At 70.6% G+C, this 56,556-nt stretch carries 56 protein-coding genes, 2 tRNA genes and 1 pseudogene (2 of these 59 cut by a window edge); 36 read left to right on the top strand and 23 right to left on the bottom strand.

Annotation, left to right across the window (positions count from 1 at the left end):
- The 5 genes from DEJ06_RS00560 to DEJ06_RS00540 form a co-directional block, all read left to right on the top strand.
- Window positions 1-59, top strand: partial view of a sensor histidine kinase gene (locus DEJ06_RS00560; RefSeq protein ID WP_071405013.1) — the end only. It extends 1,162 nt beyond the left edge of the window; the window shows 59 of its 1,221 coding nt (coding positions 1,163-1,221); its start codon lies beyond the left edge, outside the window; it ends in the stop codon at window positions 57-59.
- Entirely contained in the window at window positions 56-1,345 is a 1,290-nt protein-coding gene (locus DEJ06_RS00555) for a hypothetical protein (protein WP_111038069.1), read from the top strand. The genes DEJ06_RS00560 and DEJ06_RS00555 overlap by 4 nt, the downstream gene beginning before the upstream one ends.
- On the top strand, window positions 1,332-2,033 hold the full coding sequence (locus DEJ06_RS00550; RefSeq protein WP_035808846.1) for a response regulator transcription factor: 702 nt from the start codon (window positions 1,332-1,334) through the stop codon (window positions 2,031-2,033). Before DEJ06_RS00555 ends, DEJ06_RS00550 begins: the two co-directional genes overlap by 14 nt.
- On the top strand, window positions 2,033-2,659 hold the full coding sequence (locus DEJ06_RS00545) for a thymidine kinase (protein WP_111038068.1): 627 nt from the start codon (window positions 2,033-2,035) through the stop codon (window positions 2,657-2,659). The genes DEJ06_RS00550 and DEJ06_RS00545 overlap by 1 nt, the downstream gene beginning before the upstream one ends.
- A gap of 129 nt (window positions 2,660-2,788) precedes the next feature.
- Complete coding sequence (locus DEJ06_RS00540) at window positions 2,789-3,832, top strand: LLM class flavin-dependent oxidoreductase (RefSeq protein ID WP_111038067.1); 1,044 nt, start codon at window positions 2,789-2,791, stop codon at window positions 3,830-3,832.
- Between the two features lie 75 nt (window positions 3,833-3,907).
- Here the strand turns inward: DEJ06_RS00540 and DEJ06_RS00535 are convergent, their stop codons facing one another.
- From DEJ06_RS00535 to DEJ06_RS00505, 6 genes are all read right to left on the bottom strand, one after another.
- Complete coding sequence (locus DEJ06_RS00535) at window positions 3,908-4,525, bottom strand: response regulator (RefSeq protein WP_111038066.1); 618 nt, start codon at window positions 4,523-4,525, stop codon at window positions 3,908-3,910.
- Window positions 4,522-5,478 (bottom strand): sensor histidine kinase, encoded by a 957-nt coding sequence (locus DEJ06_RS00530; protein ID WP_111038065.1) that lies wholly within the window; start codon window positions 5,476-5,478, stop codon window positions 4,522-4,524. The genes DEJ06_RS00535 and DEJ06_RS00530 overlap by 4 nt, the downstream gene beginning before the upstream one ends.
- A gap of 123 nt (window positions 5,479-5,601) precedes the next feature.
- Window positions 5,602-6,039 carry a hypothetical protein gene (locus DEJ06_RS00525; protein WP_146247013.1) on the bottom strand — a complete coding sequence of 146 codons (438 nt, stop codon included), beginning with the start codon at window positions 6,037-6,039 and terminating at the stop codon, window positions 5,602-5,604.
- A gap of 374 nt (window positions 6,040-6,413) precedes the next feature.
- Window positions 6,414-6,487: transfer RNA gene (locus tag DEJ06_RS00515), tRNA-Pro, on the bottom strand.
- Window positions 6,488-6,580: 93 nt separating this feature from the next.
- Window positions 6,581-7,537 carry a metallophosphoesterase gene (locus DEJ06_RS00510; protein ID WP_071405008.1) on the bottom strand — a complete coding sequence of 319 codons (957 nt, stop codon included), beginning with the start codon at window positions 7,535-7,537 and terminating at the stop codon, window positions 6,581-6,583.
- Window positions 7,534-10,095, bottom strand: a complete 2,562-nt coding sequence (locus DEJ06_RS00505) for a transglycosylase domain-containing protein (protein WP_071405007.1) — start codon at window positions 10,093-10,095, stop codon at window positions 7,534-7,536. The genes DEJ06_RS00510 and DEJ06_RS00505 overlap by 4 nt, the downstream gene beginning before the upstream one ends.
- Window positions 10,096-10,145: 50 nt before the next feature.
- Here DEJ06_RS00505 and DEJ06_RS00500 point away from each other — a divergent pair, with 50 nt between their 5' ends.
- Both DEJ06_RS00500 and DEJ06_RS00495 read left to right on the top strand, forming a co-directional pair.
- On the top strand, window positions 10,146-10,304 hold the full coding sequence (locus DEJ06_RS00500) for a DUF4177 domain-containing protein (protein ID WP_017888699.1): 159 nt from the start codon (window positions 10,146-10,148) through the stop codon (window positions 10,302-10,304).
- Window positions 10,301-10,762: a RidA family protein gene (locus DEJ06_RS00495; protein WP_111038062.1), complete on the top strand. Its 462-nt coding sequence runs from the start codon at window positions 10,301-10,303 to the stop codon at window positions 10,760-10,762. The genes DEJ06_RS00500 and DEJ06_RS00495 overlap by 4 nt, the downstream gene beginning before the upstream one ends.
- A 79-nt stretch (window positions 10,763-10,841) precedes the next feature.
- On the opposite strand, the gene acs is transcribed toward DEJ06_RS00495, so the two are convergent.
- Window positions 10,842-12,794 carry an acetate--CoA ligase gene (gene acs, locus DEJ06_RS00490; RefSeq protein ID WP_111038061.1) on the bottom strand — a complete coding sequence of 651 codons (1,953 nt, stop codon included), beginning with the start codon at window positions 12,792-12,794 and terminating at the stop codon, window positions 10,842-10,844.
- A gap of 817 nt (window positions 12,795-13,611) precedes the next feature.
- On the opposite strand from acs, the gene DEJ06_RS00485 reads away from it, so the two are divergent.
- The 16 genes from DEJ06_RS00485 to DEJ06_RS00410 all read left to right on the top strand — a co-directional run bounded on the left by DEJ06_RS00485 (window position 13,612) and on the right by DEJ06_RS00410 (window position 28,307).
- Entirely contained in the window at window positions 13,612-14,541 is a 930-nt protein-coding gene (locus DEJ06_RS00485) for a CpaF family protein (RefSeq protein WP_111038060.1), read from the top strand.
- Window positions 14,538-15,371, top strand: a complete 834-nt coding sequence (locus DEJ06_RS00480) for a type II secretion system F family protein (protein ID WP_111038059.1) — start codon at window positions 14,538-14,540, stop codon at window positions 15,369-15,371. The genes DEJ06_RS00485 and DEJ06_RS00480 overlap by 4 nt, the downstream gene beginning before the upstream one ends.
- Window positions 15,372-15,455: 84 nt before the next feature.
- Window positions 15,456-15,698: a DUF4244 domain-containing protein gene (locus tag DEJ06_RS00475; protein WP_111038058.1), complete on the top strand. Its 243-nt coding sequence runs from the start codon at window positions 15,456-15,458 to the stop codon at window positions 15,696-15,698.
- Between the two features lie 10 nt (window positions 15,699-15,708).
- A complete protein-coding gene (locus DEJ06_RS00470; protein WP_181431568.1) occupies window positions 15,709-16,014 on the top strand; it encodes a TadE family type IV pilus minor pilin in 306 nt (101 codons plus the stop codon).
- Between the two features lies 1 nt (window position 16,015).
- Window positions 16,016-16,495 (top strand): hypothetical protein, encoded by a 480-nt coding sequence (locus DEJ06_RS00465; RefSeq protein ID WP_110863361.1) that lies wholly within the window; start codon window positions 16,016-16,018, stop codon window positions 16,493-16,495.
- A complete protein-coding gene (gene topA, locus DEJ06_RS00460; RefSeq protein ID WP_111038057.1) occupies window positions 16,471-19,296 on the top strand; it encodes a type I DNA topoisomerase in 2,826 nt (941 codons plus the stop codon). The genes DEJ06_RS00465 and topA overlap by 25 nt, the downstream gene beginning before the upstream one ends.
- A complete protein-coding gene (gene tmk / locus DEJ06_RS00455) occupies window positions 19,293-19,928 on the top strand; it encodes a dTMP kinase (RefSeq protein WP_111038056.1) in 636 nt (211 codons plus the stop codon). The genes topA and tmk overlap by 4 nt, the downstream gene beginning before the upstream one ends.
- A 25-nt stretch (window positions 19,929-19,953) precedes the next feature.
- Window positions 19,954-21,096, top strand: coding sequence for a DNA polymerase III subunit delta' (locus DEJ06_RS00450; protein ID WP_071404998.1), 1,143 nt, complete (start codon window positions 19,954-19,956; stop codon window positions 21,094-21,096).
- Between the two features lie 24 nt (window positions 21,097-21,120).
- Entirely contained in the window at window positions 21,121-21,756 is a 636-nt protein-coding gene (locus tag DEJ06_RS00445) for a TetR/AcrR family transcriptional regulator (protein WP_111038055.1), read from the top strand.
- A gap of 44 nt (window positions 21,757-21,800) precedes the next feature.
- Window positions 21,801-21,873, top strand: a tRNA-Thr gene (locus DEJ06_RS00440).
- 181 nt (window positions 21,874-22,054) lie between these two features.
- On the top strand, window positions 22,055-22,852 hold the full coding sequence (locus DEJ06_RS00435) for a glycoside hydrolase family 16 protein (RefSeq protein ID WP_111038054.1): 798 nt from the start codon (window positions 22,055-22,057) through the stop codon (window positions 22,850-22,852).
- Between the two features lie 189 nt (window positions 22,853-23,041).
- Window positions 23,042-23,482 carry a BLUF domain-containing protein gene (locus DEJ06_RS00430; RefSeq protein WP_111038053.1) on the top strand — a complete coding sequence of 147 codons (441 nt, stop codon included), beginning with the start codon at window positions 23,042-23,044 and terminating at the stop codon, window positions 23,480-23,482.
- A 95-nt stretch (window positions 23,483-23,577) separates the two neighbouring features.
- Window positions 23,578-24,573 carry a Gfo/Idh/MocA family protein gene (locus DEJ06_RS00425; protein WP_111038052.1) on the top strand — a complete coding sequence of 332 codons (996 nt, stop codon included), beginning with the start codon at window positions 23,578-23,580 and terminating at the stop codon, window positions 24,571-24,573.
- Window positions 24,574-24,646: 73 nt separating this feature from the next.
- Entirely contained in the window at window positions 24,647-26,158 is a 1,512-nt protein-coding gene (gene dacB, locus DEJ06_RS00420) for a D-alanyl-D-alanine carboxypeptidase/D-alanyl-D-alanine-endopeptidase (protein ID WP_111038051.1), read from the top strand.
- A gap of 23 nt (window positions 26,159-26,181) precedes the next feature.
- A complete protein-coding gene (locus DEJ06_RS00415; protein ID WP_181436753.1) occupies window positions 26,182-26,802 on the top strand; it encodes an isochorismatase family protein in 621 nt (206 codons plus the stop codon).
- A complete protein-coding gene (locus tag DEJ06_RS00410) occupies window positions 26,799-28,307 on the top strand; it encodes an NAD-dependent succinate-semialdehyde dehydrogenase (RefSeq protein WP_111038049.1) in 1,509 nt (502 codons plus the stop codon). The genes DEJ06_RS00415 and DEJ06_RS00410 overlap by 4 nt, the downstream gene beginning before the upstream one ends.
- A 46-nt stretch (window positions 28,308-28,353) precedes the next feature.
- On the opposite strand, the gene DEJ06_RS00405 is transcribed toward DEJ06_RS00410, so the two are convergent.
- The 8 genes and pseudogenes from DEJ06_RS00405 to DEJ06_RS00370 all read right to left on the bottom strand — a co-directional run bounded on the left by DEJ06_RS00405 (window position 28,354) and on the right by DEJ06_RS00370 (window position 36,573).
- Window positions 28,354-30,207 (bottom strand): ABC transporter ATP-binding protein, encoded by a 1,854-nt coding sequence (locus tag DEJ06_RS00405; RefSeq protein ID WP_111038048.1) that lies wholly within the window; start codon window positions 30,205-30,207, stop codon window positions 28,354-28,356.
- Between the two features lie 7 nt (window positions 30,208-30,214).
- Window positions 30,215-30,430, bottom strand: a complete 216-nt coding sequence (locus DEJ06_RS00400; protein ID WP_027466417.1) for a hypothetical protein — start codon at window positions 30,428-30,430, stop codon at window positions 30,215-30,217.
- Between the two features lie 265 nt (window positions 30,431-30,695).
- Window positions 30,696-32,075 (bottom strand): MFS transporter, encoded by a 1,380-nt coding sequence (locus DEJ06_RS00395; RefSeq protein ID WP_111038047.1) that lies wholly within the window; start codon window positions 32,073-32,075, stop codon window positions 30,696-30,698.
- A gap of 219 nt (window positions 32,076-32,294) precedes the next feature.
- Window positions 32,295-32,924, bottom strand: a pseudogene (gene ribA, locus DEJ06_RS00390) (GTP cyclohydrolase II); the annotation flags it as partial.
- A 29-nt stretch (window positions 32,925-32,953) separates the two neighbouring features.
- A complete protein-coding gene (ribD, locus tag DEJ06_RS00385; RefSeq protein WP_258372425.1) occupies window positions 32,954-34,030 on the bottom strand; it encodes a bifunctional diaminohydroxyphosphoribosylaminopyrimidine deaminase/5-amino-6-(5-phosphoribosylamino)uracil reductase RibD in 1,077 nt (358 codons plus the stop codon).
- Between the two features lie 91 nt (window positions 34,031-34,121).
- Complete coding sequence (locus DEJ06_RS00380; RefSeq protein ID WP_181433026.1) at window positions 34,122-34,676, bottom strand: GNAT family N-acetyltransferase; 555 nt, start codon at window positions 34,674-34,676, stop codon at window positions 34,122-34,124.
- Window positions 34,677-34,678: 2 nt separating this feature from the next.
- The gene (gene trpS, locus DEJ06_RS00375; RefSeq protein ID WP_071406391.1) at window positions 34,679-35,689 is read right to left on the bottom strand and encodes a tryptophan--tRNA ligase; all 1,011 of its coding nucleotides are present in this window, start codon (window positions 35,687-35,689) and stop codon (window positions 34,679-34,681) included.
- A gap of 41 nt (window positions 35,690-35,730) precedes the next feature.
- A complete protein-coding gene (locus tag DEJ06_RS00370; protein ID WP_110863349.1) occupies window positions 35,731-36,573 on the bottom strand; it encodes an exodeoxyribonuclease III in 843 nt (280 codons plus the stop codon).
- 52 nt (window positions 36,574-36,625) lie between these two features.
- On the opposite strand from DEJ06_RS00370, the gene DEJ06_RS00365 reads away from it, so the two are divergent.
- Window positions 36,626-36,958 (top strand): hypothetical protein, encoded by a 333-nt coding sequence (locus DEJ06_RS00365; protein ID WP_111038045.1) that lies wholly within the window; start codon window positions 36,626-36,628, stop codon window positions 36,956-36,958.
- A gap of 92 nt (window positions 36,959-37,050) precedes the next feature.
- Here the strand turns inward: DEJ06_RS00365 and DEJ06_RS00360 are convergent, their stop codons facing one another.
- Entirely contained in the window at window positions 37,051-37,323 is a 273-nt protein-coding gene (locus tag DEJ06_RS00360; protein WP_022905912.1) for an HPr family phosphocarrier protein, read from the bottom strand.
- A 69-nt stretch (window positions 37,324-37,392) separates the two neighbouring features.
- Complete coding sequence (locus tag DEJ06_RS00355; RefSeq protein ID WP_027466423.1) at window positions 37,393-38,163, bottom strand: DeoR/GlpR family DNA-binding transcription regulator; 771 nt, start codon at window positions 38,161-38,163, stop codon at window positions 37,393-37,395.
- A 251-nt stretch (window positions 38,164-38,414) separates the two neighbouring features.
- Between DEJ06_RS00355 and ptsP the strand changes: the two genes are divergently transcribed.
- From ptsP to DEJ06_RS00310, 9 genes are all read left to right on the top strand, one after another.
- On the top strand, window positions 38,415-40,073 hold the full coding sequence (gene ptsP, locus DEJ06_RS00350) for a phosphoenolpyruvate--protein phosphotransferase (RefSeq protein ID WP_111038044.1): 1,659 nt from the start codon (window positions 38,415-38,417) through the stop codon (window positions 40,071-40,073).
- Between the two features lie 68 nt (window positions 40,074-40,141).
- A complete protein-coding gene (locus DEJ06_RS00345) occupies window positions 40,142-41,698 on the top strand; it encodes a PTS mannitol transporter subunit IICB (protein WP_111038043.1) in 1,557 nt (518 codons plus the stop codon).
- Window positions 41,699-41,786: 88 nt separating this feature from the next.
- Complete coding sequence (locus DEJ06_RS00340; protein ID WP_071244331.1) at window positions 41,787-42,224, top strand: PTS sugar transporter subunit IIA; 438 nt, start codon at window positions 41,787-41,789, stop codon at window positions 42,222-42,224.
- Entirely contained in the window at window positions 42,221-43,378 is a 1,158-nt protein-coding gene (locus DEJ06_RS00335) for a mannitol-1-phosphate 5-dehydrogenase (protein ID WP_111038042.1), read from the top strand. Before DEJ06_RS00340 ends, DEJ06_RS00335 begins: the two co-directional genes overlap by 4 nt.
- Window positions 43,379-43,491: 113 nt before the next feature.
- Window positions 43,492-44,424, top strand: a complete 933-nt coding sequence (locus DEJ06_RS00330; protein ID WP_111038041.1) for an NADP-dependent oxidoreductase — start codon at window positions 43,492-43,494, stop codon at window positions 44,422-44,424.
- A gap of 120 nt (window positions 44,425-44,544) precedes the next feature.
- Window positions 44,545-45,081 (top strand): DUF805 domain-containing protein, encoded by a 537-nt coding sequence (locus tag DEJ06_RS00325; RefSeq protein WP_111038040.1) that lies wholly within the window; start codon window positions 44,545-44,547, stop codon window positions 45,079-45,081.
- An 82-nt stretch (window positions 45,082-45,163) separates the two neighbouring features.
- On the top strand, window positions 45,164-45,730 hold the full coding sequence (locus DEJ06_RS00320; protein ID WP_111038039.1) for a DUF805 domain-containing protein: 567 nt from the start codon (window positions 45,164-45,166) through the stop codon (window positions 45,728-45,730).
- Window positions 45,727-46,251: a DUF805 domain-containing protein gene (locus tag DEJ06_RS00315; RefSeq protein WP_111038038.1), complete on the top strand. Its 525-nt coding sequence runs from the start codon at window positions 45,727-45,729 to the stop codon at window positions 46,249-46,251. Before DEJ06_RS00320 ends, DEJ06_RS00315 begins: the two co-directional genes overlap by 4 nt.
- On the top strand, window positions 46,248-47,021 hold the full coding sequence (locus DEJ06_RS00310) for a DUF805 domain-containing protein (RefSeq protein WP_111038037.1): 774 nt from the start codon (window positions 46,248-46,250) through the stop codon (window positions 47,019-47,021). Before DEJ06_RS00315 ends, DEJ06_RS00310 begins: the two co-directional genes overlap by 4 nt.
- A gap of 67 nt (window positions 47,022-47,088) precedes the next feature.
- Here DEJ06_RS00310 and DEJ06_RS00305 read toward each other — a convergent pair whose 3' ends face one another.
- From DEJ06_RS00305 to DEJ06_RS00280, 6 genes are all read right to left on the bottom strand, one after another.
- On the bottom strand, window positions 47,089-47,730 hold the full coding sequence (locus DEJ06_RS00305; RefSeq protein WP_071244287.1) for a TNT domain-containing protein: 642 nt from the start codon (window positions 47,728-47,730) through the stop codon (window positions 47,089-47,091).
- A gap of 51 nt (window positions 47,731-47,781) precedes the next feature.
- The gene (locus tag DEJ06_RS00300) at window positions 47,782-48,555 is read right to left on the bottom strand and encodes a succinate dehydrogenase iron-sulfur subunit (protein WP_017888736.1); all 774 of its coding nucleotides are present in this window, start codon (window positions 48,553-48,555) and stop codon (window positions 47,782-47,784) included.
- Window position 48,556: 1 nt separating this feature from the next.
- Window positions 48,557-50,350, bottom strand: coding sequence for a succinate dehydrogenase flavoprotein subunit (gene sdhA, locus DEJ06_RS00295; RefSeq protein ID WP_027466445.1), 1,794 nt, complete (start codon window positions 50,348-50,350; stop codon window positions 48,557-48,559).
- 49 nt (window positions 50,351-50,399) lie between these two features.
- Window positions 50,400-50,846: a succinate dehydrogenase, hydrophobic membrane anchor protein gene (gene sdhD, locus DEJ06_RS00290; protein ID WP_071406401.1), complete on the bottom strand. Its 447-nt coding sequence runs from the start codon at window positions 50,844-50,846 to the stop codon at window positions 50,400-50,402.
- Between the two features lie 11 nt (window positions 50,847-50,857).
- Window positions 50,858-51,307 carry a succinate dehydrogenase, cytochrome b556 subunit gene (sdhC, locus tag DEJ06_RS00285; protein WP_017888739.1) on the bottom strand — a complete coding sequence of 150 codons (450 nt, stop codon included), beginning with the start codon at window positions 51,305-51,307 and terminating at the stop codon, window positions 50,858-50,860.
- Between the two features lie 78 nt (window positions 51,308-51,385).
- Window positions 51,386-52,621, bottom strand: a complete 1,236-nt coding sequence (locus DEJ06_RS00280) for a glycosyltransferase family 1 protein (protein ID WP_228513213.1) — start codon at window positions 52,619-52,621, stop codon at window positions 51,386-51,388.
- Between the two features lie 187 nt (window positions 52,622-52,808).
- Between DEJ06_RS00280 and DEJ06_RS00275 the strand changes: the two genes are divergently transcribed.
- The 3 genes from DEJ06_RS00275 to DEJ06_RS00265 all read left to right on the top strand — a co-directional run.
- Window positions 52,809-53,924, top strand: coding sequence for a mannose-1-phosphate guanylyltransferase (locus tag DEJ06_RS00275; protein WP_111038036.1), 1,116 nt, complete (start codon window positions 52,809-52,811; stop codon window positions 53,922-53,924).
- Window positions 53,925-54,122: 198 nt separating this feature from the next.
- Complete coding sequence (locus tag DEJ06_RS00270) at window positions 54,123-55,187, top strand: BMP family protein (protein WP_027466452.1); 1,065 nt, start codon at window positions 54,123-54,125, stop codon at window positions 55,185-55,187.
- 192 nt (window positions 55,188-55,379) lie between these two features.
- Window positions 55,380-56,556 carry the 5' portion of an ABC transporter ATP-binding protein gene (locus DEJ06_RS00265; protein ID WP_071406403.1) on the top strand. It continues 344 nt past the right edge of the window, so the window shows 1,177 of its 1,521 coding nt (coding positions 1-1,177); it begins with the start codon at window positions 55,380-55,382; its stop codon lies off the right edge, out of view.

The following is a 56,556-nucleotide window of genomic DNA, read 5'->3' as shown; positions in this document are numbered from 1 at the left end:
CCGTCACCGGCGCGGTCACCGTGCCGGCGGTCAGCGACGGCCGGGGGACCGAGCGATGAACGCGATCCGGCAGCGGCTCGGGTCCGGTCCGGGGCCCCGTCGCACCGCGCAGCAGTACGACCCGCTCGGCGCGATGGGGTCGCGACCCCTGGCCGTCGTGCTCGGCGCCGGCAGCGTCGTCTGGGCCCTGCTCGTGTCGATCTTCGACCGCGACGTCGTGGGCAGCCCCACCCTCAGTGCCCTCACCGTGCTGCTCGTCGCGGCCTCGGCGGTGGTGGTGCTCGCTGCCTCGAGCCCGTTCCGTGCGCCGTTCCCGCGGTCGGCGTTCGTCGCGCACGTCGGGTTGCTCGGCTTGGCGTCGGTCACGAGCGTCGCGGCGCAGTGGGGGCCGGACCGCAGCGCCCTGAACGACTTCATGTCCCTGATCACCGCGACCGGCATCGTCATGGTCGCGCCGTACCGCCCGTGGACCGACCTGACGATCGGCGGGGTCGTACTGGCCGCGGTGAACGCCGTGACCTGGGGCGCGGGCGCCGCGGAGTTCCCGCACGAGGTGCCGGTCGCCGTCGCGGCGTTCCTGGCCGCGGCACCGACGCTCGTGCTGACCGCCGCGTCCGCGGTGTTCGCCCGGACCTTCGCGGGGCTCGCCGAACGGGTGCAGATCCGCGCCGGGTCGTACTCCGTCGCACGCGCCGAGCGGGACGGCATCGCGGCGAGCGTGCAGCAGGACCGCTCGACGATCCTGTCCCGCGACGTCGCCCCGTTCTTCGCCGAGCTCCGCACGCGCGACGTCATCACCGACGCCGACCGTGCCCGGGCCCGTGCGATCGCCGACGGCATCCGGGCGTCCATGGTCGCCGACGCCGACCGCACCTGGTTCGAGCACGCCGTCCGGGTCGACGGCGGTCAGGCGCCGGTGGTCGACGACCCCGACGGCCTGATCGCGACGCTCGACACCGACCAGCGGGCGGTCGTCCGCACCTTCGTCCGTGCGGCCCTCCGTGCCTCGACCGTCGACCCGGCCGGCTTCCGCGCGACGGTGCGACGAGCGGACACTCTGGCGGACCCGGCACCCCAGGCCCGCCCGGCGGACCACGCGGCCCCCGCGGCTCGCGCAGCCCCCGCGGCCCTCGCGGCCCGGGCAGCCCTGGCGGCCCGACCCGCGCAGGCACCCGCACCCGGCCGTGTGTCCGTCGACGTGGAGCTCGCCGTCGCGGACTCCGACATCGGCATCCACCGCACCTTCGACCCCTACTTCGCCGTCCTCCGCGTGACGTTCCCCGACCTCGACGTCGCGGTCCGCCCTTCCGCCCTCGCACTAAGGTTCTCCTATGACCAGCACTGACCCGAACAGGCTCTCGGAGGGGTCGCCGTCCCTCCCGAACCCGGGAGCGCGACGTGTGCGGCTGGCCATCCTCGACGACCACGAGGTGCTGCTGGACAGCCTGTCGAGCTGGATCGCGGTGAACGCGTTCGACTTCGACCTGGCCCTGACCGCGCACACCTGGCTCGAGATGGTCCACAGTGACAGCTTCCCGACCGACCTGGTGTTCCTGGACTTCCAGCTCAAGGAACCGGTCTCCATCGAGGCCCGCGTCCGCACCTGCCGTGCCGCCGGGGCGAAGGTCATCGTGCTCTCGAGCGTCGACAGCCGTGAGTCCCGCGACCGCGCCCTGGCCGCCGGCGCTGCGGCGTTCCTGTCGAAGTCGCTCCCGATGCGCGAGGTCATGGACGTCGCCCGCGAGATCATGGGCGTCGCCCGCGAGACCCCCCAGCCCCGCGAGTGGCGTCCGCTGCCGACGGGTGCGGCCGCGCACCAGCGCCCGAAGCTCAGCGCCGGTGAGGAAGAGGCGCTGCGGCTCTACGTGTCCGGCTACTCGACGAACGAGGTCGCCGCGCAGATGAACGTGCAGTACGAGACCGCCAAGACCTACCTGCGTCGCGTGCGCGAGAAGTACAGCAAGGTGGGCCGCCCCGCCTCGAAGAAGTCCGACCTCATCCGTCGGGCCGCCGAGGACGGGTTCCTCGCGTAGTGGCGAAGCTCTACTTCCGCTACGGCGCGATGAACAGCGGCAAGAGCACGGGCTTGCTGCAGGCGGCCTACAACTACGAGGAGCGCGGGCACCGGGTGCTGCTCGCCAAGCCCGCGGTGGACACCAAGGGCGACCGTGAGATCGTCTCCCGCCTCGGCGTCACCCGGACCGTCGACATCGTGTTCTCGCCGGACGCCGACGTGCGCCAGGCCGTCTCCGCCGCCGGTGCCGTCGACCCCGAGTCGGAGCGCCTGGACGGCATGGTGCGGCCCGTCAGCTGCGTGCTCGTCGACGAGGCGCAGTTCCTCACCCCGCGACAGGTCGACGACCTGCTGCGCATCGCGGTGCTCGACGAGATCCCGGTCATCACCTACGGCATCCGCACGGACTTCCGCACCGAGGCGTTCCCCGGCAGCGCCCGCCTGCTCGAGGTCGCGCACTCCCTCGAAGAGCTGAAGACCATCTGCCGCTGCGGCCGCAAGGCGGTCTTCAACGCCCGCACGGTCGACGGCCGGTTCGTCTTCGACGGATCCCAGGTCGCGATCGACGGCGTCGACGTCGCCTACGAGTCGCTCTGCGCCAACTGCTACCTGACGGAGTCCGGCGGCCGCCTCGACGGCGCCTGACCGCTCGCGCCGGCGTGCGTCCGGTACGCACCCAGCAGACGGACTGGAGGCCCGTGGCGGCGCCGCCACGGGCCTCCAGTCCGTCGCGTGCACAGGAATGCCCGTGCGCCGGCGTGTGTTGGTGACCACATGACCGACGACACCCTGCACCTGTCCGTCCTCGACCTGGCCACCCGCGAGTACGGCCAGTCCAACACCGAGGCCCTGCAGGGGTCCATCGACATGGCCGTGCGCGCCGAGCAGCTCGGGTACGAGCGGTTCTGGGTCGCCGAGCACCACGGGATGCCGGGCATCACCTCTTCGGCCCCGGCGGTGCTGCTGAGCGCCGTCGGCGCGGCCACCTCGACCATCCGCATCGGGTCCGGTGGCGTCATGCTGCCGAACCACGCGCCCCTCGTCGTCGCCGAGCAGTTCGGCACCCTCCGTGCGCTGTACGGCGACCGGGTCGACCTCGGGCTGGGGCGCGCTCCCGGCACCGACGGTGCGACGGCGATGGCCCTCCGCCGCACCGACCGACTCGACGTCGACGACTTCCCGGACCGCCTGGCCGACCTGATCGGGTTCTTCACCGGCATGGGTGCGGAGAACCCGCTGGCGGGCATCCGCGCCGTGCCGGGCTACGGCGACGTGCCGGAGTTCTGGCTGCTCGGGTCCTCGGGCTACAGCGCCCAGGTCGCCGGTGCGCTCGGCATCTCGTTCGCCTTCGCCCACCACTTCGCGTCGGACAACACCGAGGCGGCACTCGCCCTGTACCGCGATTCGTTCCGTCCGTCGCGCTTCCGGCAGACGCCGAACGCGCTGATCGGTGTGCAGGTCGTCACCGACGAGGACCCCGCCGTCATCGACGAGCAGAGCGCCCCGGGCATGATCTCCTTCATCCGGATGCGCTCCGGCCGGAAGCCCGAACCGGTCTCGATGGACGAGGCGCGTGCGTACGAGTTCAACGACCTCGAGCGTCGCTTCATCGCGGCCCGCACCGAGCGTCAGGCCTACGGCAACGCCGAGCAGGTCGCGGAGAAGATCAACGCACTCGTGGCCTCGACCGGGGCGAACGGCGTGATCGTGTCGCCCGGTGCCGCGCAGGCACGGTACCGGCACCAGGCGCTCGACGTCGTGGCCGGGCTGCACGCCGCCGGCAAGCTCGTGCCCGCGGGTGTGTCGGTCTCCGTCTAGGTCGCTTCGTGAGCAGGAATGGTCGGGTGTCCGCTGGGCACCCGACCATTCCTGCTCACGAAGTTCTGTGGCGCTTCAGGTGAGCAGGCCCAGGCGCGTGGCTGCAGCGACCGCCCCGACGCGGGAACCGACGTCCAGCTTGCGGAAGACGTTGTAGACGTGCCGCTTGACGGTGCCGATCGCGAGCTGCAGATCGGCGGCGATCTCGGCGTTGGTGCGCGCGGCGGCGAGGAGTCGCAGGACCTCGAGCTCGCGGTCGCTCAACGGTGAGCCGGCTCGGGCCTCGGTCACCAGGTCGACGGGGAACGTGACGGGTGCCGCGTCGGCATGTGCGGCCCGCGCGATCCGGTCGACGAGTTCGCGGCTCGGGGTGTCCTTCGTGACGAAGTCGACCGCGCCGGCGTCGAGCAGGGTGCGGCGGAGGACGGCATCCCGGTGCATCGTGAGCACCACCACCCGGATGTCCGGGCGGGTGCGGCGAACCGTGGCGATCGTCGTCCGTGCCGGCGGGCCGTCCAGCTCGACGTCGAGCAGCAGGACGTCGATCGCGGCGGCCTCGGGGGAGTCGAGCACCTCGGCCGGTCGCTCGCCGTGCGCCACGACGCGGATCGTGGGGACCGCGGCCAGGATCGTGGCGAGTCCTTCGCGGAAGAGCCGGTGGTCGTCGACGATGGCGACGTGGGTGACGGTCACAGGGTGCCCCTCGGGATGGTCAGTCGGACGGTGGTGCCGTGGTCTCGGCTGCCGCGGACGCTCTCGACGTCGAGCCGGGCGCCGATCACCGCGGCACGCTCGCGCATGGTCTGCTGGCCGAGGCGGCCGTCGACGTCGCTCTCCACGTCGAAGCCCGGGCCGTCATCGGCGACCGTCACCACCAGCGCAGTGGGGGACCACGCGAAGCGCACCGAGGTCGTCGAGCCCGGAGCGTGCTTGCTGCGGTTCGTGAGCGCCTCGAGCAGGATCGTCAGCGCTTCCTCGGCCTGCCAGTTCGGCAGGGGACCGGCCACACCCGTCGACTCGATGGACAGGAGGTCGTCGTCGGGGAACAGATCGCGCACGTGCCGTCGGAGCGCGTCGTCGAGCAGGGCATCCCCGACCCGGGCGTGCAGGCTCACTGCGAGGTCCTGGACGTCGCCGAGTGCGCTCCGGAGCAACCGCGCTGCGTCGTCGAGCTGATCGGCTCGTTCGTCCGCCGGTGGATCCGTCAGCAGGACGAGGTCGAGGCGCTGCAGCCCGGCGAGGATGCCGTGGGCGACGCGGTCGTGCAGATCACGCGCGATCTGCGTCCGGGAGTCCAGGTGCGCCGTGGTGAGGCGTTGGCGTAGTGCCTCCGTGTACGCGACCGCCCCGGCCGGGAACCGGCTCCAGATGCCGGCGTGCAGGGCCCTGGTGGCGCGCAGGACCTCGGCGGTGGACGCCGCGCCGACCTCGTCGACGAAGACCGGCAGGTAGGCGTCGAACAGCATCTCCGCCGCGAGCATGGCGCCAGCCGGGTGCTGGGCGTGCTCGGCGTGCAGACTGCCGGTCGCCAGGTGCTCGGGGTCGAGGAACGCGTGGCTCACGACGCTGCCGTCGGTTCCCGCGGCGTAGCGCTCGTGGGCCTCGCTGATCATCGAGGCGACGTTGCTCTCGAGACTCTTCGCCATGATGGGATCGGCGCCGAGATCTGGGAAACGAGCTTGGATCTGCTGGGCTATCGCAGCGAGGTGAGCGCTCGGATACTGCATGACACGCTCAGGTTACCGCAGCGTCTCATTCGCTCTCGCCGGTCAGGGCACCAGCAACACCCTCGCGATCGCGAGGAGGACCGGCACAGCGGAAATCACGACGAGGCCACTGCAACGCGCCCAACACGGCATCTGCGGGCCGAGAGCTGTCGTGTACACGAGCACCGTTGCAGCCGCGATGGCGGGGCTGGACGCGGACACGACCGAGCCCGCCGGGTGCGTGTCCGTAGCCGTTCCGAGCACCGCGAAGAGCGTCAGGAAACCGAACAGCGCGGCAACCGGGATGACCGCGCAGAGCGACCCGATCGTGGCCCACCGTCGCTGCTCGATGGCCGACGGGCTGGTCATCACAAGGCCGTAGATCAGCGACAGGACGGAACAGAGGACCACGGGCAGGAACAGGTGCGGTAGCAATCCTGTCCGGCCCGACGAGTGCGCGATGAACTGCGCAGCGTTGTGCGCATGCAACGCACTCAGCACGAGTGCGGTGAGGAACGCCAGGACGGAGGCCCATGATCTTGTCGTCACGACAACGCCTCGAAGAGGCTGTACAACGCGATCGTCAACCCGGGCAGGACCGAGAGCACGACCACCGCGGTCGTGTTCCTCGCGTGGCGAGTCCGGCCTCGTCCGGCCAATCGGACCAACTTCGACGTGCAGGCTTCCAGCAAGTCGCGAGCTCGGTACCGGTCGGCGATTGGCATCGCTGTCGAGGCTATCTGCGTCACCGCGGCTGGCGAAGCGGCTGCTGCCTCGTGTGTCGGGAGGTGTAGTCCCGAGTGCCCGACCAGGGGAAAGCAGAAGGCCCTGGTTCCGCAGAACCAGGGCCTTCTTCGTACTGTCTCAACACAGTGTCGGGGTGACAGGATTTGAACCTGCGACCTCCTCGTCCCGAACGAGGCGCGCTACCAAGCTGCGCCACACCCCGCGGTGTGATCACTCCGTACCGGAGCAACCAGACAATACTATCCGATGATCGGGGATGCTCACGACCATCCGGTGAACTCCCGGGCGCGTCGGCTCAGGAAGCTCGTGCGGTCAGGGTGACCACGACGGCCTCGGGCCGGCAGGCGAACCGGACGGGCGCGTAGATCGAGGTGCCGAGACCGGCCGAGACCTCGAGCCACGACCAGTGGTTGCGGTGCTCCCACTTGTGCAACCCGCTCGCGTACCGGCGGGGGAGGTCGCTGTTCGTGACCAGCGCGCCGACCCCGGGGACCGCCACCTGACCGCCGTGGGTGTGCCCGGCGAAGATGATGTCGGCACCCTGGGTCACGAAGGCATCGAGCACGCGACGGTACGGCGCGTGCGTGACACCGATCGCGACCGGAGCGGGGCCGTCCTCGTCCTCGGACCACGGCACGTCGCTGCGCATCTCGTCGACGTTGGTGGGGAGCAGGTCGAGGCGGTCCCAGTCGCGGTGCGCGTCCGAGGTGCCGAACAGCTCGAACCGGGAGCCGCGGAGTTCGATCGCGTGCGCCTGGTCGTTGAGGTCGAGCCAGCCGAGCGACTCGAAGAACGCCGTCTGCCGATCGATGTCGAGACCGACGGGCTCCGCAGCCTTGTGCATCCGGCTCGGCCCCGAGAAGTACTTGAGCGGGTTGCGCGGGGAGGGCCCGAAGAAGTCGTTCGACCCGTAGGCGAAGACACCGGGCACCCCGCGGAACGGCTCGAGCGCGTACTCCACGGCGGCGTTCGCGGTCGCGTGGCCGAGGTTGTCCCCGGTGTTCACGATGAAGTCCGGTTCGACCAGGCTCAGGTCGCGCAGCCACTGCTGCTTGTCGGCCTGCCACGGGGCCATGTGGATGTCGGAGAGGTGCAGGACGGTGACGTCACGGGATCCTGGCGGGAGCACCGGGACGGTCTCCCACCGGATCCCGAAGCGACGCCGCTCGACGAGCGAGCCCCACGCTGCCGAAGCAGCTCCGACGGCCGCGCCGGCAGCGAGGACACCGAGTGCGGTGCGACCGCGGGTCACTTGCAGTCCTTGGGCGCCTTGCCGTTCTTGTCGCCGTAGAGCTGGATCGTCACGTTGTCGTTCTTGTTCGCCGTGGCGTTGATCGCCGGCTCGACCGCGGCGACCTTGCAGGTCTTGCCACCGCCGCCCTTGGCGTAGCTGTCGGCGAGGTTGACGCTCGTGAACCCGGCATCGTTCAGGGCCGAGCGGGCGTCCCCGAGGGAGTCGCCGCCGATCTCCGGAACGGTCGCCTGGGTGCCGTCCGACGTGTAGACGGTGACGCTCGAGCCCGAGGAAAGGAGCGCACCCGCCGCCGGGGACGTCGAGGTCACGGAGCCGGGGTTGCCCGGGCCGGGGCGCGCCCCACCGTCGACGTAGGTGAACCCGGCGCCCGAGATGGCCGCGCGGGCCTCGTCCGCCGTCTTGCCCTGCAGGTTCGGCAGTGCCTTGGCGTTGCCGCGGATCGCGTTCTGCTGCGGGTCGGTGAACGGGCCAGCGGGGTAGATCGCGTTGATCGGGGTCATCGCCTCGCGCCAGACCTTGGCGCGGTCTCCGGCGTACGTTCCGCCGACACCGTTGCTGTAGTGACGGAGGTTGTTCTTCTTGCCGTCGGTGTTGCCCTGCCAGTAGGCGGTGGCGACCCGCGAGCTCGCGCCGACGAGCCAGATCTGGTCAGCCTCGTCGGTGGTACCCGTCTTGGCGAACAGCTGGGTGCCGTCGGGCGTCTGCGCGCCCACTGCCGTACCGCTCCTGATCGTGCCCTTCATCGCGTAGATCGCTGCCTGGGCGAAGGCCGGATCAACGGCCTGCTGGCAGTCCTTGGTCTGGCCACCGAGCTTCTTGCCGGACGGCGAGGTGATCTCGTCGATGGCGATCGGCTTGCAGTAGATGCCGTTGTTCGCGACGGCCGCATAGGCCGCGGCCATCGTCATCGGAGCGATCTCGTTCGTGCCCAGGATCGCGGAGGGGTTCTGGTATTGCAGCTCTCCGCCGTCCGCACGGTGGACACCGAGCGACTGCGCGATGTCACGGATGTCGCAGAGATCGAGCTTCTGCGCCATCGAGGCGAACGCACCGTTGATCGACCCCGCCGTGGCTCCCATCACGCTCCAGTTGCCGCCCTCGCCGGGAGCGTCGTTGGACACCGGGAAGGGGGTTCCGACCGTCTGGCCACAGATGGTCCAGGGGGACACCGTTCGTTCGGCACCGCTCACGGTCTCGTTCAGGCCGTGTCCGGCCTTGACCCAGTCGAGCAGAGTGAACAGCTTGTACGTCGAGCCCGTCTGGAAGCCGCCCGAGCTGCCGTACTTGTAGTCGACGCTGTAGTTGATGCTGGTCGACGTGGGTGCGGACTTCAGCGACTCGTCGAAGTCCTTGTTCTGCGCCATCGTGATGATGCGCCCCGAACCTGCCTCGATCGAGTTGAGCGTCGAACCCAGGGCCAGGTTCGTCTCGGCCTTGTTGTCGTAGGTGTTCAGCAGGCCCTTCTGCTCGGCGTTCAGGTCGATGTTCAGCGTCGTCTGGATCTTGTAGCCGCCGTTGCGCCACGCGGTATCACGTGCCTTCTGCGACGAGCCGAGCTGCGACATCTCGAGTACGACCTTCTTGGCGTAGTCGCAGAAGAACTGCGAGCCGTCACCGACCGAGGACCGGCAGCCCTGCGAGGGCTGCGTCAGGTGCACGTAGTCCGCCGGCTTCGACTGGCGAGCCGTTCGGTACTCGGCCTCGGTGAGGTTCTTCTGGTCGTACATCGAACGGAGCACGACGTTGCGTCGGGCGACGTTGGCGTCGTACTTCTTCGGGCTCGACAGGTTGCGCGCCTCGGGGTATTGCACGATCGCGATGAGCGACGCGGCCTCGGCCGGGGTCAGGTCGGTCGCGCTCTTGTTGTAGTAGTGCTGCGCCGCGGCCTGCACGCCGTAGGTCTGGTCGCCGAAGTAGGCGATGTTCAGGTAGGCGGTGAGGATCTCCTTCTTGGAGTACTTCTTCGCCAGCCCGATCGCGAGCTTCATCTCCTCCAGCTTGCGGGGGATGGTCTGCTCGACGGCCTCGTTGTAGGCCTTCTCCTGCTCCTTCTTGGTGGGGAGGTTCAGGGCTTCGTTCATCTTGATGTTGCGGACGAGCTGCATGGTCAGCGTCGACCCACCGCCCGAGTCGCCGAGGCCGCCCGCGATGCTGCCCACACCGGCGCGGATGAGCGACGTCATGTCGACGCCGCCGTGGTCGTAGAAGCGCTTGTCCTCGCCGTCGATCGCCGCGTTCTTCAGCTGGTCGCTGATCTGGTCGAACTTCAGCTCTTGGCGGTTCTGGTCGTACAGGGTGGCGAAGTGCACGGACTTGCCGCCCGAGTACGCGTACAGCTCGTTGCGCTGCGGCAGGTCACCGATCTCGATGTACTCCGGCAGGGACTCGAACACACCGATCGTGGACGTCGTCGTGACACCGGCGACGGCGATGGCCGGGGTGACCCCGATCGTGACGAGCAGGCCGGCGAGGGCACTGAACCCGACGAATCCGATGAAGGCGCCGACTGCTGAGACGGGCTTGGTCCGCGATGCAGACGTCTTCTGGGCAGACATAGGATGCAGCCTAAACGACACCCCCGACTGAAAGGCTGGCAAGGAACCGCATGACTCGCTGGGAGTACTTCACCACGCCGCTGATGATCCACAACACCACCGCGATCCTCAACAACTACGGGGACGAGGGCTGGGAGCTGGTCCAGATCGTCACCGGGCCCGAGGGCGGTCTCGTCGCCTACCTGAAGCGCCCCAAGGCCGACGCATGAGCGTCTCCGACCGGCTCGCCGAACTCGGCCTGACGATCCCCGCGGTCGCCGCGCCCGTCGCCGCCTACGTGGCCGCCGTCGTGACGGGCCAGTACGTCTACACGGCGGGCCAGTTGCCGTTCGTCGACGGCTCCCTGCCCGTGACCGGCAAGGTCGGCACCGACGTCGACGCCGAGACCGCCGCCGCGCAGGCACGCGTGGCCGCGTTGAACGCCCTGGCCGCCGTGCAGTCGGTCGCCGGTTCGCTCGACCGCGTGGCCCGTGTCGTCAAGGTCACGGTCTTCGTCGCGTCGGACCCGTCGTTCACCGGCCAGCCCGGTGTCGCGAACGGCGCGTCGACCCTGGTCGGCGAGGTCTTCGGCGACGCCGGCGTCCACGCGCGGAGCGCGGTGGGCGTCGCCGTGCTCCCGCTGGACGCGCCGGTCGAGGTCGAGCTGGTGGTGGAGCTCACCGCCTGACGGCAGTGACCGACGGAACGAACGTGAGCAGGGCCTCCAGTCTGTATCTGACTGGAGGCCCTGCTTCCGTCTGGCGGGACTACATGAGTTCCGCGATGGTCGCCATGATCGTCGGGTCGGCGAGCGTCGTCGTGTCGCCGATGCGGCGGCCCTCGGCCGCGTCGCGGAGCAGCCGCCGCATGATCTTGCCGGAGCGTGTCTTCGGCAGCTCCGGCACGATTACGACCTGGCGCGGCTTCGCGATCGCGCCGATCCGCTTGCCGACCCAGTTGCGGAGCTCCGCCGAGGCGCTCTCGCGGTCGACGTCTGCTGCGGCCTCGGCCGTCAGGATGACGAAGGCGACGACGGCCTGCCCGGTGGTCTCGTCGGCGGCCCCGACCACGGCGGCCTCGGCGACGCCCTCGTGGCCGACCAGGGCGGACTCGATCTCGGCCGTCGACAGGCGGTGTCCCGAGACGTTCATGACGTCGTCGACGCGCCCCTGCACCCAGATGTCGCCCTGCCCGTCGAGCCGCGCACCGTCGCCGGCGAAGTAGCGGCCGGGGAACCGCGACCAGTACGTCTCGACGAACCGGTCCGGGTCGTTCCAGATCCCGCGGGCCATCGACGGCCACGGCTCGGTGATCGTGAGGTAGCCGCTCTCGCCAGGTTCGGCACGGTTGCCGTCGTCGTCGACGATCTCGGCGACGATGCCCGGCAGGGGCGTCTGCGCGGCGCCGGGCTTGAGCTTCGTGACGCCGGGCAGCGCGGAGATCATGATGGCGCCGGTCTCGGTCTGCCACCAGGTGTCGACGATCGGCGTGCGGTCGTGGCCGATGACCTGGCGGTACCACTGCCACGCCTCGGGGTTGATCGGTTCGCCGACGCTGCCGAGCAGGCGGAGGGTCTCGAGGCTGCGCGCCTCCGGGATCTCGCGGCCGGCCTTCATCGCTGCGCGGACCGCCGTGGGTGCGGTGTAGAGGACGGTGACGCCGTACGCGTCGACGAGGTCCCACCAGCGGCCGGGCTTCGGCTCGTCGGGGGTGCCCTCGTAGAGCACCTGCGTGACGCCGTTGGCGAGCGGGCCGTAGACGACGTAGGAGTGGCCGGTGATCCAGCCGATGTCGGCGGTGCACCAGTAGACGTCCTTCTCCGGGTGCATGTCGAACACGTTCTTGTGCGTGTACGCCGCCTGGGTCAGGTAGCCGCCGGAGGTGTGCACGATGCCCTTCGGCTTCCCGGTCGTGCCCGAGGTGTACAGGATGAACAGCGGGGTCTCGGCGGGGAACGCCTGGGCCTCGTGGGTCGGCGCCGCCTTCGCCAGCTCGTCGTGCCACCAGACGTCGCGGTCGTTCCAGGCGATGTCGTTGCCGCCGCGCTTGACGACCAGGACGTGCTCGACCGTGTCGGTGCCCTCGCCGGTCAGCGCCTCGTCGACTGCGGGCTTGAGCGGTGAGACGGCACCGCGCCGCCACCCGCCGTCCGCGGTGACGACGAGCTTCGCGCCGGCGTCCTCGATCCGGGCGCGGAGGCTCTCCGCGCTGAACCCACCGAAGACGACCGAGTGCACGGCACCGATGCGGGCGACGGCGAGCATCGTCACGACGGCCTCGGGGATGAGCGGCAGGTACACGACCACCCGGTCGCCCTGGCCCACGCCGAGGTCGGTGAGCATGTTCGCGGCGCGCTGCACCTCGGCGGTCAGCTCGGCGTAGGTGATCCGGCGCGTGTCGCCGGGAGCGCCCTCGAAGTGGATCGCGACCCGGTCGCCGTTGCCCGCGCGGACGTGCCGGTCGAGGCAGTTCTCGGCGACGTTGAGCGTGCCGTCGGCGAACCACTTCGCGAACGGGGCGCCCGACCAGTCCAGGGTCTGCGTGAACGGGGTGCGCCAGTCGAGCAGGGAGCGGGACTGCTCGGCCCAGAACGCCTCGCGGTCGGCTGCTGCTGCGCGGTGGAGGTCCTCGCCGGCGACCGCGTCGGCCACGAACTCGGGCGGCGGTGCGAAGGTCGCTCCGTCGTCGCCTCGGGGGTCGGTCTGGGTCGGAGTGGACATCGATGTCCTTTCGCGTCGTTGCGGCCTCTGGTGGCATCCGTCGTGGATGCATGCGTGCGTCCGTCGTGGATGCGTGCGTGCATCCGCGGCGGGTGCGTGCGAGCATCCGTCGCCGGTGCCTGCGTGCATCCGGAGACTACCCCTCGGTCGGGTCGGGGCGCGGCACGCCCGGAGGTCGTGTCCGGGGTTGCCCTGGAGGGCCGATCGTGGGGTACAGTAGATCCCGCTGGACTCGTTTCCGGCGGCATCGAATCGGATTCCCCCCAATCCCTCGATGTCAAGGCGGCACCTGTTCCCCCCAACCGGTGCCGCCTCTTCTGTTTCCCGGGGTCCGACTCGAGCGATGGTGGCTCGTCGGGCTCCGCCGTGTGCCCCGATCCGCGCAGGCACGCCGGTCGCGTGGACAGACCGGTCCATGCTCGTGCATGCATTCTGCATGTTCTTGCGTAGCAGGTGCTACGCACAGTCCGGCCGGGCGAAGCGGGGGTGGTGGGTAGCCCTGAGCGCGTCGGTGTCGCATCATCGACCGGGGTACGGCTTTCCGTTTCGGGGGACAAACCGGTCCGTTGGTGGGGCACTCCGACGTTGTCCACAGAAGTGGGGACCGTCTCGGCTGAAGGCCGACGGGCTCCCTACCGTCGGCGGCATGCCCCTGCACCGTGCTCCACTGCTTCCCCGCGCGTCGGCGCCTTCCGCGTCGACATCGCCTGCGTTCTCGGCACCGGCACCGGCACCGGCACCGGCACCGGCGCGGGCGCATGTTCCGTCGGCGCCGTTCCTGCCCGGGGCAGCGCCGCCGGCTCGTCGCCGGGCGTCCGTGGTCGTCGAGTTCGAGGAACTCGCCGCCCTGGTGGCCGATGCCACCGTGACGGACGTCCTGGTGCTCGGCGGCGTGGGGACGTGGGTCGACCGCGGCACCGGCCTCGAAGCCGTGCAGCCGCGACTGACCGAGGCGCGTGCCCGCGAACTCGCGACGCGGCTCGTCGCGCTCGGCGGTCGCCACGTCGACGAGACCACCCCGTGCGCGGACGTCCGGCACGGGGACGGTGTCCGGGTCCACGTCGTCCTCGCCCCGGTGTCCGTCGGTGGCACCGCCGTGTCCATCCGACTGCCACAGGTCCAGCGCCCCTCCCTCGCCACCCTCGAGCGCGGCGGGACCTTCGCGTTCGTCCCGCGGTCGGTCGTCGAGGACGCCGTCGCGGCGCGCCGGAACGTCCTGGTCACCGGCGCGACCGGCAGCGGCAAGACCACGCTGCTCGCGGCGATGCTCGGGAACGTCCCCGTCGACGAGCGGATCGTGACGGTGGAGGACGTCGCGGAGCTCCGGATCGCCCATCCGCACGTCGTCGCGCTCGAGGCGCGGCAGGCGAACGCCGAGGGGGTCGGCGCACTCGGACTCGACCGGCTCGTGCGCGAGGCGCTGCGGATGCGCCCCGACCGGATCGTCGTGGGGGAGTGCCGCGGCGCCGAGGTCCGTGAACTCCTCTCCGCCCTGAACACCGGGCACGACGGGGGAGCCGGCACCGTGCACGCCAACGGCATCGCCGACGTGGCCGCGCGCCTCGAAGCACTCGGGGCACTCGCCGGCCTCGGTGCCGAGGCGCTCGCCCGGCAGGCCGTCAGCGCGTTCGACCTGGTCCTGCACGTGGAGCGACGCGCAGGCCAGCGGCGGCTCGGTGGCGTGGGCACCTTGCGCGTCGGCCCGGACGGGAGGCTCGAGGTGCGCCCGGCGGACGGGCTGCGGTGAGACGACCCACACCCGACGGCCCGGCGCGGGTGGCCGGGGTGCTCGACCGGGTGGCGACGCTGGTCGCGGCAGGCGTCCCGCCGCCGCGGGCCTGGCGGCTCGTCGGCGGGCTGCCCGGGGTCGGAGGACCCTCCCAGCAGGACATCCTCGTCGTCCTCCGCGTGGCGGACCGGACGGGAGCTCCCGTCGCGGAGACCCTCCGCGGGCTCGCCGGCGCGCTCCGACGCGCCGCAGCATCGGACCGGGCGATCCGGGTCGCCCTGGCGGGCCCGCGGACGAGCGCCCGGGTCGTGCTCGCGCTGCCGCTCTTCGGGTTGGGGCTCGGTGCGGCCTGGGGTGCCGGTGCCGTCGAGGTCCTGGTCGGTTCACCGGCCGGTTGGGCGTGCTCGTGCACCGCGGCCGCCCTCGTCCTGGCAGGGCGACGGTGGACCGCCCGGCTGGTCCGTTCCGCGACCCCCGACGGCCGAGTCCCCGGGGTGCTCCTCGACGCCTGGGCCGTGGCGGTCGCCGGAGGCGGGTCGTGGACCACCGCCGGGCAGGCAGTCGCCGAGGCGTGCGCGGGAGCCACCCCGCCCGCCGGGGACGTGCACCGGCTGCAGGAGGTCCTCGACCTCGCCCGGCGTGCGGGGGTGCCCGCCGCGGGGTTGCTCCGCCGCGCCGCCGAGGACGTGCGTGACGAGGCCGCTGCCGACGGGCTCGTGGCGGCGGAACGACTGGCCGTCCGACTGGTGCTGCCACTCGGAGTCTGCATCCTGCCGGCGTTCGTGCTCGTGGGGGTGGTGCCCGTGGTGGTCGGGGTCCTCTCCTCCACGGTGGGCGGGGCCGCGTGACCTGTCCACAGATGGCGCCGAGGCCTCCTCGTCGACACCCCAGCCAGGACACGCTGGTCCCACCGAACAGAAAGGACGGACTCCATGAGCACCACGCCATCCCCCGACCGCCGCACCCGTCGGGCCATCCGCCACCACCGTCGCCCGCGTCCCCTCGTCGCCCGGTGGTCGTCCCAGCTGCGGGACGACCAGGGATCGGCCACCGCCGAGTACGCGGTCGTCATCCTCGCCGCCGTGGCCTTCGCGGGTGTGCTCGTCGCGGTCATGCGCTCCGGCGAGGTCCAGACCATCCTCACCGACCTCGTCCGTGGCGCGCTCTCGCTGTGAGCGCGGCTCGGTGACCGTCGAGTTCGCGGTGGCGCTCCCCGTGGTGGCGATCGTGTTGACCGCCCTCGTCGCAGCCGTCCTCGTCGTCGACGCGCAGGGCCGTCTGCAACTCGCCGCAGCCACCGCCGCCCGGGCGATCGGGCGTGACGACGAGCACCAGGGCCGGTCCGCGGCCGACCGGATCGCTCCGGGGGTCTCGGTCGTCGTCCGGTCGGACGGTGACCTGGTCTGCGTCGACGCCACGCGCGGCGGGACCGGTCCCTTCGCGGCGCTCCCACTGACCGCGACGGGGTGTGCCGCGGCCCGAGGGGGCTGACGTGACGATCCCCGACGGCCAACGCGGCTCGGCGACCGTGCTGCTCGTGGCGGTCCTCGGCGTGGGGGTCCTCGTCGGGTCGACGGCGCTCGCCGCCGCCGGCCACCGCACGCAGGCCCTCCGCGCCCAGGGCGCCGCCGACGCCGCCGCCGTGGGCACCGCGGCGGCCGCCACCGGGCTGGTACCGGGGGAGCCGTGTGCGGTCGCGACCCGGATCGCCACGGCGAACGGGGCCGCCCTCGACGCCTGCGAACTCGTCGCCACCACGGCCCGCGTCCGCGTGGTCGTGGGCACCGGACCGTTCGTCGTCGGCGCACTCGCGGTGGCCGGTCCGGCAGGCGACCCGCCCGAACACTATGTGTATGGTGTGCCTGTCGGCCCGCGGTCACCGATGTCCCGGTCGACCCGGACACGCTCGTGGCCAGGGCCGATCAGCACCATCGATCAAGGAGACACGTGCCAGGCACGAAGAAGCTCGTGATCGTCGAGAGCCCTGCGAAGGCGAAGACGATCGCGCAATACCTCGGTGACGGATACGAAGTCCAGGCCTCGGTCGGACACATCCGCGACCTCGTCGAGCCGAAGAACCTGCCGCCCGAGCTCAAGAAGGGCTCCCTCGGCAAGTTCTCGGTGGACGTCGACAACGGCTTCGAGCCGTACTACGTCGTGTCCGACGCCAAGAAGAAGACCGTCTCCGAGCTGAAACGCGCCCTCAAGGACGCCGACGAGCTCTACCTCGCAACAGATGAAGACCGCGAGGGTGAAGCGATCGCGTGGCACCTGCTGCAGGTCCTGAAGCCGAAGGTCCCCGTCAAGCGGATGGTCTTCCACGAGATCACGAAGGAGGCGATCCAGCGCGCGCAGGAAGCCACCCGTGAGCTCGACACCGCCCTCGTCGACGCGCAGGAGACCCGCCGCATCCTCGACCGTCTGTACGGGTACGAGGTCTCCCCGGTCCTGTGGCGCAAGGTCGCCCCCGGTCTGTCCGCCGGCCGTGTGCAGTCCGCCGCCACCCGTCTCGTCGTCGACCGCGAGCGCGAGCGCCTGGCCTTCGTGTCCGCCAACTACTGGGACCTCTCCGCCCGGTTCGAGAAGGCCGGCGAGTCCTCCTTCTCGGCGCGACTCGCCCGGATCCACGGCACCCGCGTCGCCTCCGGCCGTGACTTCGACGACCGCGGCACGCTCAGCGGTGACGTCGTCCGGCTCGACGAGGCCGCTGCCGCGTCGCTGACGACGGTCCTCGAGCGCGCCGGTGACGCCACCGTCCGCAGCGTCGACTCGAAGCCGTACACGCGACGCCCGGCCGCGCCGTTCACCACGTCGACGCTCCAGCAGGAAGCCGCGCGCAAGCTCCGTCTGTCCCCGCGACAGACGGCTCGCGCTGCGCAGACCCTGTACGAGAACGGCTACATCACCTACATCCGTACCGACTCGGTCTCGCTCTCGAAGCAGGCCATCGACGCGGCCCGCAAGCAGGCAGCGGACCTGTACGGCTCGGCCACCGTGCCCGACAAGCCCCGCCTGTACGCGAGCAAGAGCAAGAACGCGCAAGAGGCGCACGAGGCGATCCGTCCCGCCGGCGACTCCTTCCGCACCCCGCAGGACCTGCAGGGCACCCTGACCGGTGTCGAGTGGCGCCTCTACGACCTCATCTGGAAGCGCACCATCGCGTCACAGATGGCGGACGCGAAGGGTTCGACCGCGTCGATCGTGCTCGGCATCTCCTCCACCGAGTCGGTCGAGGGCATCGCCTCGACCGCGAACGGCACGGATGCCGAGTTCACCGCATCCGGCACCGTCATCACGTTCCGCGGCTTCCTCAGCGCCTACGAAGAAGGCCGTGACGAGGACCGCCACGAGTCGTCCGAGCGTGCGGGCCAGGACGTCGCCCTGCCGAACGTGGCCCAGGGCGAACACCTCGCGGTCACCGACGTCGAGGCGAAGGGGCACGACACCACCCCGCCGCCGCGCTTCACCGAGGCGAGCCTCATCAAGACGCTGGAAGAGCTGGGGATCGGGCGTCCGTCGACCTACCCCACGATCAGCCCGACGATCATCGACCGCGGCTACGTCTCGCTCCGCGGCACGCAGCTGGTGCCGAACTGGATCGCGTTCAGCGTCGTGCGCCTGCTCGAGGAGTACTTCGGCGAGCTCGTGGAGTACGACTTCACCGCCGAGATGGAAGAAGACCTCGACCGCATCGCCCGCGGCGACGCCGACCGGGTGGACTGGCTCAAGGGCTTCTACTTCGGTGGCGGCGAGGACGACCAGCGGGGCCTCCGGACGGTCATCGACAACCTCGGTGAGATCGACGCCCGCGAGATCAACTCGGTCGAGCTCGCTCCGGGCCTCACACTCCGGATCGGTCGGTACGGCCCCTACATCGAGGTGCCGAGCGACGACCCCGAGAAGCCGCGGCGCGTGAACGTGCCCGAGGACCTCGCTCCCGACGAACTGACCGTCGAGAAGGCGAAGGAACTCGTCGACGCCCCGGTGATCGGCGACCGCGTCGTCGGGATCAACCCGGAGACCGGCAAGGAGGTCCTGGCGAAGGACGGCCGCTTCGGCCCCTACGTCACGGAGCGCACCCCGGAGCCCGAACCCACCGTGGACCCGAAGACCGGCGAGGTCGTAGAAGCGCCCGCAGCGGCAGAGGCCCCCGTGGCCGACGCGGCTGCTGCGACCGCGACGAGCGAGACGGCGTCGGCGACCGCGAAGAAGGCCCCCGCCAAGAAGGCGCCTGCGAAGAAGACGACGAAGAAGGCCGCGGCGCCGAAGGAACGCACCGCTTCGCTCTTCAAGTCGATGGACCCGCAGACCGTCGACCTCGAGACCGCGCTGAAGCTCCTCGACCTTCCCCGCGTCGTCGGCCAGGACCCGGAGACGGGCAACGACATCACGGCGCAGAACGGCCGGTACGGGCCGTACCTGAAGAAGGGGACCGACACCCGGACCCTGCCCGGCGAGGACGCGATCTTCGACATCGACCTGCCCGGCGCACTCGAGCTGTTCGCGCAGCCGAAGTACGGCGGCAACCGCACCGCGAGCGCCGCGCTCAAGGAGTTCGACGCCGACCCGGTGTCCGGCAAGCCGATCAAGATGAAGGACGGCCGGTTCGGCCCGTACGTCACCGACGGCGAGACGAACGCGACCATCCCGAAGGGCGAGGACGTCGAGGCCGTCGACCACGCCCGCGCGGTCCAGCTCATCGCCGACAAGCGTGCCAAGGGGCCGGTCAAGAAGAAGACCCCGGCTCGTCGGACGGCGGCCAAGAAGAAGTGACCGGTCGCTTCATCACGCTCGAGGGCGGCGACGGCGCGGGCAAGACGACCCAGGCGGAGCTGCTCTCGGCGTGGCTCGGTGCGCACGGTCGGACCGTGGTCCGCACCCGCGAGCCCGGCGGCACCGACCTCGGCGTCCAGATCCGGCAGATGGTCCTGCACGAGCGGGGCCACGTCGCGCCCCGGGCCGAGGCGCTGCTGTACGCGGCCGACCGAGCCCAGCACGTCGAGACGGTCGTCCGTCCGGCGATCGCACGCGGCGAGGTCGTCCTGCAGGACCGCTACATCGACTCGTCCGTCGCCTACCAGGGCGTCGCGCGCGGGCTCGGCGCCGAGCAGGTCCGGTCTGTCTCAGAGTGGGCGGCGGACGGCCTGGCACCGGACCTCACGATCCTGCTCGACCTCGACGTCACCGTCGGACGCGCCCGGGTGGCCGCGGCGCGGGGCGACACCTTCGACCGTCTCGAGTCCGAGGCTGCGGCGTTCCACGAGTCCGTCCGTCAGGCCTTCCTGGCGATGGCCGAGGCCGAGCCGGCGCGCTTCCTGGTGGTCGACGCCTCAGCCCCGACCGACGCCGTGCAGGACGCGGTCCGTCGAGCGGTCGCCCCGCTCGTCGGGATCGACCCGGCATGACGGTGGTCACTGACAGGATGGTCCCGTGAGCGTGTGGGACGGCCTGACCGGGCAGGAAGAAGCGGTCGCGTCGCTGCGCAACGCGGCCGAGTCCACCGACGGCACCGGCGGAATGACGCACTCGTGGCTCATCACCGGCCCGCCCGGATCGGGTCGGTCGAACGTGGCGACCGCCTTCGCCGCGGCGCTCGTGGGCAACGGCCCCGACGACGACCACACCCTGCGGCAGATCACCGCGAAGACCCACCCCGACGTCTCGGTGCTCACGACCCAACGCGTGATCATCACGATCGACGAGATCCGGCAGCTCGTCACCTCCTCGTACTACTCGCCGTCGGTCGGCCGCTACCGGGTCGTCATCATCGAAGACGCCGACCGCATGACCGAGCGCACCTCGAACCTGCTGCTCAAGGCGCTCGAGGAACCCCCGGAGCGCACGGTGTGGATCCTCTGTGCTCCGAGTGAGGCCGACCTGCTGCCGACGATCCGGTCGCGCGTCCGCTCGGTCCGCCTGCGCGTGCCCGGCATCGAGTCCGTCGCCGACCTGCTCGTCGCCCGCACCGGTGTCGACCGTGCCCTCGCGATGGATGCTGCTCGTCAGGCGCAGAGCCACATCGGCATGGCGCAGCGCCTCGCCACGAGCGAGCCGGCACGAGACCGTCGCCGCCGGACCCTGACGACCGTGCTCGGTGTGCGGAGCGTGGGTGACGCCGTCATGGCGGCCGCTGAACTCCTCGCCGTCGCCGACGAGGACGCCAAGTCCATCACCGAGCAGCGCGATTCCGAAGAGCGCGACGCGGCCCTGCGCTCGCTCGGGGTCGAACCCGGCGGGACGATCCCGCCGGCGCTCCGGTCGCAGCTCCGCGCCCTCGAGGACGACCAGAAGCGCCGGGCGACCCGGAGCCTGCGCGACGGCCTCGACCGGATCCTGGTCGACGTCTCGTCCTTGTACCGCGACCTGCTCCTGCTGGGGCTCGGAGCCCCGGCGGAACCGGTCAACCTGGCCATGCAGGACCAGCTCGAACACGCGCTGCCGACGACACCGCCCGCTGCCGCGCTCGAGGTCCTCGACGCCGTGGCCCTGGCGCGCCAGCGCATCGCGGCGAACGTGGCGGCACTCCTGGCGCTCGAAGCACTGCTCGTCACCATCGCCCGCGCCCGCCGCTGAGGCACGGCGTGCGACAATCACGGCATGCCCGACGCTGAACCCGGCCTGCGCGAACGGAAGCGCCGCGCCACTCGGCGCGCCATCCAGCAGGCTGCGCTCCGGATCGCCATCGAGGACGGCCTCGGCGCGGTGACGGTGGACGAGATCTCCCGGCGGGCCGACGTCTCGCCCCGGACGTTCTTCAACTACTTCCCGAGCAAGGAGCAGGCGATCCTCGGGGACGACCCGCAGCTGCCCGACGACGCGGCGTTGCAGGCGTTCGTCGACGGTGGTCCGAGCGGTGACCTGCTCGCCGACATCGGCACGCTGCTCGTGCACTCCACGCGCGAACTGATCGAGGAGCGCGGGCTCATCGAGGAGCGGCAGCAGGTCCTCCGCGCGAACCCGGAGCTGTTCAGCCGTCGCATGGCGTCCATGAAGGAGTTCCAGGCGGAGCTGCAGGCGGCCGTCGCGCGCCGGCTCGAACACGCCGACCCGGAGCTCGCCGCCGACGCCGAGGCACTCCGCCGCCGCGCGGGTCTCGCGGCCATCGTCGCCCTCGCCGCCCTGCGCCACGCGTGGTGGGAGTGGTCGGGTTCCGAGGCCGGAACACACCTGGTCGACGAGCTCGAACGGTCCTTCTCCGAGCTCGGCGTGCTGGTTTCGCGTTCACTCGTCTGAACCTGTATAGTCATTGCTCGTGCCACTCCGGACATGGAGTGTGCGCCGCCTTAGCTCAGTCGGTAGAGCGATTCACTCGTAATGAATAGGTCGTCGGTTCGATTCCGACAGGCGGCTCCGTGAACACCCCGGTCAGGCCCACTCGAAGTGGCTCTGACCGGGGTTTTCGTATTCCGGACGAAACCGGTGTCCCTCGCCCGAGGGACAGACGTCGGGCGCGTTCGCGGGCTACCCTTGTCCGCGAAACGGGGGACACGATGACCGACCACCAGCCCAGCGCTCCACCGGCGGTGCCGCCGTGCTGAAGCGTGTCCTGGTCATCGTCGTGGTCGCTGCCACCGCCGGAGCCCTCGCCGTCACCGCGGCAGCCGTGCCCGAGTCCCGTGCCACGTCCGCCTCGACCTCGTCGCCGAGCACCGGTCCGTCCGCGACCCCGACGGCGTCCGCGACCGGCCCCGCGTACCTCGCGGACCGCGAGCCGACCTTCTCCGAGGACTTCGACACCCCCGCAGCAGCGGGCGGCCCGTTCGCCGAGACGTACCGGAACTCGTGGCAGCCGTACCCCGACGGTACGGGCGGCAAGTACTACTCGGACAAGCTCATCAGCGCCCACGACGGCTACCTGGACGTCGCGATGGACGGGGAGCACGGCGCTGCCGGAACGTTCGGCACGCCCACCGGCGCCTGGTCACACGTCGGCGGCACCTTCAGCATCCGTGCGCGGGCGACCGGTGGCGACGGCAACGGGATCGCGGTCATGCTCTGGCCGACGTCGAACGCCTGGGCGGACGGCGAGCTGAACTACCCGGAGGGGCAGTTCAACGGCTCACCGCGCGTCTTCCACCACTCGATGCTCCAGGGGCTCGAGAAGCGGACCGAGCACTACAACACCCGGGTGTCCTGGAACGACTGGCACACCTACACGACCGAGTGGGTGCCGGGGAAGATCATCCGGTACTACCTCGACGGCAAGCTGGTGTTCACGGTGCCGCGCAACGTGCCCACCACGCCGCACCGCTACATGTTCCAGATCGGCAACTGGGGCGACCCGGGGCACGTGCAGATCGACTGGGTGCGCACCTACGACGCGGAGTGACCAAACCCCCCGGACGGGGGCTCCGAATCAGTCCGGTCGTACGACCCGACACCCGTGTGCTCGCGTCGATGACCCGAACCTCGACGCGGGTGCGCGGGCGGGAACGATCCCCGTTCTGGGGATTCCCTTGCCGGGCCACTCGGACAACGATGGGACACGAACCCGTTCCGTCGTCAAAGAGAGGTCGTCATGCTGCTGTCCCTGGTCTACATGAGCGCAGCGAACGAGGTGTTCGACCAGGAGCGGCTCGACGCACTGCTCGAGCACGCACGGGTCCGCAACACCGCGTCCGGCCTGTCCGGTCTGCTCGTCTACAAGGACGGCCGGTTCATGCAGCTGCTCGAGGGCCCGGAGTCAGCCGTGCTCGAGACGTACCAGCGCATCATCGACGACCCGCGGCACACCGACGTCGGCCTGCTCGTCGAGGAGCGCATCCACACCCGGCGTTTCGGCGAGTGGAAGATGGCGTTCCACCGCGAACCGGACGCCGACCTGCCCGACGGCTTCGACTCGTTCCTCGCCGAGGGCGATGCGAGCGCCGACACGAGCCGTGCCCGTGAGCTCCTGCGCTGGTTCCGGAACCACCCGATGGCCGCCCCGGACGCCGCGCTCGGCAAGCACCGCCGCTGACGACCCGAGGCGGGCACCGCCGCTGACCGCCTGACGCGGACCCCGCTGACGACCGCCGCGGGCCGCGCCACACCCCGCGCTGGTAGACAGGACCCATGACGGTTCGCTGGGGAGTCATCGGCACAGGCGGCATCGCACGGTCCTTCGTGGGTGACTGCACCGCGGCCGGCATCGTGTTCACGGCCGTGGGCAGCCGCACCCGTGAACACGCCGAGGCCTTCGCCGCCGAGTTCGGCATCGAACGGGCCCACGGTTCCTACGAGGACCTCGTGGCGGACGACGACGTCGACGCGGTCTACGTCGCGACCCCGCACGTCCGGCACGCCGAGGACGCCCTGCTCGCGATCCGGGCGGGCAAGCACGTCCTGGTCGAGAAGGCCTTCACGATGACCGCGGACGAGGCCCGGACGGTCGTCGACGCGGCTCGGCAGGCGGGCGTCGCGGTGATGGAGGCGATGTGGACCCGCTTCCTGCCGCAGATGGCGATGATCCGCGAGATCGTCGCCGAGGGACGAATCGGCCGCCCGCTGGTGGTCGAGGCGACCCACCACCAGGCCCTCCCGACGGACCCCGGCCACCGGTTGCGCGACCCGGCACTCGGCGGGGGCGCGATGCTCGACCTCGGGATCTACCCGGTGTCCTTCGCGGTGGACGTGCTCGGGGTGCCGACCGCGCTGGTCGCAGCCGGGACGCTGAGCGAGCAGGGCGTCGACGAGCAGATGGGTCTGGTCATGACGCACGAGGGCGGTGCGCAGTCGATGATCCACTTCGGGATGGACCTGCGGAGCCCGAACACGGCGTCGATCATCGGTGAGACCGGCCGCATCGACCTCGACTCCACCTGGTACACGCCGACCACCTGGCGGATCCGTGACCGCGACGGTGCCGTGGCCGAGGAGTTCGACGGCCGCGAGGAGCTCGCCGGGTACGCGCACGAGGCCCGCGCCTTCGAGACGATGATCACGTCGGGCCGCCACGACGGCGGCCCGATGGACCCAGACGAGACCGTCGCGATCATGGCGGTGCTGGACGAGGCACGACGCCAGGTCGGGGTCCGGTACCCGGCCGACGGTCCCGTCACGGCTCCCTGATCCGGCTCCCGTCCGCCACGGATCCCGGATCCGGCCTGGAGGCTCCTGCCGCAGTTCCGTAGGATCGGTCGCGATGTCCGAGCAGCAGCCCACCCCGCGTTCCGTCCCGGAGCGGTTCCGCGCCGCCGTCACCGCGGTGCGCGCCTCCGCCGCGCGACGCCCGGTCCCCTGGATCGCCGGTGGCCTCGCGGCGCTGCTCGTGGTCGGTTCCGGTGGGGCCGTCGCCGTCGCGGCGGCCACGACCCCGGACTCCCGGACCGCTGCGGCGCCGAGTCCGACCCGGACCGCGTCCTCGGCTCCGGACCGGACGACCACCACGAAGCGCCCGACCACGAAGCCGTCCCCCACCCCGACCCCCGATGCCCGCGCGGTGCCGGACGACCTCGCCGGTCCGTCCGCGCTCCGGACCTGCTCGATCGCGACGGCTGCGTCCGCGAGCGGCCTCGGCGACTTCGAGGGGTACGTGATGGACGCGAAGACGGGCAAGGTCCTGTTCTCGAAGCACGGCGAGCGGGCCGCCCAGACCGGCAGCGTGATGAAGACCCTGACCTCGGCGACCGCGCTCTCGGTGCTCGGGGGCGACCACCGCATCCCGACGACCGTCGCACGGGAGTCCGCGAACACCGTCGCCCTGGTCGGCCACGGCGATGCGACGCTGTCCGCCGGCGGTGGCACCGTGTACCCGGGCGCCCCGACCCTCGCGCAGCTCGCGCAGCAGGTGAAGGCGAAGGTCGGCGACACCCCGGTCACCACGATCGTCACCGACGACTCGTACTGGAGCGACGCCGACGCCTGGGACCCCACGTGGCCGGTGTCCGAGCGCACCATCGGGTACCAGCCGAAGGTCACGGCGCTCATGGTCGACGGTGACCGGGCGAACCCCGCAGCGGCGACCTCGCCCCGGTCCGAGGACCCGGTCGGACGCGCCGGCATCGCCTTCCGGACGGCACTGGCGAACGCTGGCGTCGCCGGCGCCGGGTCCGCGCAGATCGTCAAGCGGGCGACCACCGGCACCGAGACGATCGCCACGGTGTCGTCGCAGCCGGTGTCGACGCTCATCGGGCAGATGATCCCGAACTCGGACAACACCCTGGCCGAGATGCTGGCCCGGGTGTCCTCGAAGGAGTCCGGCTCGAACGGCTCGGCGGCGTCGCTGTCGTCCGTGTACCAGTCGGCACTGCGCTCCTACGGCCTCGACCCGGCCGGCATCGTGATCAAGGACGGCTCGGGCGAGAGCGCCTCGAACGCCGTGTCGCCGGAGTTCGTCGCACACCTCATGGTGCAGGTCGCCTCCGGCGCGAAGGGCCTCGGCACGCTCGCGAACGCCCTGCCGGTGTCCGGCCAGTCCGGCACCCTGGCCAGCCGGTTCACCGGCGCGAACGCGGTCGCCCGCGGCAAGGTGCACGCGAAGACGGGCTGGATCGACAGCGCCAACACCCTCGGCGGCTACATCGACGCCGCCGACGGGTCGCGGCTGACCTTCGCCTTCTACGCCATCGGATCACCGCGTGCAGCGGCACTGCCGGCACTCGACGCGGTGACCGCCGCGACCTACTCGTGCGGGAGCAAGCTCACCGGCTCCTGAGCCGACGGGTGTTGGATGGACCCATGGCAAGAGCACTGCTCGTCGTGGACGTCCAGAACGACTTCACCGAGGGCGGTGCGCTCGCGGTCACCGGGGGAGCGGCGCTCGCGAAGCGCATCACCGCGTTCCTCGGTCGGCACGGGGACGAGTACGACCTGATCGTGGCGTCCCGCGACTGGCACCACGGCGACGACGACAACGGCGGACACTTCGCCGGACCCGACGGACCCGACTTCGTCGACACGTGGCCGGTGCACTGCGTCGCCGGCACGCCCGGCGCCGATTACCACCCCGATCTCGACACCGCACTGGTCGACGTCGACGTCCGCAAGGGGCAGGGCACGCCGGACTACTCGGCGTTCCAGGCCCGGACCGAGGCGGGCGTCCCGCTGGCCGAGGTGCTCGCCGAGCGCCGCGTGCACACGATCGACGTCGTCGGCATCGCCACCGACCACTGCGTCCGTGCCTCGGCGCTCGACGCCCGTGCCGCGGGCCTCGACGTCGCCGTGTACGAGGACCTGGTGGCCGGCGTCGACGTCGAGCGCAGCGCCCGGGCGCTCGACGAGATCCGGGCGGCCGGCGGACACGTCGACCGCAGCGACATGGACGAGGGCCTCGCGAACCCAGGAGGAGCACGACTGTGACCGACACCACCACGAACGAAACCACCACCACCACCGTCGCCGACGAGCACGTCCGCGTCGAGAACGTCCCCACCGGACTCTTCATCGGCGGCACCTGGCGCGCCTCGTCGAGTGGGTCCACCTTTGCCGTGCACGACCCGTCGACCGGTGCCGTCCTGGCCGAGGTCGCCGACGCCACCCCCGAGGACGGCCTCGCGGCCCTCGACGCAGCCGCCGCGGCGCAGGAGTCGTGGGCAGCGACGGCCCCGCGCACGCGCTCGGACATCCTGCGCCGGGCCTTCGACCTGGTGCACGAGCACGCCGACGACCTCGCGGCCCTGATGTCGCTCGAGATGGGCAAGCCCCTGGCCGAGGCCCGCGGCGAGGTCGTCTACGGCGGCGAGTTCCTGCGGTGGTTCTCGGAGGAAGCGGTCCGCATCACCGGCGACTACCGCACGAACCCCGAGGGCACCGGCCGCGCGATCGTGCTGAAGCGTCCGGTCGGCCCCGTGTACGCGATCACCCCGTGGAACTTCCCGCTCGCCATGGCGACGCGGAAGATCGGCCCGGCCCTGGCCGCCGGCTGCACGGTGGTCGCGAAGCCGGCCGACCTCACCCCGCTGACGACCCTGTTCCTGGTCGAGCTGTTCCGCCGTGCCGGGCTGCCGGACGGCGTGCTCAACGTGATCCCGTCGAGTGACGCCAAGGGACTGTCCGAGCCGATCATCGCCGATCCGCGCCTGCGGAAGCTGACGTTCACCGGTTCGACCCCGGTCGGTTCGGCGCTCCTCAAGCAGGCGGCGGACAACGTGCTCAAGACGAGCATGGAGCTCGGCGGCAACGCTCCGCTGCTCGTGTTCGACGACGCCGATCTCGACGAGGCGGTGGACGCGGCGATGCTCGCGAAGTTCCGCAACACGGGCGAGGCCTGCACCGCCGCGAACCGGTTCTTCGTGCAGGACGGCATCGCCGATGCGTTCGTCGCGGCCCTCACCGGGAAGGTGGACGCCCTGCGCGTCGGCCGGGGCACCGAGGACGGCACGACGCTCGGACCGCTCATCGACGACCGCGCCGTGGACAAAGCTGCCTCGCTCGTCGACGATGCCCTCGGTCGCGGTGCCCGGCTCGTCACCGGCGGCAACCGGATCGACCGCCCGGGCACCTTCTACGAGGCGACCGTGATCGATGACGTGCAACCCGGCTCGGAGATCATGACGACGGAGATCTTCGGACCGGTCGCCTCGGTCACGCGCTTCAGCACCGAGGACGAGGGGATCCGGCTCGCGAACGACACCGAGTACGGACTCATCGCCTACGCCTTCACGACCGACTTCCGGCGCGGTCAGCGGCTCGCCGAGCGCCTGGAGACGGGCATGCTCGGGCTGAACACGGGCGTCGTCTCGAACGCGGCGTTCCCGTTCGGCGGCGTGAAGTCCTCCGGCCTCGGCCGCGAGGGGTCGCACGAGGGCATCGAGGAGTACCTCGAGACCGTCTACGTGCTGACGCCGGACCCCTTCGCCGCCTGAGCCTGGATCGACGGTACGGCCGCGGTACTCGCGGCCGTACCGGCACTCACACCAGCAGCTGGTGCTTCGCCAGGTCGCGGTAGAGCGGCGTCGACTCGACGAGCTCGGAGTGCGTGCCGCTGCCGACGACGCGGCCGTGCTCGAGCACGACGATCACGTCGGAGTCGACCACCGTCGACAGCCGGTGGGCGATCACGAGCAGGGTGCGGTCCTCGGCGACGGCGTCGATCGCGAGCCGCATCTTCTGCTCGTTGACCCCGTCGAGTGACGACGTCGACTCGTCGAGCAGCAGGATCGGGGGAGCGGCGAGCAGCGCGCGGGCGATGGCCAGGCGCTGTCGTTCGCCACCGGAGAGCATCACGCCGTCCTCACCGACCTGCGCGTCGAGACCGCGGGGGTCGCGGTGCAGGACCTCGCCGAGGTTGACCGCCTCGAGCACCCGGACGCAGTCGTCCTCGGTGGCGTTCGGCGACCCGAGCAGCAGGTTGGCGCGGATCGTGCCGGCGAGCACCGGCGCGTCCTGCTCGACGTAGCCGATCTGGGCGCGGAGCTCGTCGCGGTCCATGCCGCGGACGTCGATGCCACCCAGGCGGATGACGCCGTCGGTGGGGTCGTAGAACCGCTCGATCAGCGCCAGGGTCGTCGACTTGCCGGCACCGGACGGACCCACGAGTGCGACGCGTGAGCCGCGGGGCACCCGGAACGACACGTCGTGGAGCACCACGTCGTCGGCCGGGCGCTCGTCGTCGACGCGATCCGGGCCTCCTGGACGGTCCGCGGGGTCGGACGCGACCGCGCCGTCGGCACCCGAGGCATCCGCCTGGGCGCGGTACCGGAACGAGACGTGCTCGAACGCGATGGCGTCGTCGGTGGCGACCGCTGCGGCGGGCCGGACCGACTCGTCGTCCTGGGACTCCGTCGGCAGGTGCAGGATCTCCTCGATCCGGCCGAGCGCGCCGAGCGCCTGGGCGACGGCGACGGCCGCTCCCATCGCCTGGCCGAGCGGCATGATCATCATGAAGAGCAGCAGGATGAACGTGATGAGCGTCGCGATGGTGATGGTGCCGGCTGCGACCTGCGCCCCGCCGACGCCCAGGACGGCGATGAACGCGACCTGCATGACGATGCTCGCGACGGGGACGACGAAGGCGGACATCTTGGCGATGTCGAGACCGCGCTTGTAGGCCTCGGTCGCGTGGCCGTCGACCTCGCGCACCTCGCGTTCGGTGGCGCCGGCCGCACGGATCGTGCGGACCGCGCCGATCCCGCGTTCGACGGCGGCGGTGAGGTCGCCGACCTTCTCCTGCGCACGCTTCGAGGCGACCCGGATGCGACGGCTCAGTCCACCGACGACGACGATGGCGATCAGGACGATCACGATCACGATGCCGAGCAGCAGCGGGTCGATGATCGCCATCGCGACGATGGCGCCGATGAACGTGAGCGCGCCGCCGATCGACTCGATCAGTCCCTGGGTCAGGACGGCCCGCAGGAGCGTGGTGTCGCTGCCGACGCGGGACACCAGGTCACCGGTCCGGCGGGTGTCGAACTCCGAGATCGGCAGGTTGAGGATGCGGGCGATGAGCTTGCGGCGGGTGGAGAGCACGACGCCCTCGCCCGCGCGCTGCAGCAGGAAGTGCTGGACGCCGTTCAGCACCCCCGCGACGATGACGAGCCCGACCAGCAGCCACACGAGCGTGCTGAGGGTGTTGCCCTGCTGCACCGCGGTGATGACCTGGTTGACCAGGAGCGGCTGCGCGAGCGAAGCCCCCGCGCCGAGGACACTCAGCACGATGATCACGACCATCGCGGGCTTGTTCTCGAACAGGTAGGACAGCAGGCGACCGAACGTGGCGCGGGGGCCGTCGGAGGTCTTCGGGCGTGCGAAGGGGAAGCTCATCGTGTTCCTAGTTTCTGCCGTACTTCTTGTGCACTGCCTGTCGGCTGACACCGAGCAGCGTCGCGATCTCCTGCCACGAGGCACCGGCGGTGCGGGCACGTCGCGCGGCGAGCTCTTCGGTCCGGTCGAGCTCACGGCGCAGCTCCCGCACGTTGGCGAGGGCGGAGAACGGGTCGTCCCCTGATGCTCCGGCCGCGAGGCTCGTGATGGTCGGTCGGTCCATGCCTGTCAACCTACATTGACGCACCGACATCCGTCAACCTGCGTTGACGGGTCTCGCCGCGCTGCATCGGGTGCGCAGACGCCGGCGTCTTCGTTCGACGCCGCCACGCGCGCGAGACGCCGCCGAATCCGGCGGCGTCTCGGCGGGCATGCGGCGTCCCGCTGACACGACGGCGTGTTGCGCGGGGGGCGAGGCGCGCGCACGACGAACGGGAGGCCCGGTGCCAGCTGGCACCGGGCCTCCTGTCCCGCGGATGCGTCGCCGATCAGGCGTCGGCGATGTCCTTCGACTTCGTCTCGCGCACGAAGAGCAGCGCGACCAGCGTCACGACCGCGGCGATCGTCAGGTACAGGCCGACCAGGAAGATGTCGCCGTCCGGCTTCCAGAGCGCCAGTGCAATGGTCGGGGCGAGCGACGCACCGAGGATCGACGCGACGTTGTACGCGATGGCCGAGCCGGTGTACCGGACGTTCGTCGGGAACAGCTCGGGCAGCAGCGCACCCATCGGACCGAAGGTCAGCCCCATCAGCGAGAGCCCGACGATGAGGAACGTCACCACGGTGATCGGGCCGCTCGACGCCGCGAACCAGAACTGGAACGTCAGGCCGAACAGCGCGATGCCGATCGTGGTCGGGATGAGGGTCTTGCGGCGGCCGAACTTGTCGGCAAGCAGCCCCGCGATCGGCGTGAAGATGCCGAAGAACACGACGCCGATCATGAGCAGGGTCAGGAACTCGCCACGGGTGTACCCGAGGCCGACCTTCGGGACGAGCGCGCTCGCCTCGGAGCCGGTCGTGCCGTACGACAGGGTGAAGGTCGTCATGAAGTAGAAGAGCACGTACGTGGCGACCATGCCGAACGTACCGACGATGACGGCCCGCCACGAGGTGCGGAACACCCGACCGAGCGGGACCTTCGCGACCGTGCCCGACTCCTGCACGCCGCGGAACACCGGCGACTCGACGAGCTTGAAGCGCACGTAGAGGCCGATGACGACGAGGACGGCGGAGAGCAGGAACGGGATGCGCCAGCCCCACGCCTGGAAGTCGGCGTTCGGGGTGCCGTCGGCACCGGCAGGCATCGCTGCGTTGATCGCGATGAACAGGCCGTTCGCGAGCAGGAAGCCGATCGGGGCACCGAGCTGCGGCATCGAGCCGAACACGCCGCGCTTGCCCTTCGGTGCGTTCTCGGTCGCGAGCAGGGCCGCACCGGACCACTCGCCGCCGAGCCCGACGCCCTGGGCGAAGCGCATCACGGCGAGCAGGACCGGGGCCCAGACGCCGATGGTGTCGAACGTCGGCAGGCAGCCGATCAGGAACGTGGCGGTGCCCATCACGAGCAGCGACGCGACGAGGGTGGTCTTGCGGCCGATCCGGTCACCGAAGTGCCCGAAGATGATCGACCCGACCGGCCGGGCGAAGAACGCCAGGGCGAAGGTGACGAAGGACGACAGCTGCGATGCCGTCGGGTCCTCGTTCGGGAAGAACAGCGTCGGGAAGACGAGCACCGCGGCGGTCGCGTAGACGTAGAAGTCGTAGAACTCGATCGACGTGCCGACGAGGCTCGCGATGACGACGCGGGAGCGCGGGTTGCCGGCGGGTGCCGGAGCAGAGGTGGGGGTTGCGGGTGCCGGGGCGGCGGTCATGACAGGGCGAGGTCTTCCGTGCTGCGTGCTCCCGGCGGAGAGCACGAGGATCCGAAACGGCGGACACCGATCGGTTCGCGCGGGGTGGCGCGGGCACCGATCGGGTGCGTTCGGCTGAGGGGGACCGCTTGTGACGGAAGCCCGATCATACGACAGATGTCGTCTGCCTGCGAATCAGCCCAGAGTCAGCTGGCCGAAGCGTCTGCCGCCTGCGCGCGCTCAGGCGCCCGCGCCCGCCCCCGCTTCGAGGTGCTCGGGCAGCTGGTGGCCCATCCGGTCGCGCTTCGTGTCGAGGTACCCGGCGTTCTGCGCCGAGATGCCGACGACGAGCGGCACGAGGGAGTCGACGGTGATGCCGTGCTCCTCGAGCTGGCGGCGCTTCTCGGGGTTGTTCGACAGCAGCCGGACCCGGGTGATGCCGAGGTCGGCGAGGATGCCCGCGGCGCCGCCGTAGGCTCGTGAGTCGGCGGGCAGGCCGAGCGCGAGGTTGGCGTCGAGGGTGTCAAGACCGTCCTCCTGCAGGCGGTAGGCCTTGAGCTTGTTGATGAGGCCGATGCCGCGGCCCTCCTGCCCGCGCAGGTAGATGACCACACCGCCCTCGGCCGCGATCGTGTCGAGCGCGGCGTCGAGCTGGGGGCCGCACTCGCACTTCAGCGAGCCGAAGGCCTCACCGGTCAGGCACTCGGAGTGCACCCGGACGAGTGCGCCGTCGGTGGGCATCGAGCCGTCCGGCAGGGTGCCGATGATCGCGACGTGCTCCGCGCTCGTCACGAGGTCGCGGTAGGCGCGCATCTGGAAGGTGCCGTGGGTGGTCGGCACGTTCGTCGACACCTCGAACTTGACCGGGCTCCCCGGCGTGGGGGAGGTCAGCGCATCGGTCATGGGGTGCTCCGGTCGTTCGTGGGCCCGTCGTTCCCGAGCCCGGGTGTCGCGTCGTGCTGCTGCTGGCGGTCGTGCTGGTGCTGCGGATGCTGCGGTCGGGCTCGGACCAGCAGGTCGGGGCCGAGGCTGGTGGTCGATAGTACGTCCAACCGCCGACGGTCGGAGATGCTTCCCACCCCCAGGTCGTCGAGGGCGACCCGGGGGCCGCCGAGCAGCACCGGGGCGATGTACACCAGGTACTCGTCGACGAGTCCGGCGGCGATGAGCGCCGAGGCGACCGTGGGGCCACCCTCGACGAACACCGAGTGCACCCCGTGCCCGCGCAGTGCGCCGAGCGAGGTGGCCAGGTCGTGTCCGGGCAGGGTGACGAACCCGCGCGGGTGCCGACGGACGGCGGCGTCGGCAGGCACCGGGCGGTCACCGAGCACCACGGCGAGGGGCTGGTCGGCGAGCAGTTCGCCGGCGTCCCCGCGCGCGGTCAGGCTCGGGTCGTCGGCCAGGACGGTGCCGGTGCCGACGAGGATCGCGTCGTGGGCGGCGCGCTGTTCGTGCACGTGCTGGCGTGCGGCGGCGCCGGTGATCCACTTGCTCGTGCCGTCGGCAGCGGCGGCGCGCCCGTCCAGGCTGGACGCCCACTTCACGGTGACCCACGGTCGGCCGAGCCGGACCGAGAGCAGCCACCGTTCGAGGAACGCCTCGGCCTGGTCGGCCAGGACCCCGGAGACGACCTGGACTCCGGCGGCACGGAGTCGGTCGGCGCCGCCGTGCACGTCGGCTCCGGGGTCGTCGATCGCGTACACGACCCGGGCGATCCCGGCGTCGAGCAGGGCCACGGCGCACGGCCCCGTGCGGCCGACGTGGTTGCAGGGTTCGAGGGTGACGACCGCCGTCGCGCCGCGCAGCAGTGCCGGGTCGACCTTGGCCATCGCGTCGACCTCGGCGTGCGGGGTGCCGGCCCCCTTGTGCCATCCCTCGGCGAGGACCTCGCCGGTGGGGGAGAGGATCACGGCGCCGACGCGGGCGTGGTCGCCGACGACGGGCCCGAGGGCCGCGAGTTCGAGCCCGCGGCGCATCGCCCGGACCTCGGTGGGTCGTGCCGTGTCGCTCACGGGCCGAGCCTACCGGCGGTGGTTGGGTGACACGTCACCACGGTTGTGAGCGCGTTCAGGCGACGGGCCAGGGGAGCTCGGAGGCTGGGGTGCCGTCGGCGCGTCGCAGTGCGGTCCACGCCGCGGTCGGGCCGCCGTCCCGGTCCGGCACCCGTGCTGCGCCGAGGCCCGTGAACGAGAACCCGGCCGCACGGGCGACCGCTGCCGACGCTGCGTTGCCCTCGTAGCACTCCCAGTAGACGTCCGGCGCGCCCTGCTCGAACGCCCAGTCGACCACGAGCCGGACGGCGTCGTGCATGAGTCCGGCACCGCGCGCGGACGGTGCGAGCCAGAACCCGAGGTCACGACCGGCGGTGCGGTAGCTGATGATGCCCGCGAGCCACGTCGAACCGGCCGGTCGGATCGCCCACGTGTACTCGCGGTCCGATGCCCACCCCGGTCCGACCAGGGCGTCGACGAAGGTCCGGGCATCCTGCTCGCGGTACGGCGTCGGCACCGTCGTCCACCGGACGATCTCCGGGTCCTGGCAGGCCTCCGTGATCGCCGCGGTGTCGGTGCGGGTGGGCAGGTCGAGCCGGACCCGCGCCGACTCGAGCGTGACGGGCTGCACGGTCAGCCGCGCGACCGCGGGACGAACCCGATGCGGTCGTAGACGCGGGCCAGGGTCTCCTGCGCGATCGACTCGGCGCGGTCGGCGCCGACGGCGAGCAGCCGGTCGAGCTCCGCCGGGTCGTCGAGCAGTTCGAGCGTGCGGGCGCGGACCGGTTCGAGCTCGGCCACGACGGCGTCGGCGACCTCGCCCTTCAGGTCGCCGTAGCCCTTGCCGGCGAACGACTCCTCGAGCGCGGCGATCGAGGTGCCGGTGAACGCCGACAGGATCGACAGCAGGTTCGTCACACCGGGCTTGGCCTGGCGGTCGGCCCGGATCTCCCGCTCGGCGTCGGTGACGGCCGACTTGATCTTCTTCGCGGTGCGCTTCGGGTCGTCGAGCAGGCGGATGAGGCCGTTGTCCGACGCTGCGGACTTGCTCATCTTGCTGGTCGGGTCCTGCAGGTCGTAGATGCGCGCGGTCTCGGTCAGGATCCGTGCCTCGGGCGTGACGAAGGTGTCACCGAACCGCGAGTTGAAGCGTCCGGCCAGGTCGCGGGTGAGCTCCACGTGCTGTCGCTGGTCGTCACCGACCGGCACGACCTTGGTGTCGTAGAGCAGGATGTCCGCGGCCATCAGGATCGGGTAGGTGAAGAGCCCGACCGACGCGGCCTCGGCGCCCTGGCGTGCTGACTTGTCCTTGAACTGGGTCATCCGGCTCGCCTCGCCGAAGCCGGTCAGGGTGTTCAGCACCCAGGCGAGCTCGGCGTGGGCGGGCACGTGCGACTGCACGAACAGCGTCGCCTTGGACGGGTCGATGCCCGACGCGATGTACTGCGCAGCGGTGGCCCGGGTGTTCGCGCGGAGCTCGGCCGGGTCCTGCGGCGAGGTGATGGCGTGCATGTCGACGACACAGTAGATGGCGTCGTAGTCGTCGAGCAGGGTCCTCCACTGCATGAGCGCCCCGACGTAGTTGCCGAGGTGCAGCGATCCGGCGGACGGCTGGATGCCCGAGAAGATGCGGGTCTTGGTCATGGTGGTGCTCCGGTGCGTCAGGTGAAGCGAGAGAAGAGGGGTCAGAGTTCGTAGTCGACGACCACGGGGGCATGGTCGGACCATCGCTGGTCGTACGCCGCAGCGCGGTCGACCGTGTACTCCGTGACCTTGGCAGCCAGGTCGGGCGTCGCCATCTGGTAGTCGATGCGCCAACCGGTGTCGTTGTCGAACGCCTGACCGCGCCACGACCACCACGTGAACGGGCCGTCGACGTCGCCGGCCTGGGCGCGGCCCACGTCGACCCAACCGAGCCCGGGGCCCGTGGAGCCGTCGGCACCCTCGACCGGTTCGCCGTCGGCGCCGAAGAACCGCGAGAAGTAGGCGCGCTCGCGCGGCAGGAAGCCGGCTCGCTTGACGTTGCCCTTCCAGTTCTTGATGTCGCGCTCGTCGTGCCCGACGTTCAGGTCCCCGACGACGACGGCGAGCGGGTTGTGCGCCCGGAGTGCCGGCAGCCGCTCGGTCATCGCGTCGAGGAACTTCCACTTCTCGTCCTGCTTGGGGGTGTCGACCTCGCCCGAGTGCACGTACGTGGAGACCACCGTGACGGTCGTCCCGCCGATCTCGTAGTCGGCCTCGAGCCAGCGGCCGGCCGAGTCGAAGTCGTCCGGGCCGAGCGCGACGCGGTGGATCTGAGCGGAGTGTCGGGATGCGATCGCGACGCCGGCCCGGCCCTTCGCGGTCGCCGGGTCGTGCACGATGTCCCACTCGTCGCCGAGCAGCGCCGCCAGGTCGTCGCTCGACGCGCGCACTTCCTGCAGGGCCAGCACGTCGACGTCGCGGGTGGCGAGCCAGTCGCCCATGCCCTTGCGGAAGGCGGCGCGGACGCCGTTCACGTTGACGGATGCGAGGCGCAGGCGTGTCATGCAGAACACCTTATCGGCGGGTGCCGACAGCCCTCGGTCGTACGATCTGCCCATGACCGTCGTGATGACCGTCGGCGAGCTGCTCGCCGCGTTCCGACCCGTGGCAGCGCAGATGCTCCGTCCGGACGAGTTCCGCTCCGCCCGCTTCTGGGTGAGCCCGCACGGGGACTGGGAACTCGACCACGAGGAGGACGAGTTCATCGACGGCTCGATGAGCGTCGTCTGGGAGATCGGGGGCGAGACCCAGGGGACGAGGAGCCTCGTCGAGGACGTCGACGACCTGCCCGGACTCCTCCACGACCTCGCCGACGACCTGCAGGACTTCATCGCCGAGAGCTCCTTCGCCTGGGGCGAGCTGCGCGCGATCCCGCCCATCGCGCCGTAGCGGCGACCGGACGACGGACGGGAGGCCCGTGGCTGCGCAGCCACGGGCCTCCCGTCCGTCTGGTGGTCGCGTGCAGGACGCGACCTGCGCGATCAGGCCGCGTCGTGGTCCGTCTTGAGGAACTCGACCAGGCTGTCGGCGGTGGTCTCGGCGTCGTCGCCCGAGACGGTGAGGGTGACCTCGTCGCCGTTCTCGATGCCGAGCCCGAGCAGGGCGAGGATGCTGCCGGCGTTCCCGGACTTGTCGCCCTTGGCGATCGTGACCTGGTGCCCCGACGCCGTCACGGTCTGGACGAAGAGGGATGCGGGGCGAGCGTGCAGGCCGGATGCGCTGGCGACGGTCACGGTGCGGGTGGCTTCGGACATCGATGTACTCCTGTCGATGGGTGGTTGGCTCATGCTAGCGAGCACTGGGTGGGCGGGGACGGGGCGCGGTCAGGGTCGGCCGGGCCAGAAGACCTCGGTGCCGGCGGCCTCGACCTCGCGGACCAGGTCGAGGTTGACGGCGGGGTCGGTGATGATCGTGTCGATCGCGGCGAGCGGGGCGACGCGACCGAACTCCTCGCGGCCGAACTTGGTGTGGTCGGCGAGCAGGATGCTCCGTCGGGCGGACTTGATCATCGCGCTCTTCACGGCGGCCTCGGCCATGTTGTGGGTCGTCAGGCCGCGCTCCGGCGTGATGCCGTTGATGCTGATGAAGGCGACGTCGACGCTGACCATGCCGATGAGCTGGTGCGTCCAGGTGCCGACGCCGGCCAGGGAGTCGCTGCGGATGTTGCCGCCGAGCAGGTGCAGGTCGATGCCCGGGCGGTTCGCGACGGCGGTGGCGACGGGCAACGAGTGCGTGACGACGGTCAGTCCGCGGTCGGTCGGCAGCAGCTCGGCCAGGCAGATGGTCGAGGTGCCGGCGTCGATCATGATCGAGCCGTTCTCGGGCAGTTCCGCCAGGGCGGCCTCGGCGATGACCATCTTCTCGGTCTGGTTGATGCCGCCGCGGTCCCCGACGCCGGGGTGCAGGGTGATGCGCTCGACGGGGATCGCGCCGCCGTGCGCGCGCCGGACGAGGCCGCGGCGCTCGAGGCTCGTCAGGTCGCGGCGGATGGTCTCGGGCGTGACGGCGAGCAGCTCGGCCAGGTCCTTGACGTCCACCCGGCCCTGCGCGCGCGCCTGCTCGACGATGCGCTGGTGGCGTTCTGGTGCGTACATCGGACCTCGTCGTCTCGGGTCGGAACGGAACGGACATGCTCGGGCACGACATCCGCGATGTCGCCCCCTGCGTTCGATCCGCCAGACGCAAACGGGCATCTGTTTCTGCATTTTTATCCCCGGATGTGTTTGTTTGTCAACGCGAAGCGGGGTAGTGTGCTGATCAGCCGCACGGGCGTGGTCTGTTCCCGTGTCGTGTGCACCGAACGATCCACCCCACCGCAAGCGCGTGTGAGATGAAGGAGTCTCGAATGTCCGAACTGCTCGGCACCGGCGTCGGCCGTGGCGTTGCCCACGGCCCCGTGCTCCGGATGGCTGACCCGCTCGGCGAACCGTCGAAGGACGCCCTGGTGGGCTCGGCGGACGACGCGAAGCAGGCCGTGCACGACGCACTGGCCGCCGTGGCGGACGACCTCAACAAGCGCGGGCAGCTCGCCGGTGGCGACGCCCAGGCCGTGCTCGAGGCCCAGGCGCTCATGGCGCAGGACCCGACGCTCCTCGACGACGTGCACACCCGCATCGACGGTGGCACCAACGCCGAGCGTGCCGTGTACGAGGCGTTCGCCCAGTTCCGCGACCTGCTCGTCGGCATGGGCGGCTACATGGGGGAGCGCGCGGCCGACCTCGACGACGTCGCCCAGCGCATCATCGCCAAGCTCCGCGGCGTCCACGCCCCCGGCGTCCCCGAGTCGGACACCCCCTTCGTCCTCGTCGCCCGCGACCTCGCCCCGGCGGACACCGCGCTGCTCGACCTCGAGAAGGTCCTGGCACTCGTCACCCGTGACGGCGGCCCGACCTCGCACACCGCGATCCTCGCCCGCGCCAAGGGCATCACCGCCATCGTCGGCGTGACCGGTGCCGACGACCTGACCGACGGTCAGTCCGTCGTCGTGGACGCGATCGCCGGCACGGTCGTCACCGACCCCGACGCCGCACTGGTCGCGGACGTCGAGCGCCGCATCGCCGACCGTCTCGCCGCCGCAGCGGCACCGCTCACCGCCGGTGCCCTCGCCGACGGTCACGTCGTGCCCCTGCTCGCGAACCTCGGCAGCCCCGCCGACGCCGCCGGCGCCGTTGCTCTCGGTGCGGAGGGCGTGGGGCTCTTCCGCACCGAGTTCCTCTTCCTCGACTCGCCGAAGGCCCCCACGGTCGACGAACAGACCGAGTCGTACCGCCAGCTCCTCGCGGCGTTCTCCGGCAAGAAGGTCGTCGTGCGCGCGCTCGACGCCGGCGCGGACAAGCCCCTGCCGTTCCTCACCGACAAGGACGAGGAGAACCCGGCCCTCGGGCGCCGCGGTCTCCGTGCCCTGCGGAACCACCCCGAGGTCCTGCGCGACCAGCTCACCGCGCTCGCCCAGGCTGACGCCGCGACCGAGGCCGACCTGTGGGTCATGGCCCCGATGGTCGCCGACGCCGAGGAGACCGAGTACTTCGTCACCCTGGCCCGTGAACTCGGCATCCGCACCGCGGGTGTCATGGCCGAGGTGCCGTCGCTCGCGCTGATGGCCGAGCAGGTGTTCCAGAACGCCGACTTCGTGTCGATCGGCACGAACGACCTGACCCAGTACACGATGGCCGCCGACCGCATGCTCGGCACCGTCGCGTCGTACCAGGACCCGTGGCACCCCGCCGTCCTGCGCCTCGTCGCGCAGCTCGGTTCCGCGGGCGCCACCGCCGGCAAGGCCGTCGGGATCTGCGGTGAGGCAGCAGCCGACCCGCTGCTCGCCGTCGTCCTGGTCGGTCTCGGCGCCACGACCCTCTCCATGACCCCCGCGGCCCTGGCCGACGTGCGCGCCGAACTCGGTCGCTACACGCTCGAACAGGCCCGCGAGATGGCGACGGCGGCACTCGCCGCGAGCACGGCGGCGGCCGCGAAGTCCGCTGCCGCCTCCGCGGTGCACGCCGCCTGACCCACCACCCCCAGCACCACCCCTCCCAGCACCACGCAGCAGCTCCACCACACAGAAAGTCACCGCACATGACAACGTCGTCCGTTGCAGCGCCCGACGCACCCGCGAAGTCGCGGGGCGGCGCACGCGTCGCCGTTCAGAAGTTCGGCACGTTCCTCTCCGGCATGGTCATGCCCAACATCGCGATCTTCATCGCGTGGGGCATCATCACGGCCTTCTTCATCGAGACCGGGTGGACGCCCGTCGGCGTGCTCGGTGGGTTCGGTGAGACGGCCGGCGTCGCCAACCCCGGCCTCGTCGGTCCGATCCTGACCTACCTGATCCCGCTCGCGATCGCCATCCAGGGCGGCCGGATGATCTACGACACCCGCGGTGCCGTCGTCGGGTCGATCATGACCATGGGTGTGATCATCGGTGCCTCCGGCACCACGATGATCCTCGGCGCGATGATCTGTGGCCCGCTCGGTGCCTACCTGATCAAGCAGATCGACCGGATCTGGGACGGCAAGATCAAGCCCGGCTTCGAGATGCTCGTCAACAACTACGCAGCCGGGATCCTGGGCTTCGTCCTCGCGATGATCGGGTTCTTCTGGCTCGCGCCGCTGTTCAAGCTCATCGCCGAGGGCCTCGGCTCCGCGGTGGACTTCCTCGTGCAGCACTCGCTCCTGCCGCTCGCCAGCGTCATCATCGAGCCGGCGAAGGTCTTCTTCCTGAACAACGCCATCAACCACGGTGTGCTCGACCAGCTGGGTGCGGCGCAGGTCGCCGAGTCGGGCAAGTCGATCCTGTTCCTGCTCGAGGCGAACCCCGGCCCCGGCCTCGGTCTGCTGCTCGCCTTCACCTTCTTCGGTTTCGGCATCGCCCGCTCGACCGCTCCCGGCGCCATCATCATCCAGTTCTTCGGTGGCATCCACGAGATCTACTTCCCGTACGTGCTGCAGAAGCCGATCCTGTTCATCGCCGTCATCCTCGGTGGTGCCACGGGTGTCGCCACGAACGTCGCGTTCCAGTCCGGCCTCGTCGCCCCGGCGTCGCCCGGCTCGATCTTCGCGGTGCTCGGCGCCACGGAGCGCAACAGCTTCCTCGGCGTGATCCTGTCGGTCATCCTGTCCGCCGCGGTGTCGTTCGCAGTCTCGTCCTTCTTCCTCCTCGCCAGCCGCAAGCGCGACCTGGCGAACGGTGGCGGTGACATGAGCGCCGCGATGGCGAAGCTCCAGGCGAACAAGGGCCGCGACGTCAACTCGGCGACCGCCGGCCTGCTCGGAAACAACTCCCCGGCCAACGAGGAAGAGGCCGAGGCCTCCCTCGGCGGCGTCGGCTCGGCGAGCACGGCGACGGCGACGAAGGTCCAGAACCTGGTCTTCGCCTGCGACGCCGGCATGGGCTCGAGTGCGATGGGCGCCAGCGTCCTGCGCAACAAGATCAAGAAGGCGGGCATCGAAGGGGTCACGGTCTCCAACAAGGCGATCGCGAACCTGTCCGGTGACGAGGACCTGATCATCACGCAGGAAGAACTGACGGACCGCGCGAAGCAGAAGAACCCGAACGCGCAGCACGTGTCGGTCGGCAACTTCATGAACGCTCCGCAGTACGACCAGGTCGTCGAGCAGCTGAAGAACCAGTAACGCCACAACCAGTAACGAAGTGCAGTATCGGAGGGGACGGGGCTGACCCGTCCCCTCCATCTCGTCCTCAACACAAGGAGAACCCCCGATGCCCGTCCTGCAGGAGAGCCAGATCCGCATCCACACCGAGGACACCGCGCCGACCAAGTCGGAAGCGATGAAGGAGGCGGCCGAGATCCTCGAGGCTGCGGGCGCGGTCACGGCCGACTACTACCCGGCCATGCTCGAGCGTGAGAAGAGCGTGTCCACCTACATGGGCAACTTCCTCGCCATCCCGCACGGCACCAACGACGCGAAGGACGCCATCAAGTCGTCCGCCCTGTCGTTCATCCGCTACGCCAGCCCGATCGACTGGGACGGCAACCCCGTGCGCTTCGTCGTCGGCATCGCCGGCGTGAACAACGAGCACCTCGACATCCTGTCGAAGATCGCGATCGTGTTCTCCGACGAGGACGAGGTCCAGAAGCTCACCGACGCGGCCGACACCGCTGCGATCCTCTCGATCCTCGGCGAGGTCAACGAGTGAGCACCAGCACCGCCGTCCACTTCGGCGCCGGCAACATCGGCCGTGGCTTCGTCGGGCTCCTGCTCCACGAGGCCGGGTACGAGGTCGTCTTCGCCGACGTCGCCGCCCCGCTCATCGACGCCCTGGCCGCAGCCGACTCGTACACCGTGCACGAGGTCGGGGCCGGCGCCCAGGACCACGAGGTCACGAACTTCCGCGCGATGAACAGCGCACAGGACGAGGACGGCGTGGTCGCCGAGATCGCGAAGGCCGCGATCGTCACGTGCGCCGTCGGCCCGAACGTCCTGAAGTTCATCGCCCCAGTCATCGCCCGTGCGCTCGTCGCCCGCGACGCGGACGCCGCACCGATCGCCGTCATGGCGTGCGAGAACGCACTGAACGCCACGGACCGCCTGCGAGAGTTCATCGTCGCCGCCCTGCCCGAGGACGGCCGCGACGCCGCCCTGGCCAAGGCCGTCTTCGCGAACACCGCCGTCGACCGCATCGTGCCCGCGCAGCCCGAGGGCGGCGGACTCGACGTCACCGTGGAGACCTACTTCGAGTGGGCCATCGACCGCACGCCGTTCGGTGGGAACGAGCCGGAGATCCCCGGCGCGCACTACGTCGACGGCCTCGCGGCGTCGATCGAGCGCAAGCTCTTCACCGTCAACACCGGGCACGCCACCGTCGCGTACCACGGCTTCGTCGCCGGGGCCGACAAGATCTCGGACGCCATCGCGATCCCCGCCGTGCGCTCCGAGCTCGAGTCCGTGCTCGCCGAGACGAGCGACCTGCTCATCCGCCGGCACGAGCTCGACCCCGAGGTGCACCGCGCGTACGTGCAGGCGATCATCGGCCGGTTCGAGAACCCGCACCTGCCCGACACGGTGACCCGCGTCGGCCGTCAGCCGCTCCGCAAGCTGTCGCGCGACGAGCGGTTCGTCTCGCCCGCCGCCGCGCTGGCCGAGGACGGCACCGAGCCGACCGCGCTCCTCGACGCGATGGCCGCGGCGCTCCGCTTCGACGTCGCGGACGACGAGCAGAGCGTCGAACTGCAGGCGCTGTTGGCATCGGACGCGTCCGACGCGGACGTGGCCACGCAGATCACCGGTCTCGCTGCGGAGCACCCGCTGCACGCCGCGTTCACCGAGCGGATCCGGTCCGCGCGCGCTTGAGGACGTCGGCAAGGGCGGCTTGACGACGTCCGCACGGACGGACGGGAGGCCCGTCACCAGCTGGTGACGGGCCTCCCGTCCGTTCCGGGGTCGCGACGCGTACCGTCGCCCGCATGACGAAGCACTGGGTGGCCCCACGGTTCGGCGGCAGCGAAGTCCTGGAGTACGTCGACACCGAGGTGCCGACGCCCGGCCCCGGCGCGGTCACGATCGCCGTCCGCGCCGCCGGTATGAACCCGGCCGACACCAAGCACACCCGCCAGGGCGACCCCGCGGACCTGCCGATCGCCGTCGGCTACGAGGTCGCCGGCGTCCTGTCCGCCGTCGGCCCCGACACCGAGATCGCGTCCGGCGGGGGAGCGGTCGGCGACGAGGTCCTCGCCTTCCGCGTGAGCGGCGGCTGGGCCGAGTCGGTCACGGTGCCCGCGGCCGACGTCTTCGCGAAGGCCGCTTCGCTCGGCTTCCCGGAGGCCGCCAACCTGCTCCTCGCCGGCTCGACCGCCGCCGACATGCTCCGTGTCACCCGCGCCGAGGGGCGCGACACCGTCCTGGTGCACGGCGCCTCGGGCGCGGTCGGCGTCAGCCTGCTCCAGCAGCTGCGGCTGCTCGGCACCCGCGTCATCGGCACCGCGTCGGAGCGTGGTGCGGACGTCGTGCGACGCTTCGGTGGCGAGTGGGTCGCGTACGGCGACGGCCTGGAGGCTCGTGTCCGTGATCTCGCTCCCTCCGGCATCGACGTGGCACTGGACTGCGTCGGCACCGACGAGGCCGTCGACGTCTCGCTCGCGTTGGTCGCGGACCGGTCACGGATCGTGACGATCGCCGCGCAGGCGCGGGCCGCATCGGACGGCATCGCCGCGGTGGGCGGCGCACAGCCGGCCAGCAAGGCGTTCCGGGACTCGGTGCGGCAGCGGCTCATCGACCTGGCCGGTGCCGGACAGCTCGAGGTGCCGGTGGCGCGGACCTTCCCGCTGGCGGAGGCGAAGGTGGCGGCGGAGCTGCTGGAGTCCGGGCACCCCGGGGGCAAGCTCGCGCTCCTGCCCTGACAGCGTCGTCGGGCCAGGTCCTCGGTCGGGTCAGGTGTCGTCCGGGCGGATGACGCTCACCGGGGCGGGGGAGTGCCACACTCTGTGTGGACCGACAGCCGCGCCGGAAGGAACCCACCGATGAGCGACCAGTACCCACCACGGGACCGGTACGGCCAGCAGCAGGGCCCGTACGGACAGCAGCCGTGGGGGCAGCAGCCTCCGGGGCAGTACCGGCAGCCCGGTCCGGGTCGGCCGAGTGGTGGGAGGTCCGAGCCGCCGCTCTGGGCGCCCTGGTACGGCATCCCCTTCCCCCAGGCGTTCCTGCGGTTCTGGAAGAAGTACGTGCGCTTCGACGGTCGGGCCAGCCAGTCGGAGTACTGGTTCTGGGCGCTCTGGTACCTGATCGGTTCGGCTGCCGCCGGCATCATCGGGAGCGGGTTCGACGTGCTGCCGTTCGTCGACGACGGTTCGGACGGACTCGGCAGTCTCTGGAGCCTGGCCTGCGCACTCGGGTTCATCGCGTTGACCGTGCGACGGCTGCACGACGTCAACCTCAGTGGCCTGCTCGCCCTGTTGTTCATCATCCCGCCGATCGGCATCCTGTTCTCGTTGATCATCGGCCTGATGTCGTCGAACCCGCAGGGGCAGCAGTACGACCGTCCGCTGCAGGGGTGACGCGCGGTACCGGTTCTGACCGCCGCTCAGGAGTTCTGGTTGACTCAGACGCGAACATCAGCCAACACTCGAGGGGGACCACGTGAGCGACCAGTACCCGCAGGATCCGAACAACCAGCCGAACGCCCAGTTCGGCGGCGCACCGCAGTACAGCCAGCAGCCGCCGACCGGACCGAACGGTGAACCGCCGCTCTGGGCACCGTGGTACGGGATCTCGTTCGGCAAGGCCGTCGGCCGCTTCTTCAAGAAGTACGCCACGTTCAGCGGTCGTGCCAGCCGGAGCGAGTTCTGGTGGTGGTACCTCGCCAACGCGATCGTCGGCATCGTCCTCGGCATCCTGTACGCCATCGGTTTCGCGACCTCCGAGCGCTCGACCGTGTCGATGTCGTCCTCGACGTCGGCCAGCGTCCAGTCCACCGTCACCGAGCCGTCCGCGCTCTTCGTCATCTCGGGCATCCTGTTCCTGCTCTGGGGACTCGCGATCATCATCCCGACGCTCGCCCTCGGCTGGCGCCGCCTGCACGACGCGAACCTGACGGGCGCGCTGTGGATCATCGCGATCTTCGTCGGCATCGTCGGCATCGTCTTCGGCCTGCTGCCCTCGAACCCGCAGGGCGCGCGCTTCGACCGTCCGCAGGGCGCCCGATGACCGAGAGCACGCAGCAGTGGGCGCCCCCGCAGCAGCCCGGTCAGCAGACCGACGCCGCAGGGACGCCGCCGCGATGGGCACCGTGGTACGGGATCTCGTTCCCGAAGGCAGTTGCGCGCTTCTTCGCGAAGTACGCCACGTTCAGCGGCCGTGCGAGCCGGAGTGAGTTCTGGTGGTGGTTCCTGGCGAACACGATCGTCACCGGGGCACTCGTGGCCATCGGGACGGTCATCCGCCTCACCACGCTCAACAGCCGGACCGTCGACTACTACGGCAACGAGATCACCGTCGTCGACCCGGTCCCGCCGGTCTTCTGGGTCGTGCTCGTCCTGCTGGCGCTCTGGGGTCTCGCGACCCTGGTGCCGTCGCTCGCCCTCGGCTGGCGGCGCCTGCACGACGCGAACCTGTCCGGGGCGCTCTGGATCATCGCGCTGTTCGTCGGCGTCGTCGGCATCGTCTTCGGGTTGCTGCCGTCGAACTCGCAGGGCGCGCGGTACGACCGGCCCGGGGTCGGTCGATGAGCAACGACGGGACGCCGCAGTGGGGTCAGCCGGGTGGCGGTCAGCCTCAGGGGCAGCCGGGCTCCGGTGACCAGCCTGCTCACGGGCAGCCGGGCTCCGTCGGGCAGCCCGGGTACGGGCAGCAGTCGGGTTACGGGCAGCAGTCGGGTTACGGGCAGCAGCCTGGCTACGGGCAGCAGCCTGGCTACGGGCAGCAGCCCGGCTACGGACAGCAGCCCGGCTACGGACAGCAGCCGTACCAGCAGTACGCCCAGCCGTACGTCGGTGGGTACCCGCAACTGGCGGAGCCGATACCGGTCGGCCCGGACGGCGTTCCGCCGCTGTGGGCCCCTTGGTACGGCATCGGGTTCCTCGACGCCTTCCTCCGGTTCTTCAAGAAGTACGCCCGCTTCGACGGCCGTGCCGGTCGCAGTGAGTACTGGTACTGGTTCCTGGCCAACGCCATCGTCACGATCGTGCTCTACGGGGGCTTCATCGCCCTGCTGATCGCCACCAGCCCGACCACAACCGTCGTGGACGACTACGGGTACTCGCGCGACGTGTCGGGGGCGCCTTCACCGTTCGCCTTCGTGCTGCTCGGGCTCTTCGGGCTGTGGTGGCTCGCCACCCTCGTGCCGAACCTGGCACTCGCGTGGCGCCGGCTCCACGACGCGAACCTGCCGGGCCCGCTCTGGCTCGTGTCGCTCATCGCGAGCCCCGCGGCAATCGTGTTCGGCTGCCTGCCGTCGAACCCGGCCGGTGCGCAGTACGACCGCCCCGACCTGCGGTAGCTCCACGAACGAGAACAGCCCGCCCCACGCATCGAGCGCGGGGCGGGCTGTTCGTGTATCGGTGGGGTCAGACGACCCGGAGGCGGACGAGCGCGCCGTCGACCACCAGGTCACGCACGGTGGCCGACGGGTCGGCGATCTGGAAGCGCAGGGCGCCGCCCGGCTGCTCGAACCAGGGCTGGACGAAGCGGACGTTCACCAGGAACGGCCGGTCGACGACGTACCGGTGGGTCTCCGGCGAGGAGGTCACGTGCGGGGGCAGTGACCGGCTGGGCAGCGGGGTGTCGAGCGGGTGCAGCAGGTAGCCGTCCGGGCCCCCGATGCGGTCGACGGGGACACCGGCCGGGATCTGGATGGTCAGCCCCTGCTCGCCGGCCTGTGCGACCTGCTGCGCGAGCTGCGGGTAGGTCGACGCTGCGCGGTCGCGGAGCCCCTCGAGCTCATGACGAGGGATGTCGCGCGGCTCCGGGAACGGACGGTTCAGGAAGCGGCGCAGCATCTCGACCGCGTCGTCCTCGCCCGTGGCCTGCGCGAGACGACGAGCCGTGCCGTAGTCGACCACCTCGAGCGCGTAGCCGGAGGCGTCGGTCTGGACGATGCGGAGCGCCCCCTCGACCGGCGGTTCGTGCAGGGTCTCGCCGGGGAGCTGCACGTACCGGGTCGTGTAGCCGAGCTGGTCGAGGATGGGGCGGGTGTCCGCGAACGTCATGGTCGGGAGCCTATCGGTCGACGTGGTGCTGGGCCTTGGACGGAGCCGGGACTACGCGCGGCCGCGCATGATCGCCTGCTTGACCTCGGAGATCGCCTTCGTCACCTGGATGCCACGGGGGCACGCGTCGGTGCAGTTGAAGGTCGTGCGGCAGCGCCAGACGCCTTCCTTGTCGTTGAGGATGTCGAGACGGACGTTCGCGGCGTCGTCGCGGGAGTCGAAGATGAACCGGTGTGCGTTCACGATCGCGGCGGGGCCGAAGTACTGCCCGTCGGTCCAGAACACCGGGCAGGACGACGTGCACGCGGCGCAGAGGATGCACTTCGTGGTGTCGTCGAAGCGGGCGCGGTCGGCGACGGACTGCACACGCTCCTTGCCGGGCGTCGGGGCTGACGAGGACTGCAGGAACGGCTGCACCTCGCGGTAGCTCTGGAAGAAGGGCTCCATGTCGACGACGAGGTCCTTCTCGAGCGGCAGGCCCTTGATCGCCTCGACGTAGATCGGCTTCGAGACGTCGAGGTCCTTGATCAGGGTCTTGCACGCCAGGCGGTTGCGACCGTTGATTCGCATCGCGTCGGAACCACACACGCCGTGCGCGCACGAGCGGCGGAAGGTCAGGGACCCGTCCTGCTCCCACTTGATCTTGTGCAGGGCGTCGAGGATGCGGTCGGTCGGCAGCATCATGACGTCGAAGTCCTGCCAGCGCGGCTCGTCGTCGACGTCGGGGTCGAAGCGACGGACGATGACCGTGACGGAGAAGGATCCGGGAGGGGCGTCCTGCACGGTGTCGGTGCGGGGTGCTTCGGAGACCAGGGTGTCGGTCATCTCAGTACTTCCTCTCCATCGGCTGGTACCGCGTGATGACGACGGGCTTCCAGTCGAGCGTGATGTGGTCGTCGGCGAGTGACGAGTGCGGGTCGCCCGTCAGGTACGCCATGGTGTGCTGCATGTAGTTCTCGTCGTCGCGCTTCGGGTAGTCGTCGCGCATGTGGCCGCCGCGGCTCTCCTTGCGGTTGCGCGCCGAGTAGACGACGACCTCGGCCAGGTCGAGCAGGAACCCGAGCTCGACGGCCTCGAGCAGGTCGGTGTTGAACCGCTTGCCCTTGTCCTGCACGGAGACCTGCATGAAGCGGTTGCGGAGCGTGTGCAGCGTCTCGGTGACGCGGGCGAGCGACTCGTCCGTGCGGAACACCTGGGCGTTCTTGTCCATCTCCTCCTGCAGTTCCTTGCGGAGGGCGGAGACGCGCTCGGTGCCGGTCGAGGCACGGAGCTGGTCGAGCATGCCGCGGACGCCGGCCGCCGGGTCTTCCGGCAGGGGGAGGAACTCGGCGGTCTGGACCCACTCGGCGGCGTTGTTGCCCGAGCGCTTGCCGAAGACGTTGATGTCGAGCAGCGAGTTGGTGCCGAGTCGGTTGGAGCCGTGCACGGAGACGCAGGCGCACTCGCCGGCGGCGTACAGGCCGGGGACGACGGTGGTGTTGTCGTACAGGACCTCGGCCTTGACGTTCGTCGGGATCCCGCCCATCGCGTAGTGCGCGGTCGGCATGACGGGCACCGGCTCGACGACGGGGTCGACGCCGAGGTACGTGCGGGCGAACTCGGTGATGTCCGGCAGCTTCGTCTCGAGGACCTCGGCCCCCAGGTGCGTGCAGTCGAGCAGCACGTAGTCCTTGTTCGGTCCGGCGCCGCGACCTTCGGCCACTTCCTGCACCATGCAGCGCGCGACGATGTCACGCGGTGCGAGGTCCTTGATGGTGGGGGCGTACCGCTCCATGAAGCGCTCACCCGAGGCGTTCCGGAGGATCGCACCCTCGCCGCGGGCACCCTCGGTCAGCAGGATGCCGAGCCCGGCGAGCCCGGTCGGGTGGAACTGGAAGAACTCCATGTCCTCGAGCGGCAGGCCCTTGCGCCAGACGATGCCGACGCCGTCGCCGGTCAGGGTGTGCGCGTTCGAGGTGGTCTTGTACATCTTGCCGAAGCCGCCGGTCGCGAAGATCATCGCCTTGGCGTGGAAGACGTGCAGCTCACCGGTCGCGAGCTCGAACGCGACGACGCCGGCCGGCTGCTGGCGGGTGACACCATCGTCACCGACGACGTCGACCATGATGAGGTCGAGCGCGTAGAACTCGTTGTAGAACTCGACGCCGAGCTTCACGCAGTTCTGGAACAGCGTCTGCAGGATCATGTGCCCGGTGCGGTCTGCTGCGTAGCAGGCCCGGCGGACCGGGGACTTGCCGTGGTCGCGGGTGTGCCCACCGAAACGACGCTGGTCGATCTTGCCCTCGGGCGTGCGGTTGAACGGCAGGCCCATGTTCTCGAGGTCGATGACGGCGTCGATCGCCTCTTTCGCCAGGATCTCGGCGGCGTCCTGGTCGACCAGGTAGTCGCCGCCCTTGATCGTGTCGAAGGTGTGCCACTCCCACGAGTCCTCTTCGACGTTCGCGAGGGCCGCGGCCATCCCGCCCTGCGCCGCACCGGTGTGCGACCGGGTGGGGTAGAGCTTCGAGATGACGGCCGTCTTCGCCTTCGGGCCGGCTTCGATCGCGGCTCGCATGCCCGCGCCTCCGGCGCCGATGATGACGATGTCGAACTGGTGGTGGTGGACGGTGGTCTCGGTCACAGGGGTCTTTCCGTAGACGGTGGGAACGCGGGCAGCAACGGTGGTGGTGCTACTGCGCCGGGCAGAAGGACGGCAGGTCGGCGGCAGCGGCGCCGGCGGGGCACGGGTCGAAGGTCCAGCAGACGAGGAGCCCGAGGACGATCAGCACGACGCAGGCGGCCAGGATCGCGACGAGGAGCGTCTTCCGGATGCCCGGCTTCGACACGTAGTCGTTGACGATCGTGCGCATGCCGTTCGAGCCGTGGATGAGGGCGAGGACCAGCATGAGCGAGTCCCAGACCTTCCAGAAGGGGTTGGCCCACTTGCCGGCGACGAAGGCGAAGTCGATCTGCTTCACGCCCTCGCCGGCCACCATGTTGACGAAGAGGTGGCCGAAGATCAGCACGACGAGCAGCACGCCCGAGGCGCGCATGTAGATCCAGCCCCACTTCTCCCAGTTGGTGGTGCTGCGGGCGGCTGCGGCCGAGCGGGGAGGTTCGACGATCTGCGTGGTCATCTTCGTGCCCCTCAGTTGAAGTCCGCGACGAGGTTCATGAGCTGGCGGGGCAGGAAGCCCGCGATCGCCACCGCCCACAGGACCATGACGATCCAGAACATGGCCCGCTGGTACTTCGGGCCCTTCGACCAGAAGTCGATCAGGATGATCCGCAGGCCATTGAAGGCGTGGAAAACGATGGCCATGACGAGCGCGATCTCGCCGAGGTTCATGATCGGGGTCTTGTACGTGCCGATGACCGCGTTGTACGCCTCTGGGGAGAGCCGCACGAGCGCCGTGTCGAGGATGTGCACGAGCAGGAAGAAGTAGATCGCGACGCCGGTGATGCGGTGGAGGACCCACGACCACATCCCGATCGAACCGCGGTAGAGCGTGCCCTGTGGCGTCCGAGAAGCCCGCGGGGCTTCGATCGAGACGTCGGGCACCGCGGTCGCCGTACCCCCGCCGGTGTGCTCAGCCATGAGCTCGTCCTTCCATAGGACGGGCTCGCCCGATCGGCGAGCCCTTGCCGTTCGTGTTCGTGTGGAACACGACCCATCCTATGCGCGGGCGCTGACCTTCTCGTCCCGACCTGCCCGGAGGCCCCGTCCGACGGGCGGCGCGCCGATGGTGCGGGCCGTGTCGTGGTGGTCGAGGAGCTGGTCGCCGACGGCCTCCCAGGTGGTGCCCTCGACCCGGAGCCGACCGGCGGAACCCATCCGCTCCGCCAGCGCGCGGTCGTGGTGCAGCCGCAGGACCGCGTGCCGCAGGGCCTGCGGCGCATCGGCGTCGTAGAGCTCGCCGTCGAGCCCCGGGGCGACCAGGTCGAGCGGGCCGCCGGACGCCGGTGCGATCACCGGCAGGCCGGAGGCGTGGGCCTCCTGCAGGGTCTGTCCGAAGGTCTCGGCCGGACCGGTGTGCACGAACAGGTCGAGCGACGCGTACGCGTCGGCGAGTGCGTCGCCGCGCAGGGGGCCGGTGAAGGTGACGTCGAGGTGCCGGAGACGACGTTCGAGCATCGCCCGCGACGGACCCCCTCCGGCCACGACGACCCGGATGCCGGGGACGCCGCCGAGTTCGGCGAGCCGCTCGACCTCCTTCTCCGGGGCCAGGCGTCCGACGTACCCGACGATGGTCTCGCCGTTCGGTGCCAGGCGGCGTCGGAGTGCCCGCACGTGCCCGGTCGACCGGCGCGCGGGGTGGAACAGCTCGGTGTCGACGCCGCGACCCCAGCGGGCGACGCGGGGCACGCCCTCCTCGGCGAGCATCGCGGCCGTCGCGCTCGACGGGGCGAGCGTCAGCGAGGCGCCGGCGTGGATGCGTCCGAGGATCTTCCGCACCAACGGGACGGTCGCGGTCAGGCCGTTGCGGCGGGCGAACCCGGCCACGTCGGTCTGGAAGACGGCGACGGAGGGGATGCCGAGCCTCCCGGCTGCCGTGATCGCGCGCCCACCCAGCAGGAACGGACTGGCGGCGTGGAGCACGTCGGCGCCGGAGGCGGCGAGGATCGTGTCGAGCACCGGGTGGGGGAGTGCCACCGGGAACTGGCGGTAGGCGACGGCGGGGATGCGGTGGACGTCGAAGGAGCGGTAGCGCTCGACGGCGCTGCGCGACCGGAACTGCGCCAGGCCGGGGGTGTCCGGGGCGATCACGACCGCGCGGTGACCCCGTCGTTCCAGGTGGTCGAGGACCGCCAGGACACTGGTGGTCACGCCGTTGAGGGTGGGCAGGAAGCTCTCGGTCACGACGGCGACGGTCCGGGGGGACGTGCCGCGCTCCACGCTGCGTGCGCTCATGGTGCTGCCCATGCTCCGGTCGTGACGTGACCCGGCGGGGCCGACGACGTGAACGGGACGCGCGCGCCGGGTGAACAACGCGACGCCCTCCGGTGCGGACGCCGGACGGAGCCCTGCGGGAGGCCGCATGCGGGAATCGTGCGGAGACCACCCAGGATCCGCCCGGTGGGACCGGTACGGTGAGCGCGTGGCTGACGCTCTCGAAGACTTCTACGCGATCATCCCCGCAGGGGGCATCGGATCGCGCCTGTGGCCGTTGTCGCGCGCGGACGCACCCAAGTTCCTGCACGACCTGACGGGATCGGGCACCTCGCTGCTGCGGCAGACCTGGGACCGCCTGGCGCCGCTCGCCGGCGACCAGCGGATCATGGTCGTCACCGGCCGTGCGCACCGGGTCGCGGTGGAGTCGCAGCTGCCCGGCGTCGAGGACCACAACGTGGTGCTCGAGAGCGAACCGAAGGACTCCACGGCGGCCATCGGCCTGGCCGCGGCGATCCTGGTGCGCCGCGAGCCCGACGTCGTCATCGGCTCGTTCGCCGCCGACCACGTCATCGGTGACGCCCGCGGGTTCCGTCGTTCGGTGCGCGAAGCCGTCGCCGTCGCCCGCGCCGGCTACGTCACCACCATCGGCATCACCCCGACGGAACCCGCGATCGGCTTCGGCTACATCAACGCCGACACCGCCGCGCTCGACATCGAGGGTGCCCCGACCGCACACGCGGTGAAGTCCTTCGTCGAGAAGCCGGACCTCGACACCGCCCGCTCGTACGTCGAGCAGGGCAACTACCTCTGGAACGCCGGCATGTTCATCGCGCGCGCCGACGTGCTGCTCGCCGAGATCGGCCGGACGAAGCCCGAGCTGCTGGCGGGCATCAACGAACTCGCCGACGCCTGGGACACCTCGGCGCGCGGCGCCGTCGTCGACGCCGTCTGGCCGATGCTCGAGAAGATCGCGATCGACTACACGGTCGCCGAGCCCGCCGCCGCCGCCGGACGCATGGCGGTCGTCCCCGGTGACTTCGACTGGGACGACGTGGGCGACTTCGCCTCGCTCGCCAAGCTGCAGTCCGGCGGCCGGCCGAACAACCTCGCCGTGCTCGGGGACGGTGCCCGCATCCTGGCGGACTCGTCGAGCGGCATCGTGATCTCGCACAGCCAGCGGCTTATCTCGCTCATCGGCGTCGAGGACATCGTCGTCGTGGACACCCCGGACGCGCTGCTCGTCACCACGAGCGCGAACGCACAGCGGGTCAAGGGCGTCGTGGATGCCCTGAAGATCAGCGGCCGCGACGACGTCCTGTAGCGCTCCATCGACAAACCCCTCGAACTGGGGGTGAATGAATGGCCCCGCGTTACGGGCGCGTTTCGGCGGGGTCGCGATCCCGTAACCGATCCGCAGGACCCCCGCAACGGGTCCTGTACCGACCCGACGGTCGTGTACTGTCGCCACGATCGCCCGGAACGCACGTGGTCCGGGCACGCTCCCCGGAGGAACCAACCCGTGACATCTCGTACCCGACAGGTCGTCCTCAGCGGCCTCGCGCTCGCCGGCACCGTCGCCGTCCTGGCCGGCTGCGCCTCGGCGCCGTCCACCACCGACTCGGCGAAGAAGACCGACTTCCGCCCCTGCATGGTCTCCGACGCCGGTGGGTTCGACGACAAGTCGTTCAACCAGCTCGGCTACGAGGGCATGAAGGACGCAGCCAAGGACCTCGGTGCCACCTACAAGGAGGCCGAGTCGAAGGACGCCACCGTCTACGACTCGAACATCGAGCAGCTCATCGGCCAGAACTGCAACCTCGTCGTGACCGTCGGCTTCAACCTGGCCGACGCCACGAAGAAGCAGGCCGCGGCGAACCCCGACACCGACTTCGCGATCATCGACGACAACTCGATCGACGCGAAGAACGTCAAGCCGATCACGTTCGACACCTCGCAGGCGGCGTTCCTCGCCGGCTACGCGGCGGCGTCCTACTCGAAGACCGGCGTCGTCGGCACCTTCGGTGGCATGCAGATCCCGACCGTCACCATCTTCATGGACGGCTTCGCGGACGGCGTGAAGTACTACAACGAGCAGAAGGACAAGGACGTCAAGGTCGTCGGCTGGAACGTCGACACCGGCAAGGGCTCCTTCACCGGTGGCTTCGAGGCCGGCACGCAGGCCAAGTCGGTCGCGCAGACGCTCCTCGACCAGGACGCCGACGTGATCCTGCCCGTCGGTGGCCCGATCTACCAGTCCGCTGCCGAGGCCATCAAGGACGCCGACAACGGCTCCGTCCTGATCGGTGCGGACAGCGACCTCTACGAGGCCGACCCCCGCTACAAGGACATCGCCTTCACCTCGGTCGAGAAGGGCATGCGCCCGGCCGTGAAGGACGTCGTCGAGCAGGCGGCTGACGACAAGTTCTCGAAGGACCCGTACGTGGGCACCCTCGAGAACGACGGCGTCGGCATCGCGCCGTTCCACGACTTCGAGTCCAAGGTCGACAAGGGCCTGCAGGGCGAGCTCGACGACGTGAAGGCCGGCATCATCGACGGCTCGATCAAGGTCAAGACCCAGTCCTGACCCGATGAACGCGGGCGGGGGAGCATCCCTCGCCCGCGTTCTCGTGCGCCCGGGTGGCGCACACCCCATCGTGCGCCCGGCGCGCACACCACATCGTGCGCCCGGCGGCGCACACCACATCGTGCATCCGCGGGCTGCACGCGACACCGTGCGCCCGCGTGGCGCGCGCGAGACAGAAATAGACTCCCGAACATGAAGCTCGAACTCCGCGGCATCACCAAGCGGTTCGGCGCCCTGGTCGCCAACGACCACATCTCGCTCACCGTCGAGCCGGGTGAGGTCCACTGCCTCCTGGGTGAGAACGGCGCCGGCAAGTCCACCCTGATGAACGTCCTGTACGGCCTGTACGACGCCGACGAGGGCGAGATCCTGCTCGACGACGTGGTGCAGGACTTCGACGGCCCCGGTGACGCCATGCGCGCCGGCATCGGCATGGTGCACCAGCACTTCATGCTCGTGCCCGTGTTCACCGTCGCCGAGAACGTCATGCTGGGGCAGGAGCAGACCACCTTCGGCGGGCGGCTCGACCTGGCCGGTGCCCGCAAGCGCGTGCAGGAGATCTCCGACCGCTTCGGGTTCGACGTCGACCCCGACGCCAAGGTCGAGGACCTGCCCGTCGGTGTGCAGCAGCGCGTCGAGATCATCAAGGCGCTGTCCCGCGACGCCTCCGTGCTGGTGTTCGACGAGCCGACGGCCGTCCTCACCCCGCAGGAGACCGACGAGCTGATGGGCATCATGCGCCAGCTCCGCGAAGCCGGCACCGCGATCGTCTTCATCACCCACAAGCTCCGCGAGGTGCGCGAGGTCGCCGACCGTATCACGGTGATCCGCCTCGGCAAGGTCGTCGGCGAGGCATCGCCGACCGCCACGAACAACGAGTTGGCCGCGCTGATGGTCGGCCGTGCCGTCTCGCTCGTGGTCGACAAGGCTCCCGCGACCGGTGGCGCGGACGCCCTGGTCGTCGAGAACCTGACCGTGACCGACCCGTCCGGCATCGTGCTCGTCGACGACGTCTCCTTCACGGTGCGCCGCGGCGAGGTCCTGGCGATCGCCGGGGTGCAGGGCAACGGGCAGACCGAGCTCACCGAGGCGATCATCGGCCTCGAGCCCGCCCACGCCGGCCGCATCACCCTCGACGGCAAGGAACTCACCGGGCGGAGCGTCAAGCAGGTGCTCGACGCCGGCGTCGGCTTCGTCCCCGAGGACCGCAAGGAGGACGGCCTGGTCGGCGAGTTCACGATCGCCGAGAACCTGATGCTCGACCGGGCCGACCACGCCGAGTTCGTCCGCGCCGGCACGATCCGCTCGGCCGAGCGCGACGCCTTCGCCGACGAGAAGATCGCCGAGTTCGACATCCGGACGCCGGGTC

The organism is Curtobacterium sp. MCLR17_051 (genome assembly GCF_003234395.1).
Classification (GTDB): domain Bacteria; phylum Actinomycetota; class Actinomycetes; order Actinomycetales; family Microbacteriaceae; genus Curtobacterium; species Curtobacterium flaccumfaciens.
Note: the sequence above shows the minus strand (reverse complement) of the source record. Positions and strands in the feature narration are given on the sequence as shown.

Coding starts and splice junctions, on each gene's coding strand:
- DEJ06_RS00370 (WP_110863349.1), bottom strand. CDS start 36,573: ATGACACGCCTGCGCCTCGCATCCGTCAACGTGAACGGCGTCCGCGCC.
- ribD (WP_258372425.1), bottom strand. CDS start 34,030: ATGCGCCGCGGGCTCGAACTCGCGGCCCTCGGGCCCGTCGTCGGCGAC.
- DEJ06_RS00315 (WP_111038038.1), top strand. CDS start 45,727: ATGACCGAGAGCACGCAGCAGTGGGCGCCCCCGCAGCAGCCCGGTCAG.
- DEJ06_RS00280 (WP_228513213.1), bottom strand. CDS start 52,621: ATGAGCGCACGCAGCGTGGAGCGCGGCACGTCCCCCCGGACCGTCGCC.
- DEJ06_RS00505 (WP_071405007.1), bottom strand. CDS start 10,095: ATGTCTGCCCAGAAGACGTCTGCATCGCGGACCAAGCCCGTCTCAGCA.
- DEJ06_RS00395 (WP_111038047.1), bottom strand. CDS start 32,075: ATGACCGCCGCCCCGGCACCCGCAACCCCCACCTCTGCTCCGGCACCC.
- DEJ06_RS00330 (WP_111038041.1), top strand. CDS start 43,492: ATGACGAAGCACTGGGTGGCCCCACGGTTCGGCGGCAGCGAAGTCCTG.
- sdhD (WP_071406401.1), bottom strand. CDS start 50,846: ATGACCACGCAGATCGTCGAACCTCCCCGCTCGGCCGCAGCCGCCCGC.
- DEJ06_RS00300 (WP_017888736.1), bottom strand. CDS start 48,555: ATGACCGACACCCTGGTCTCCGAAGCACCCCGCACCGACACCGTGCAG.
- DEJ06_RS00415 (WP_181436753.1), top strand. CDS start 26,182: ATGGCAAGAGCACTGCTCGTCGTGGACGTCCAGAACGACTTCACCGAG.
- DEJ06_RS00325 (WP_111038040.1), top strand. CDS start 44,545: ATGAGCGACCAGTACCCACCACGGGACCGGTACGGCCAGCAGCAGGGC.
- DEJ06_RS00555 (WP_111038069.1), top strand. CDS start 56: ATGAACGCGATCCGGCAGCGGCTCGGGTCCGGTCCGGGGCCCCGTCGC.
- DEJ06_RS00355 (WP_027466423.1), bottom strand. CDS start 38,163: ATGTACGCACCAGAACGCCACCAGCGCATCGTCGAGCAGGCGCGCGCG.
- DEJ06_RS00310 (WP_111038037.1), top strand. CDS start 46,248: ATGAGCAACGACGGGACGCCGCAGTGGGGTCAGCCGGGTGGCGGTCAG.
- DEJ06_RS00400 (WP_027466417.1), bottom strand. CDS start 30,430: ATGGACCGACCGACCATCACGAGCCTCGCGGCCGGAGCATCAGGGGAC.
- DEJ06_RS00540 (WP_111038067.1), top strand. CDS start 2,789: ATGACCGACGACACCCTGCACCTGTCCGTCCTCGACCTGGCCACCCGC.
- DEJ06_RS00305 (WP_071244287.1), bottom strand. CDS start 47,730: ATGACGTTCGCGGACACCCGCCCCATCCTCGACCAGCTCGGCTACACG.
- DEJ06_RS00445 (WP_111038055.1), top strand. CDS start 21,121: ATGCCCGACGCTGAACCCGGCCTGCGCGAACGGAAGCGCCGCGCCACT.
- DEJ06_RS00500 (WP_017888699.1), top strand. CDS start 10,146: ATGACTCGCTGGGAGTACTTCACCACGCCGCTGATGATCCACAACACC.
- DEJ06_RS00530 (WP_111038065.1), bottom strand. CDS start 5,478: ATGGCGAAGAGTCTCGAGAGCAACGTCGCCTCGATGATCAGCGAGGCC.
- DEJ06_RS00360 (WP_022905912.1), bottom strand. CDS start 37,323: ATGTCCGAAGCCACCCGCACCGTGACCGTCGCCAGCGCATCCGGCCTG.
- DEJ06_RS00550 (WP_035808846.1), top strand. CDS start 1,332: ATGACCAGCACTGACCCGAACAGGCTCTCGGAGGGGTCGCCGTCCCTC.
- ptsP (WP_111038044.1), top strand. CDS start 38,415: ATGTCCGAACTGCTCGGCACCGGCGTCGGCCGTGGCGTTGCCCACGGC.
- sdhC (WP_017888739.1), bottom strand. CDS start 51,307: ATGGCTGAGCACACCGGCGGGGGTACGGCGACCGCGGTGCCCGACGTC.
- DEJ06_RS00475 (WP_111038058.1), top strand. CDS start 15,456: ATGAGCACCACGCCATCCCCCGACCGCCGCACCCGTCGGGCCATCCGC.
- DEJ06_RS00345 (WP_111038043.1), top strand. CDS start 40,142: ATGACAACGTCGTCCGTTGCAGCGCCCGACGCACCCGCGAAGTCGCGG.
- DEJ06_RS00430 (WP_111038053.1), top strand. CDS start 23,042: ATGCTGCTGTCCCTGGTCTACATGAGCGCAGCGAACGAGGTGTTCGAC.
- acs (WP_111038061.1), bottom strand. CDS start 12,794: ATGTCCACTCCGACCCAGACCGACCCCCGAGGCGACGACGGAGCGACC.
- DEJ06_RS00340 (WP_071244331.1), top strand. CDS start 41,787: ATGCCCGTCCTGCAGGAGAGCCAGATCCGCATCCACACCGAGGACACC.
- DEJ06_RS00405 (WP_111038048.1), bottom strand. CDS start 30,207: ATGAGCTTCCCCTTCGCACGCCCGAAGACCTCCGACGGCCCCCGCGCC.
- dacB (WP_111038051.1), top strand. CDS start 24,647: ATGTCCGAGCAGCAGCCCACCCCGCGTTCCGTCCCGGAGCGGTTCCGC.
- DEJ06_RS00365 (WP_111038045.1), top strand. CDS start 36,626: ATGACCGTCGTGATGACCGTCGGCGAGCTGCTCGCCGCGTTCCGACCC.
- DEJ06_RS00425 (WP_111038052.1), top strand. CDS start 23,578: ATGACGGTTCGCTGGGGAGTCATCGGCACAGGCGGCATCGCACGGTCC.
- trpS (WP_071406391.1), bottom strand. CDS start 35,689: ATGACCAAGACCCGCATCTTCTCGGGCATCCAGCCGTCCGCCGGATCG.
- DEJ06_RS00495 (WP_111038062.1), top strand. CDS start 10,301: ATGAGCGTCTCCGACCGGCTCGCCGAACTCGGCCTGACGATCCCCGCG.